This window comes from Streptomyces sp. NPDC059010, assembly GCF_042740355.1.
Classification (GTDB): Bacteria; Actinomycetota; Actinomycetes; order Streptomycetales; family Streptomycetaceae; genus Streptomyces.
In genome coordinates this window covers 27144-81031 of record NZ_JBHYJA010000004.1, presented here as the reverse complement: position 1 = coordinate 81031, position 53888 = coordinate 27144, and the positions used below count along the sequence as shown (strand labels likewise).

The 53888-nt window shown below is 70.4% G+C and carries 44 protein-coding genes and 1 pseudogene; 21 read left to right on the top strand and 24 right to left on the bottom strand.

The window, feature by feature from the left end; genetic code table 11:
• Positions 1-120 precede the first annotated feature (120 nt).
• The 6 genes from gap to uvrC form a co-directional block, all read right to left on the bottom strand.
• Complete coding sequence (gene gap, locus ACFWYS_RS05305; protein WP_062713766.1) at positions 121-1131, bottom strand: type I glyceraldehyde-3-phosphate dehydrogenase; 1011 nt, start codon at positions 1129-1131, stop codon at positions 121-123.
• Positions 1132-1360: 229 nt separating this feature from the next.
• Positions 1361-4315 (bottom strand): M14 family zinc carboxypeptidase, encoded by a 2955-nt coding sequence (locus tag ACFWYS_RS05300; protein ID WP_384763588.1) that lies wholly within the window; start codon positions 4313-4315, stop codon positions 1361-1363.
• A 149-nt stretch (positions 4316-4464) separates the two neighbouring features.
• Entirely contained in the window at positions 4465-5454 is a 990-nt protein-coding gene (gene whiA, locus ACFWYS_RS05295; protein ID WP_190070616.1) for a DNA-binding protein WhiA, read from the bottom strand.
• On the bottom strand, positions 5445-6512 hold the full coding sequence (gene yvcK, locus ACFWYS_RS05290) for a uridine diphosphate-N-acetylglucosamine-binding protein YvcK (protein ID WP_384763586.1): 1068 nt from the start codon (positions 6510-6512) through the stop codon (positions 5445-5447). Before yvcK ends, whiA begins: the two co-directional genes overlap by 10 nt.
• Entirely contained in the window at positions 6509-7525 is a 1017-nt protein-coding gene (rapZ, locus tag ACFWYS_RS05285) for an RNase adapter RapZ (protein ID WP_384763583.1), read from the bottom strand. Before rapZ ends, yvcK begins: the two co-directional genes overlap by 4 nt.
• Positions 7522-9639: an excinuclease ABC subunit UvrC gene (gene uvrC / locus ACFWYS_RS05280; protein ID WP_384763577.1), complete on the bottom strand. Its 2118-nt coding sequence runs from the start codon at positions 9637-9639 to the stop codon at positions 7522-7524. The genes rapZ and uvrC overlap by 4 nt, the downstream gene beginning before the upstream one ends.
• Positions 9640-10241: 602 nt before the next feature.
• On the opposite strand from uvrC, the gene ACFWYS_RS05275 reads away from it, so the two are divergent.
• The 3 genes from ACFWYS_RS05275 (at position 10242) to ACFWYS_RS05265 (ending at position 13659) form a co-directional block, all read left to right on the top strand.
• Positions 10242-11198: a hypothetical protein gene (locus ACFWYS_RS05275; RefSeq protein WP_384763574.1), complete on the top strand. Its 957-nt coding sequence runs from the start codon at positions 10242-10244 to the stop codon at positions 11196-11198.
• Positions 11199-11560: 362 nt separating this feature from the next.
• Entirely contained in the window at positions 11561-12751 is a 1191-nt protein-coding gene (locus ACFWYS_RS05270; protein WP_384763572.1) for a LacI family DNA-binding transcriptional regulator, read from the top strand.
• The gene (locus ACFWYS_RS05265; protein ID WP_384763569.1) at positions 12748-13659 is read left to right on the top strand and encodes a carbohydrate kinase; all 912 of its coding nucleotides are present in this window, start codon (positions 12748-12750) and stop codon (positions 13657-13659) included. Before ACFWYS_RS05270 ends, ACFWYS_RS05265 begins: the two co-directional genes overlap by 4 nt.
• A gap of 155 nt (positions 13660-13814) precedes the next feature.
• On the opposite strand, the gene uvrA is transcribed toward ACFWYS_RS05265, so the two are convergent.
• Complete coding sequence (gene uvrA / locus ACFWYS_RS05260; RefSeq protein WP_384763566.1) at positions 13815-16901, bottom strand: excinuclease ABC subunit UvrA; 3087 nt, start codon at positions 16899-16901, stop codon at positions 13815-13817.
• Between the two features lie 250 nt (positions 16902-17151).
• Between uvrA and ACFWYS_RS05255 the strand changes: the two genes are divergently transcribed.
• Positions 17152-17838 (top strand): maleylpyruvate isomerase family mycothiol-dependent enzyme, encoded by a 687-nt coding sequence (locus ACFWYS_RS05255; protein WP_384763564.1) that lies wholly within the window; start codon positions 17152-17154, stop codon positions 17836-17838.
• Between the two features lie 69 nt (positions 17839-17907).
• Complete coding sequence (locus tag ACFWYS_RS05250; protein WP_384763561.1) at positions 17908-18564, top strand: MBL fold metallo-hydrolase; 657 nt, start codon at positions 17908-17910, stop codon at positions 18562-18564.
• Between the two features lie 332 nt (positions 18565-18896).
• Here ACFWYS_RS05250 and aroQ read toward each other — a convergent pair whose 3' ends face one another.
• A complete protein-coding gene (gene aroQ / locus ACFWYS_RS05245; RefSeq protein WP_384763559.1) occupies positions 18897-19370 on the bottom strand; it encodes a type II 3-dehydroquinate dehydratase in 474 nt (157 codons plus the stop codon).
• A gap of 242 nt (positions 19371-19612) precedes the next feature.
• Here aroQ and ACFWYS_RS05240 point away from each other — a divergent pair, with 242 nt between their 5' ends.
• Positions 19613-20917, top strand: a complete 1305-nt coding sequence (locus ACFWYS_RS05240; protein ID WP_384763557.1) for an MFS transporter — start codon at positions 19613-19615, stop codon at positions 20915-20917.
• A gap of 53 nt (positions 20918-20970) precedes the next feature.
• Here the strand turns inward: ACFWYS_RS05240 and ACFWYS_RS05235 are convergent, their stop codons facing one another.
• The 7 genes from ACFWYS_RS05235 to ACFWYS_RS05205 all read right to left on the bottom strand — a co-directional run bounded on the left by ACFWYS_RS05235 (position 20971) and on the right by ACFWYS_RS05205 (position 29826).
• Positions 20971-22071 (bottom strand): calcium:proton antiporter, encoded by a 1101-nt coding sequence (locus tag ACFWYS_RS05235; protein WP_384763554.1) that lies wholly within the window; start codon positions 22069-22071, stop codon positions 20971-20973.
• 115 nt (positions 22072-22186) lie between these two features.
• The gene (locus ACFWYS_RS05230) at positions 22187-22489 is read right to left on the bottom strand and encodes a hypothetical protein (protein WP_384764111.1); all 303 of its coding nucleotides are present in this window, start codon (positions 22487-22489) and stop codon (positions 22187-22189) included.
• Between the two features lie 141 nt (positions 22490-22630).
• Complete coding sequence (locus ACFWYS_RS05225) at positions 22631-23632, bottom strand: TerC/Alx family metal homeostasis membrane protein (protein ID WP_384763552.1); 1002 nt, start codon at positions 23630-23632, stop codon at positions 22631-22633.
• A gap of 224 nt (positions 23633-23856) precedes the next feature.
• Positions 23857-25932 carry a TerD family protein gene (locus ACFWYS_RS05220; RefSeq protein WP_384763549.1) on the bottom strand — a complete coding sequence of 692 codons (2076 nt, stop codon included), beginning with the start codon at positions 25930-25932 and terminating at the stop codon, positions 23857-23859.
• Between the two features lie 63 nt (positions 25933-25995).
• Positions 25996-26574: a TerD family protein gene (locus ACFWYS_RS05215; RefSeq protein WP_272117788.1), complete on the bottom strand. Its 579-nt coding sequence runs from the start codon at positions 26572-26574 to the stop codon at positions 25996-25998.
• A gap of 197 nt (positions 26575-26771) precedes the next feature.
• Entirely contained in the window at positions 26772-28919 is a 2148-nt protein-coding gene (gene uvrB / locus ACFWYS_RS05210) for an excinuclease ABC subunit UvrB (RefSeq protein WP_384763546.1), read from the bottom strand.
• A gap of 40 nt (positions 28920-28959) precedes the next feature.
• Positions 28960-29826, bottom strand: a complete 867-nt coding sequence (locus ACFWYS_RS05205) for an MHYT domain-containing protein (RefSeq protein WP_384763543.1) — start codon at positions 29824-29826, stop codon at positions 28960-28962.
• A 278-nt stretch (positions 29827-30104) separates the two neighbouring features.
• On the opposite strand from ACFWYS_RS05205, the pseudogene ACFWYS_RS05200 reads away from it, so the two are divergent.
• The 3 genes and pseudogenes from ACFWYS_RS05200 to ACFWYS_RS05190 form a co-directional block, all read left to right on the top strand.
• Positions 30105-30962, top strand: a pseudogene (locus ACFWYS_RS05200) (glycerophosphodiester phosphodiesterase); the annotation flags it as partial.
• An 80-nt stretch (positions 30963-31042) separates the two neighbouring features.
• Positions 31043-31597, top strand: a complete 555-nt coding sequence (locus tag ACFWYS_RS05195; RefSeq protein ID WP_384763540.1) for a methylated-DNA--[protein]-cysteine S-methyltransferase — start codon at positions 31043-31045, stop codon at positions 31595-31597.
• 236 nt (positions 31598-31833) lie between these two features.
• Positions 31834-33129 carry an MFS transporter gene (locus ACFWYS_RS05190; protein WP_384763538.1) on the top strand — a complete coding sequence of 432 codons (1296 nt, stop codon included), beginning with the start codon at positions 31834-31836 and terminating at the stop codon, positions 33127-33129.
• Between the two features lie 86 nt (positions 33130-33215).
• Here ACFWYS_RS05190 and ACFWYS_RS05185 read toward each other — a convergent pair whose 3' ends face one another.
• On the bottom strand, positions 33216-33644 hold the full coding sequence (locus ACFWYS_RS05185) for a VOC family protein (RefSeq protein WP_384763536.1): 429 nt from the start codon (positions 33642-33644) through the stop codon (positions 33216-33218).
• Positions 33645-33744: 100 nt separating this feature from the next.
• Here ACFWYS_RS05185 and ACFWYS_RS05180 point away from each other — a divergent pair, with 100 nt between their 5' ends.
• A complete protein-coding gene (locus ACFWYS_RS05180; RefSeq protein ID WP_384763533.1) occupies positions 33745-34653 on the top strand; it encodes a pseudouridine-5'-phosphate glycosidase in 909 nt (302 codons plus the stop codon).
• 142 nt (positions 34654-34795) lie between these two features.
• Positions 34796-35725: a carbohydrate kinase family protein gene (locus ACFWYS_RS05175; protein WP_384763531.1), complete on the top strand. Its 930-nt coding sequence runs from the start codon at positions 34796-34798 to the stop codon at positions 35723-35725.
• Between the two features lie 33 nt (positions 35726-35758).
• On the opposite strand, the gene ACFWYS_RS05170 is transcribed toward ACFWYS_RS05175, so the two are convergent.
• Positions 35759-36553 carry a methyltransferase domain-containing protein gene (locus tag ACFWYS_RS05170; protein ID WP_384763529.1) on the bottom strand — a complete coding sequence of 265 codons (795 nt, stop codon included), beginning with the start codon at positions 36551-36553 and terminating at the stop codon, positions 35759-35761.
• Positions 36554-36814: 261 nt separating this feature from the next.
• On the opposite strand from ACFWYS_RS05170, the gene corA reads away from it, so the two are divergent.
• Positions 36815-37942 (top strand): magnesium/cobalt transporter CorA, encoded by a 1128-nt coding sequence (gene corA, locus ACFWYS_RS05165; RefSeq protein ID WP_384763527.1) that lies wholly within the window; start codon positions 36815-36817, stop codon positions 37940-37942.
• A 91-nt stretch (positions 37943-38033) separates the two neighbouring features.
• On the opposite strand, the gene ACFWYS_RS05160 is transcribed toward corA, so the two are convergent.
• The 3 genes from ACFWYS_RS05160 to ACFWYS_RS05150 all read right to left on the bottom strand — a co-directional run bounded on the left by ACFWYS_RS05160 (position 38034) and on the right by ACFWYS_RS05150 (position 39716).
• Positions 38034-38471, bottom strand: coding sequence for a CBS domain-containing protein (locus tag ACFWYS_RS05160; RefSeq protein ID WP_384763524.1), 438 nt, complete (start codon positions 38469-38471; stop codon positions 38034-38036).
• Between the two features lie 135 nt (positions 38472-38606).
• On the bottom strand, positions 38607-39020 hold the full coding sequence (locus ACFWYS_RS05155) for a PPOX class F420-dependent oxidoreductase (RefSeq protein ID WP_384763522.1): 414 nt from the start codon (positions 39018-39020) through the stop codon (positions 38607-38609).
• Positions 39021-39074: 54 nt separating this feature from the next.
• Positions 39075-39716, bottom strand: coding sequence for a uridine kinase (locus tag ACFWYS_RS05150; protein WP_384763521.1), 642 nt, complete (start codon positions 39714-39716; stop codon positions 39075-39077).
• Positions 39717-39905: 189 nt separating this feature from the next.
• Here ACFWYS_RS05150 and ACFWYS_RS05145 point away from each other — a divergent pair, with 189 nt between their 5' ends.
• From ACFWYS_RS05145 to ACFWYS_RS05135, 3 genes are all read left to right on the top strand, one after another.
• A complete protein-coding gene (locus ACFWYS_RS05145; protein ID WP_384763519.1) occupies positions 39906-40601 on the top strand; it encodes a DUF2293 domain-containing protein in 696 nt (231 codons plus the stop codon).
• 323 nt (positions 40602-40924) lie between these two features.
• Entirely contained in the window at positions 40925-41404 is a 480-nt protein-coding gene (locus ACFWYS_RS05140) for a DUF1772 domain-containing protein (protein WP_384764108.1), read from the top strand.
• A gap of 202 nt (positions 41405-41606) precedes the next feature.
• On the top strand, positions 41607-43094 hold the full coding sequence (locus tag ACFWYS_RS05135; RefSeq protein WP_384763517.1) for a glutamate synthase subunit beta: 1488 nt from the start codon (positions 41607-41609) through the stop codon (positions 43092-43094).
• Positions 43095-43158: 64 nt separating this feature from the next.
• Here the strand turns inward: ACFWYS_RS05135 and ACFWYS_RS05130 are convergent, their stop codons facing one another.
• A complete protein-coding gene (locus ACFWYS_RS05130; RefSeq protein ID WP_384763514.1) occupies positions 43159-43722 on the bottom strand; it encodes a carboxymuconolactone decarboxylase family protein in 564 nt (187 codons plus the stop codon).
• 47 nt (positions 43723-43769) lie between these two features.
• On the opposite strand from ACFWYS_RS05130, the gene ACFWYS_RS05125 reads away from it, so the two are divergent.
• The 4 genes from ACFWYS_RS05125 to ACFWYS_RS05110 all read left to right on the top strand — a co-directional run bounded on the left by ACFWYS_RS05125 (position 43770) and on the right by ACFWYS_RS05110 (position 50224).
• Complete coding sequence (locus ACFWYS_RS05125; RefSeq protein ID WP_384763511.1) at positions 43770-45239, top strand: PLP-dependent aminotransferase family protein; 1470 nt, start codon at positions 43770-43772, stop codon at positions 45237-45239.
• A gap of 485 nt (positions 45240-45724) precedes the next feature.
• Positions 45725-48445: a PEP/pyruvate-binding domain-containing protein gene (locus tag ACFWYS_RS05120; RefSeq protein WP_384763509.1), complete on the top strand. Its 2721-nt coding sequence runs from the start codon at positions 45725-45727 to the stop codon at positions 48443-48445.
• Positions 48442-49359, top strand: a complete 918-nt coding sequence (locus tag ACFWYS_RS05115) for a hypothetical protein (protein ID WP_384763507.1) — start codon at positions 48442-48444, stop codon at positions 49357-49359. Before ACFWYS_RS05120 ends, ACFWYS_RS05115 begins: the two co-directional genes overlap by 4 nt.
• Positions 49360-49519: 160 nt before the next feature.
• Positions 49520-50224, top strand: coding sequence for a dual specificity protein phosphatase family protein (locus ACFWYS_RS05110; RefSeq protein WP_384763504.1), 705 nt, complete (start codon positions 49520-49522; stop codon positions 50222-50224).
• Between the two features lie 12 nt (positions 50225-50236).
• Here the strand turns inward: ACFWYS_RS05110 and ACFWYS_RS05105 are convergent, their stop codons facing one another.
• From ACFWYS_RS05105 to ACFWYS_RS05095, 3 genes are all read right to left on the bottom strand, one after another.
• Positions 50237-51025 (bottom strand): SAM-dependent methyltransferase, encoded by a 789-nt coding sequence (locus ACFWYS_RS05105; protein WP_384763501.1) that lies wholly within the window; start codon positions 51023-51025, stop codon positions 50237-50239.
• Between the two features lie 89 nt (positions 51026-51114).
• Positions 51115-51369: a DUF397 domain-containing protein gene (locus ACFWYS_RS05100; RefSeq protein ID WP_384763499.1), complete on the bottom strand. Its 255-nt coding sequence runs from the start codon at positions 51367-51369 to the stop codon at positions 51115-51117.
• The gene (locus tag ACFWYS_RS05095; protein WP_384763496.1) at positions 51370-52230 is read right to left on the bottom strand and encodes a helix-turn-helix transcriptional regulator; all 861 of its coding nucleotides are present in this window, start codon (positions 52228-52230) and stop codon (positions 51370-51372) included.
• A gap of 381 nt (positions 52231-52611) precedes the next feature.
• Here ACFWYS_RS05095 and ACFWYS_RS05090 point away from each other — a divergent pair, with 381 nt between their 5' ends.
• A complete protein-coding gene (locus ACFWYS_RS05090) occupies positions 52612-53289 on the top strand; it encodes an ATP-binding protein (RefSeq protein WP_384763493.1) in 678 nt (225 codons plus the stop codon).
• Positions 53280-53714 (top strand): hypothetical protein, encoded by a 435-nt coding sequence (locus ACFWYS_RS05085; protein WP_384763490.1) that lies wholly within the window; start codon positions 53280-53282, stop codon positions 53712-53714. Before ACFWYS_RS05090 ends, ACFWYS_RS05085 begins: the two co-directional genes overlap by 10 nt.
• Positions 53715-53888: the final 174 nt, after the last annotated feature.

Genomic DNA, 53888 nt, shown 5'->3' with positions numbered 1-53888 from the left:
CTTCCTCGACCGTACCCCTCAGTTCTCACTCCGTGGCCCCCCCCCCGCGGGGCGGGGGGGGGGGGGCGCCCCCGCCCCCCCCCCGCCCCCTGACTCACATCAATGCGCCTGCTCTGGATATCAGAGCTGGTTGCCGACGAAGACCGTGAGGTCGACGAGGCGGTTGGAGTAGCCCCACTCGTTGTCGTACCAGCCGAGGATCTTCACCGAGTTGCCCTCCTGGACCATGGTCAGGGAGGAGTCGAAGGTGCAGGAGGCCGGGTCGCTGACGATGTCCGAGGAGACGATCGGGTCCTCGGTGTACGACAGGTAGCCCGCCAGGTCGCCGTCCTCGGACGCCTTCTTGAACGCGGCGTTGACCTCGTCCTTGGTGACCTCACGCTGCAGCTGCACGACCAGGTCGGTGGCCGAGCCGGTCGGGACCGGGACGCGCATGGCGATGCCGTCCAGTTTGCCCTTGAGCTGCGGCAGGACCAGGGCGGTCGCCTTGGCGGCACCCGTGGTGGTCGGGATGATGTTCTCGGCGGCGGCGCGGGCGCGACGCAGGTCCGAGTGCGGGAAGTCCAGGATGCGCTGGTCGTTCGTGTAGGCGTGGACCGTCGTCATCAGGCCCTTGACGATGCCGAAGTTCTCGTCGAGAACCTTGGCCATCGGCGCCACACAGTTGGTGGTGCAGGAGGCGTTCGAGATGACGTGGTGGTTCGCCGGGTCGTACTTGTCCTGGTTGACGCCCATCACGATGGTGATGTCCTCGTCCTTGGCCGGAGCCGAGATGAGGACCTTCTTGGCGCCGCCGGCGAGGTGCTTGGCGGCGTCGGCCTTCTTCGTGAAGATGCCCGTCGACTCGATGACGATGTCGACGCCCAGCTCGCCCCACGGAATGTCGGCGGGGTTGCGCTCGGACAGGACCTTGATGGTGTGACCGTCGACAGTGATCGTGTCGGCGGTGTGCGACACCTCGGCCTTGAGGCGGCCCAGAATCGTGTCGTACTTCAGCAGGTGGGCAGTGGTCGCGGTGTCACCCAGGTCGTTGACAGCCACGATCTCGATGTCTGCACCCTGCTCCAGCAGTGCGCGGAAGTAGTTGCGACCGATACGACCGAAGCCGTTGATGCCTACGCGGATCGTCACGAACCGATCTCCTCGTTGGTACGCCGGCCATGCGGTGCCGGCGAGCTCTATTTGGGATGTCCCCGACCGCCTACGACCCTACCTCTCTGTGGCCTTCGTGGTGACATCCAGATGCCTCATACACGGCACGGCGGTCCGTACCCGCCAGTAGGGGTACGGACCGCCCGGCCCGGAGGCCTGGATCACTCATTTTGGTCACGCTGTGTCGCGTGTTGTCGACCTCGGCGTGTCAGTCCTCAAGTGAGGAGAGAGCCTTTCCGATGAGCGCCGTACGGTCGGCCGCCGCGGTGACGTGTTCCAGGCCGAAGCCCAGCAGCACGGTGTCGTCCGTGGTGATCGCTCCATAGGTCTGGAACAGCGTTCCGGTGCGCGTCCAGTCCTTGAGGACGGCCGGGCTGCCCGCGGGCGGTCCGGACACCTTCCAGGCGCCGAGCGAGGTCTCGAAGCCCTCGGTCTCGGTGGCCGCGCCGCCGACGACGAGCGAGGCCTGGTCGGCGAGGACGCCGCGCCCACCGAAGCCCGGGTCGGAGACATAGGCGATGGAGAGCTCGACCGACTTGCCGGCGTACGCGCTCAGGTCGAACTCGACCTGCTTCCAGCCCGCGGAGGCGCCGGTGAGGGCGTTCCACTGACCGCTGGTGCCGGACGCGGTGCAGCCCGCGGCCGACTGGGTCAGGTAGTGCTTGAGCCAGGGGTGTTCGGCCATGTAGAAGCCGGCCTCGCACTCCGCCGGCACGGTGTTGCCGCCGGCACCGTTCTTCTCGGGGAGTGTCGTCCAGTCCTCGGCGCCGGTGGTGTGGGCCTCGACCAGGACGTTGTCGTAGCCGGGCTCGACGTCCCACAGCAGCTGGGTGCGCAGGGTCGGCTGCTGCGCCGCGGTCACACCGGTGAGGTCGACGGTCCTGGTGAGCCGCTTGTAGGCGTCGTCGGTGTGCACGGCGGCCACCATCCACGAACCCGCGTAGGGACCGTACGGGTTGACCGTTCCGGCGAACTGGCCCGCGCCCGCGCTGGCGAACTGCGGGTACTTGTCGACGGGGAGCTGGTCCGAGGTGACGCTGTAGCTCCCGGCCTTGTCGAGCGGGTTGCCGGTGGCGTCACCGAGCGCTCCGGTGAAGCCGCCCAGCTCACCCGAGCCGGTGAATCCGGTGGCGCCGGGGAGCGACGTACGGGAGTAGGCGCCCAGATAGTACTGGCTGAAGTCGTTCGACAGGGTGCCGCCGCCTAGGTCCACGTTGCCGCCGGCCTGCTCGCCCGCCTCCATCAGCTTGCCGCCCTCGTTGAGGTAGGCGCGCAGCTGGAGCTGGGTGGCGTTGCCCGGGACGTTCGCGCCCGTGTAGTGGACGACGGTGTCGAAGTGGCTCAGCACGCCGAGCGCGTCGGGCGCGCCCTGAGCGGCGACGTCCCAGACGATCGCCCTGCGGCCGTTGGCCTTGAGCGCGTCGACGTACTTCTGCGCGTGCGTGGCGGCGGCGCCTTCCTCGGCGACCACGAGGACGTCCGCGCGCGGCCGCTCGGCCACGGTGTAGGTGAAGTGCTCGCTGGAGACGGGCTTTCCGCTCCTCGTCTCGCCGGTGAACCACACCTCGACCTTGTCGCCGGGGGCACCGTCCTCGACCTTGGCGCGGTACTGGTCGAAGTGGAGGTTGTCCGCACCGCCGTACGTCTCGCCGCCCTTCCAGGGCCGGAGCGTCCTGTCCTCGGTACGGCCGCCGTTGACGCGGTACTTGAGCTCCTTGTCGCGCACGGACTTGCGTGCGACGACGGAGACCTTCTGGTCGGCGCCGCGGGAGTAGGACGTGGTGAACGGCGCCGGGGTGAAGTCGGCGGCCTTCAGACCGACCGACGACGACGGCTGGTCCGGGTGCGCGGCGGTCTCGGCGACGGAGAGCGCGAACGGGACGTTCTTGGCGAACTCCTGCTGGATCAGCTTCTCGTCGTCCGGGAAGTTGAACACCGACTGGCAGTCGGCCGCGTTCCACTGGTCGTTCGGGTCGATGTTCGACGCGGTCTGGCAGGTCGACATCTCGGGTGTGAACATCGCGATGCCGTTGACGTTCCCCGCGTGTCCGTCGGCCTCGCCGTTGGTGGTGTACAGCTCCGAGGAGACCTGCGGGTGGTAGCCCGGGATCGCGGGGTTGTCCGGCGTGCCGGCGAGCGCCTTGTAGAGCACGTCGTCCGGGGTGTCGGTGGCGACCTGCCAGCCGACGCCGTAGAGGATGAGCTCGGCCGCGGAGTGGTAGTTGATGCCGTAATCGAATCCGATACGGCGCTCGAAGGCGTCCAGGGCCTTGGTCTCGGGCTCGGAGGCCGGGGACGCGCCGCGGTAGGTCTCGCTGGTGGGGTTGGGGGACGAACCCTCGTCGTCGTAGCCCCACTTGTAGGTGAAGTTGCGGTTGAGGTCGACGCCGTCACCGGTGCTGATGGCACCGTCGCCGTTGATGTCGCGCAGGTTCTTGCGCCACAGGCGGGTGCTGGAGTCCTTGAAGGTGTAGTCGTAGCCGTCGGGGTTGGCCGACAGGACGAACCACAACTCGGTGGAGTCGACGATCTTCTTGACGCGCTTGTCCGTCTTGTAGTTGTCCAGGTAATAGTGCATCAGACGCCGGGTCATCTCCGGCGTTATCCACTCGCGCGCGTGCTGGTTGGAGGCGTACAGGACGGAGCGCTTGGCGCCGTCCTTCGTCTTCTTGGCGTTCTTGGTGAGCTTGAGGGCCAGGATGTCCTGGCCGTTGATCGTCTTGCCGATGGAGACGACCTTGGTGAGGCCCGGGTTCTCCTGCCCGGTCCGGACGATCTCCTCCTTGAGCCCCCCACTTCCGCTGTACGGGCGGTACACGCCCTGCGCGGCCTTCTCCGTACGGGCCTCCGCCTTGGCGGAGAGATCGTGCTCGGTGAGCTGGACGCCCTGCTTCTCAAGCTTCTCGGCCTGCTTGTCCGTGAGGTAGACCTCGACGGTGGCCTTGCCCTTCTCGGGCGCCTGCCCACTGAGTTCATGGCCGTCCTGGCCGGCCGCCAGCAGCAGGGGTACCTGCTTCTTGGTGACCTCGGCGCGGAAGACCTTGACTTCGTTCGGGTCGGTTCCTTGTGAACTTCCCGGTTGTGCCTGGGCCATGGGTGCAATACTCGCTCCGCCTATCAGGAGCGCACCGGCAGCGAGGATCGATCTCGCTCTGGGTCTCATGTACCCCCCTAGCAGTGTTTCGCCACAGTGACGAATGACTGCCAGGTTCATGCCACTTCAGGGCCCAGTCAAGAGTGTCGCAAAGACACACAAAGCCGGTGCCGAATCCCAAGCGGACATCGGCACCGGCGTGTTGGCGATCCGTCACCTCACCCCGCGAGGTTGTCCGCCAGTTCCTCGCTGAGGTTGGCCTCCGTGCCCGGGATGCCGAGGTCCTGGGCCCGCTTGTCGGCCATGGCCAGCAGCCTGCGGATGCGGCCGGCGACGGCGTCCTTGGTCAGCGGCGGGTCGGCGAGCGCGCCCAGCTCTTCGAGCGAGGCCTGCTTGTGCTCCATGCGCAGGCGTCCGGCGGCCGCGAGGTGCTCGGGGACCTCCTCGCCGAGGATCTCCAGGGCACGCTGGACCCGGGCGCCGGCGGCGACGGCCGCGCGGGCCGAGCGGCGCAGGTTGGCGTCGTCGAAGTTGGCTAGCCGGTTCGCCGTGGCGCGCACCTCGCGGCGCATCCGGCGCTCCTCCCAGGCCAGCACGGACTCGTGCGCACCGAGCCGGGTGAGCAGGGCGCCGATCGCGTCGCCGTCCCGGACGACCACGCGGTCCACGCCGCGTACCTCACGGGCCTTGGCGGCGATCGACAGCCGGCGGGCGGCGCCGACCAGGGCGAGCGCGGCCTCGGGACCCGGGCAGGTCACCTCCAGGGAGGACGAGCGGCCGGGCTCGGTGAGCGAGCCGTGCGCGAGGAAGGCACCGCGCCAGGCGGCCTCGGCGTCGCAGGTGGCCCCCGAGACCACCTGCGGGGGCAGGCCGCGGATCGGGCGGCCCCGCCCGTCGACCAGACCGGTCTGGCGGGCCAGCTGGTCACCGCCCGCGACCACGCGCACGACATAGCGCGAGCCGCGGCGCAGCCCGCCCGGCGCCATCACGATCAGCTCGGAGCTGTGGCCGAAGATCTCCAGGATGTCCCGCTTGAGCCGACGTGCCGCCATCGCGGTGTCCAGCTCCGCCTCGATCACGATCCGTCCGCTCACCAGGTGGAGGCCGCCGGCGAACCGCAGAATGGCGGAGACCTCCGCCTTTCTGCAGCAGGTCCGGGTGACGGGGAGCCGGGAGATCTCATCCTTCACCGCTGCCGTCATCGCCATGGGCCGATCCTTCCATGCATCCGAAAAATACGGTCGTACGCGGCGGCGAGGAGCTCCGGGTCGTGCCGGGGCGTCCCATCCGTCCGGGCCACCGGGGCCAGCTCGACCGCGGCACCGAGCCGCTTGGCGGCCTCGGTGAGCACATCCCGGTCGGGCACGGCGGCCTCGTCGGCCAGCACCACGTCCAGGGCGAGTTTAGGGGCGTGTCGTCCCAAAACCTCCAAATGACGCTGCGGTGAGAAGCCTTCGGTTTCTCCGGGCTGCGGCGCGAGGTTCAGCGAGAGTACCCGGCGCGCCTTCGTCTCGGTGAGGGCGTCCAGGAGATCCGGCACCAGCAGGTGCGGGATGACCGAGGAGAACCAGGAGCCCGGGCCGAGCACCACCCAGTCCGCGTCCCGGACGGCGGCGACGGCCTCCGGCACGGCCGGCGGGTCGTGCGGTACGACGTGCACCGACTGCACCTCACCGGGGGTGAGGGCGACGGTGGCCTGGCCACGGACGGTGTCGACGTCCTCGGGCCGCTCCGGGTCGTGCCCCTTGACCAGGGCCTGCAGCTCCAGCGGTACGGCGGACATGGGCAGCACCCGCCCGTGCGCGCCGAGGAGCTTGCCGACCAGGTCGAGGGCCTGGACGTGGTCGCCGAGCTGCTCCCACAGGGCGACGATCAGCAGGTTGCCGACCGCGTGGTCGTGCAGGTCGCCCTTGGAGTGGAAGCGGTGCTGGATGACGCGGGACCAGGTCTGGCCCCAGTCGTCGTCGCCGCACAGCGCGGCCAGCGCCTTGCGCAGGTCGCCGGGCGGCAGCACGCCCAGCTCGTCACGCAGGCGCCCGCTGGAGCCGCCGTCGTCGGCCACGGTGACGACGGCGGTGAGGTCGCCGGTGATCCGGCGCAGTGCGGCGAGCGAGGCGGACAGACCCATGCCGCCGCCGAGGGCGACGACCTTGGGCTGGGTGCCCCGGCGGCGCGGTCTGGCGCCGCGGGCCTCGGTGGGCCGGGCGGCGCGCGACTCGGGCACCGCGCGGCGCAGCCTGCTCAGCCGCGGAGTACGTCCCGTCATTCCCGACCCATGTCCCGGTGTACGACCACCGTCTCCACACCCTGGGAGGCAAGGCGCGCTGCGAGCTTCTCGGATGTGGCGACCGAGCGGTGCTTGCCGCCGGTGCAGCCGACCGCGATGGTCACATACCGCTTGCCCTCCCGACGGTATCCGGCCGCGATCAGCTGGAGCAGCTCGGAGTAGCGGTCGATGAACTCCTTCGCGCCGGGCTGGTTGAAGACGTACGCCGAGACCTCTTCGTTCAGGCCGGTGAAGGGGCGCAGCTCCGGGACCCAGTGCGGGTTGGGCAGGAAGCGCATGTCCACGACCAGGTCGGCGTCGACCGGGAGGCCGTACTTGAAGCCGAAGGACATGACGGTGGCCCGCAGCTCGGGCTCCTCCTCGCCGGCGAACTGGGCGTCCATCTTGGCTCGCAGCTCGTGCACGTTCAGGCTGGAGGTGTCGATCACCAGGTCGGCGTCCCCGCGCAGCTCACGCAGCAGCTCGCGCTCGGCCGCGATGCCGTCGACGATACGGCCGTCGCCCTGGAGGGGGTGCGGGCGGCGCACCGACTCGAAGCGGCGCACCAGGGCGTCGTCGGAGGACTCCAGGAACACCACCCGGCGGGTCACGCCCCGGCTGTCGAGGTCGGAGAGGGACTCGCGGAGGTTGTCGAAGAAGCGCCGGCCGCGGACGTCGACGACCACCGCGATCCGCGCCACATTGCCCTGGGATCGGGCGCCGAGCTCCACCATGGTGGGGATCAGCGCGGGCGGCAGGTTGTCGACCACGAACCAGCCGAGGTCCTCCAGACACTTGGCCGCCGTGGAGCGGCCGGCCCCGGACATGCCGGAGATGATCACCAGCTCGGGGATGGCCGCCTCGGGGACCCCGGCTGTCTCGATAGCCGTACTCACCTGTTCTCCGTCTTTCTGGAGTGCGTCCTGCTGGGTGAGATCCTCGCCGTTGTTCTTGTGCGTTTCCTGGGCTTGCTGATCTCGCCCGGCCGTGGGTTGTGTCTCGTGCTCGCTCATCTCTCCTGCCCCCGTCGTTCGTCCGGGGCGCCCGCGGACACGGGCTCCCCCGAGGTCTCCGCCGTCGTCTCGGATTCCTCGTCTTCCATGATCTCTCCAGTCGCCGTGTTCACGGCGGGTGCGGCCGGGGCCGCCTGGGCGAAGGCCGCGGCGATCGTCTCGGCCGTCTTGCGGCCTATGCCGGGCACCTCGCAGATCTGGTCGATGGTCGCCGATCTCAGCTTCTTCACCGAACCGAAGTGCTTGATCAGCGCCTGCTTGCGAGTCTCACCGAGGCCGGGGACATCGTCCAACGGGCTCGACCGGAAACGCTTGGCGCGCTTGGTGCGCTGGTAGGTGATCGCGAAGCGGTGGGCCTCGTCCCGCACGCGCTGGAGCAGGTAGAGGCCCTCGCTGGTGCGCGGCAGGACGACCGGGTCGTCCTCGCCGGGCAGCCAGACCTCCTCCAGTCGCTTGGCCAGGCCGCAGACGGCGATGTCGTCGATGCCGAGCTCGTCCAGGGCCCGCTGGGCGGCCGCGACCTGCGGCCGGCCACCGTCGACGACGACGAGCTGCGGGGGGTAGGCGAAGCGCTTGGGGCGGCCCTCGTCGTCCTTGAGGCCGTCCGCGAGGGGGGCGGAGGAGGTGTCGGTCAGGGGATCGGCGGAGGTGAGGGCGCTGTCGCCGCCGGAGGGCTCAAGGCTGTTCTCGCCGTCGGCCCACTCGCCCGTCTTCTCCTTCTCGGCGAGGTAGCGCCTGAAGCGGCGGGTGATCACCTCGTGCATGGAGCGGACGTCGTCCTGGCCCTCGAAGCCCTTGATCTGGAAGCGGCGGTACTCGCTCTTGCGCTGCAGCCCGTCCTCGAAGACGACCATGGAGGCCACGACGTCGTCGCCCTGGAGGTGGGAGATGTCGTAGCACTCGATCCGCAGCGGGGCGCTGTCCAGGTCGAGGGCATCGGCGATCTCCTCCAGGGCACGCGAGCGCGTGGTCAGGTCGGAGGCCCGCTTGGTCTTGTGCAGGACGAGCGCCTGCTGGGCGTTGCGCTCCACGGTTTCCATGAGGGCGCGCTTGTCGCCGCGCTGGGGGATGCGCAGCGAGACATTTGAGCCACGGCGCCCCGACAGCCACTCCTGCACGGGCTCCAGCGGGTCGGGCAGGGCCGGGACGAGGACCTCCTTGGGCACGGCGTCCCCGGTCTCCTCGCCGTAGAGCTGCTGGAGGGCATGCTCGACGAGGGCGCCGGTGGTGATCTCCTCGACCTTGTCGGTGACCCAGCCGCGCTGGCCGCGCACCCGGCCGCCGCGGACGTGGAAGATCTGCACGGCCGCCTCCAGCTCGTCCTCGGCGACCGCGACGAGATCGGCGTCGGTGGCGTCGGCCAGCACGACCGCGTTCTTCTCCATGGCCTTTTTCAGGGCCTCGATGTCGTCGCGCAGGCGGGCGGCCCGCTCGTACTCCATCTCCTCGGCCGCCTCCATCATCTGCTTCTCCAGACGGCGCAGATAGGTGCCCGTGCGGCCGGTCATGAAGTCGCAGAACTCCTCGGCCAGTTCACGGTGCTCCTCGGCGGAGACGCGGTCCACGCAGGGGGCGGAGCACTTGCCGATGTAGCCGAGCAGGCAGGGCCGGCCGGTGCGGGAGGCGTTCTTGAAGACGCCGGCCGAGCAGGTGCGGACGGGGAAGACGCGCAGGAGGAGGTCGACGGTGTCACGGATGGCCCACGCGTGCGCGTACGGTCCGAAATACCTGACGCCCTTCTTCTTGTGACCGCGCATCACCTGCACGCGCGGGTACTCCTCGTTCATCGTCACCGCGAGGTACGGGTAGCTCTTGTCGTCGCGGTACTTGACGTTGAACCGGGGGTCGTACTCCTTGATCCAGGAGTACTCCAGCTGCAGGGCCTCGACCTCTGTGGACACCACGGTCCACTCCACGGACGCGGCCGTGGTGACCATCGTGCGGGTGCGCGGGTGGAGGCCCGCCAGGTCCTGGAAGTAGTTCGCCAGGCGCTGGCGCAGGCTCTTCGCCTTTCCGACGTAGATCACCCGGCGGTGCTCGTCACGGAACCTGTACACCCCGGGAGAGTCCGGGATCTGTCCCGGCTGGGGGCGGTAGCTGGAGGGGTCGGCCATGTCTCACACCCTACTGGCGCCCGCTGACAGTCCGGCGAGGCTGTGGACAACGCGCGTCCACGCTCAGCATGCCTCCGGGAATCCCAGAACGGCCAGGACACGGCCGTGATCGCTGCGGCTTGCCACTCCGGGAGGCGGCGTTGGGCCAGGCTGCTGGGCCGGTGCGGCACACCGGAGTGTCGGCCGCCGGTGTGATCGGCCTTTGGCTCCCCCGTCGGCTCCTTCTCCCCCCTCGTCGGTGATCACTCCGGCCTCCGCGAAGATCACCAGCCTGGGGCCGGGTGAGCCCCTGCGTCGTCATGGCCCCGGCCTTGATCAACGCGAGCCACCAGGGAAGTGCCGTGTCTCAGGGGGAACACCGCGGTGGGCATGGCGACTTGAGGCAGCCCTGCGTTCGGTGCATCGCGACTAGGCCAGGCCGCGCCACTGTTGGGCATCAGGTGTTGTCGGGGCTTGGTCAACACGCTTCAATGCGGGGGAACTCGGGGCCGTGAAGGACGGCGTACGGATGTGAAGACCCCTGCCCTGCCGACGGGGTGGCCCCGACGAGCCGCGCGAACGGTCCGACCAACCGTTGTGAACAACCACAGAAAGGCCCCTGCATGCCGCACGCCACTCAGCACGCGGACATCCCTGCCGTCGCCACCGCGGAACTGGACACGGCCCTGCGAGGCGGCCCCTTCCACGTCGCCCTGCGTGCCGCGATAGCCGCCCGGGGACTGCCGCTGCAGCGGGTGCAGCACCATCTCTCCCGTCGTGGCGTGAAGGTCGGTGTCACCAGCCTGAGCTACTGGCAGCAGGGAGCGCGCCGACCGCAGCGCCCCGAGTCGCTGCGTGCGGTGCGTGCGCTGGAGGAGATACTCCAGCTGCCGGAGGAGTCCCTGATCCGGCTGCTCGCCGAGGCGGACGACCACTCCGCCCTGCAGCGGCCCGCGGCGCGCTCCTACCGTTCGCTGGTCGAGGCTTCGGGCGTTCTGGAGCAGCTGCTGGCCGAGCTGGGCTGTCCGGTGGACGGTGGCGTGCACACCCTGGCCCACCACGAGCGGGTACGGATCGGGGCGCGCCGTGAGCTTGCGGGACGCGAGTCGCACCACATCGTGCGCGCCCACAAGGACGGCGTTGACCGTTTCGTGGCCGTCCATCACGGCGACCCGGGGTGCGCACCGGAGCGCATGAAGGTGCAGGCCCTGGAGAACTGCCGCACAGGACGGGTCCGTTGGCACCAGGACACCGGTGTCCTCGTGGCCGAGCTGATCTTCGGCACACGCCTACGGGCGGGCGACACCTATCTCTTCCGGTACGGCGTCGAGGACGGCACGGCCGAAGTGTCCCGCGAGTACGCCCGGGGCTTCCCGCTCGCGGGCGGCCAGTACGCCCTCCAGGTCCACTTCGCCGAGAACGCCCTCCCGGTCCGCTGCCACCGGTTCGCCCAGCACTCGGCGGCAGCGCCCCGCAGCGGCCGGCAGGGGCTGGCCCTCAGTGGGCTGCACCGCTCGGTCCACCTCGTCGAGCCACGGGTACGGGCGGGGATCGTGGGCATCGGGTGGGAGTGGGAGTGAGGGGCCTCTCCGAAATGGCCTCGGCCCTGCCGATCGCCACGCTCTGACCCTGGTACGGCTTCACGCGCCCCTCGGCAGGCTCACGTGCTCGGTGCCAGGTCACGTGGGCGCACCCCTGGCACATCACGTTGGCGCACCCCTGGCACTTCACGTTGGCGCACCCCGTGACAGGTCACGTTGACGCACCCGGTGACGCGGCCGGTAGCGGGTCACGTTTGACGCACCCAGTGGCGAGTCGTGACAGCGCGTAAACGCTTGCGCAAACGTTTACGTCCGACTCCGAATGGGATACGTTCCCGGCCGGAAGGCTCGCCACTCCCCAGGGAGGGACGCGGCGCAGGCGGAGCAGGGAGGGGATCCCGATGGCGACCATGGCCGACGTCGCGCGGAGTGCCGGCGTGTCCGTGGCGACCGTCTCGCATGTGCTGAACGGCACCCGGCCGGTGCTGCCCCACACCCGCCAGGCGGTGCTGGACGCCGTGGACGAGCTCGGCTACACGCCCAACACGCTCGCCCGTTCCCTGGTGACCTCCCGTACCCGGTCGATCGGGCTCGCGGTGTCGGCGATCAGCAACCCGTATTTCACGGAGATCCTCCAGGGCGTCGAGGCCGCGGCCCTGGAACACGGCTACAGCCTGCTCATCGCCGACCCGCACGACGATCCGGCGCATGAACGCAAGGTCGTCCAGCTGCTGCACGAACGCCGGGTGGACGGCATGATCGTCGCGCCCTCCGCCGACCCGCGCGAACTGATCACCTACCTCGCCCGCCACGACGTACCGACCGTCCTCCTCGATCGCGTGGTCGACACCTCGACGGACGGCTCGCCACGCTTCGACCAGGTCTGCGCCGACAGTGCCGAACCCGTGGCCCGGTTGGTCACCCATCTCGCCGGACTCGGCCACCGGCGGATCGCTCTGGTCGCGGGCCTGCCCGGACTCAGCACCACCGGCGAGCGGCTTGCGGGATACCGGGACGGCCTGGCTGCCGCCGGGCTCGCCCACGACGATCACCTCGTGGTGCACGGCGACTCCGAGTCGGCCGGCGCCGAACAGGCCACCGCCGCTCTGCTGGCACTCGCCACACCGCCCACCGCCCTCGTCACCGCCAACAACACGATGACGATCGGCGCTCTGCGCGCCCTGCAGGACCGCGGTATGTCGGTGCCCGACGACATAGCGCTGTGCTGCTTCGACGACTTCGCCTGGGCCGATCTGTTCTCTCCCCGGCTCACCGCGATAGCCCAGCCCAGCAGGGAGATCGGCGCTCAGGCGGTCCGTGTGCTGCTGGACCGCCTCGCCACGCCGGACCGGCCCGCCCGGACGGTGCGTCTGCCCTGCACCTTCGTGCATCGCACGTCGTGCGGCTGCCCGGAACAGCCGCGGCGGGGGACAGCGGAACAACCGCGGCCGTCGGCGAGGTCCGAGAACGCCCGGACACCCGCGAGCCCAGAGACACGCGCGACGTCCGAGAAGCCCGAGGGCACCGCGAAGCCCCTGCCATCCGCCAGCCCCGAACAGCCCCTGTCCTCCGTGAAAGGAACCGTCTCGTGATCGTCGTCGCCGGTGAGGCCCTGATCGACCTGGTACCGCAGGGCACGGGTGCCCTTGCGGGCCTGAAACCGGCGCTCGGCGGCGGCCCCTACAACACCGCCGTGGCCCTCGGCCGACTCGGCTCCCCCACCGCCTTCTGCTCCCGCATCTCCTACGACGCCTTCGGCGAGGCCCTGCTCGACGGGCTGCGGGAGGCCAAGGTGGACGTGTCGGCCGTGCAGCGCGGCATGGAGCCGACCACCCTCGCGGTCGCCACCATCGACCAGAGTGGCTCGGCCGCCTACTCCTTCTACGTCGACGGCACCGCCGACCGGCTCTTCACGGCACCCCCGGAGCTGCCGGCGGCGGCCCGCGCGGTGTCCTTCGGCACCTGCTCGCTCGTCCTGGAACCGGGGGCGAGCGCCTACGAGGAACTGATGCGGAGCGCGGCCGCGCAAGGCGTGTTCACCGCACTCGACCCGAACATCCGGGCCGGCCTCATCCCCGACCCGGACGGCTACCGGGCGCGGTTCAAGAGCTGGCTTCCGTCGGTGTCGCTGCTGAAGCTGTCCGAGGAGGACGCGCTGTGGCTCGGCGGCACCCCACGCGAGTGGCTGGCCGCGGGGCCTGCGGCCGTCGTGATCACTCAGGGCGGTGACGGGCTGTCCGTCTTCACGCGGGACGGTGCGGTGTATGTCGTCCCGGGCGAGGAGGTCGACGTTGTGGACACGATCGGTGCGGGCGACACCGTGAACGCGGCCCTGTTGCACGGTCTGGCGGCCCAGGACGCCCTGTCCGCCGAGGCGCTCGCGGGACTCGGCGCCAAGGGCTGGACACGGCTGCTGCGGTTCGCGGCGCGGGCTGCCGCGATCACCTGCTCCCGGGCGGGCGCGGAGCCGCCGTACGCCTCCGAACTGGGGGACTTCTAGGAGGCGTTGCCTTTCCATTCCACTGTTGAGGAGTCAAGGTCCGTCAGCGCCGCCTGGATCGGGCAGCTGATGATCAAACGTGCGGCGCCCCACGGGGAGTTCCCGTGGGGCGCCGCACATTTCAGGATTTCTGCGGACTTGGCGTCCGCCGGGCCTCAGGCCTTGCGAGCCCTCGTCGTCTTCTTCGCGGCAGTGGCCTTCTTCGCCGCTGTCGTCTTGGCCGCCGCCGTCTTCGCGGTCGCCGCCTTCTTCGTGGCCCCGGCCGCCTTGTCGGTGGCCTTGTTGTTGACCGTCTTCGTGGCCCTGGCCGTCGCTGTCCTCTTCGCCGTCGTCGCCGAGGCGACCGTCTTCCTGGCCGCCGTCTTGCGCGGGGCCTTCACCGAGGCCGCGTCGCTGATCCGGTCGGCGCCGAGGATCTCGCGCAGGAACTTGCCGGTGTGGCTGGCCGGGACCGCGGCGACCGCCTCGGGGGTGCCCTCGGCGATGACGAGGCCGCCGCCGGCGCCGCCCTCGGGTCCCATGTCCACGACCCAGTCGGCGGTCTTGATCACGTCGAGGTTGTGCTCGATGACGATGACCGTGTTGCCCTTGTCGACCAGGCCGGCGAGGACCTTCAGCAGCTTGCTGATGTCCTCGAAGTGCAGACCGGTGGTCGGCTCGTCGAGGACGTAGACCGTACGGCCGGTGGAGCGCTTCTGCAGCTCGCTGGCGAGCTTGACGCGCTGGGCCTCACCGCCGGACAGGGTGGTCGCGGACTGGCCGAGCCGGACGTAGCCGAGACCGACGTCGTTCAGCGTCTTGAGGTGGCGGTTGATCGCCGGGACGGCCTCGAAGAAGTCCATGGCTTCCTCGATCGGCATGTTCAGGACCTCGGAGATGGACTTGCCCTTGTAGTGGACCTCCAGGGTCTCCCGGTTGTACCGGGCGCCGTGGCAGACCTCGCACGGGACGTAGACGTCCGGGAGGAAGTTCATCTCGATCTTGATCGTGCCGTCGCCCGCGCAGTTCTCGCAGCGGCCGCCCTTGACGTTGAAGGAGAAGCGGCCCGGCATGTAGCCGCGGACCTTCGCCTCGGTGGTCTCGGCGAACAGCTTGCGGATGTGGTCGAAGACGCCGGTGTAGGTCGCCGGGTTCGAGCGCGGGGTGCGGCCGATGGGCGACTGGTCGACGTGTACGACCTTGTCGACGAGGTCGTCGCCGTCCACACGCGTGTGCCGCCCGGGGACGTTACGGGCGCCGTTGAGCTCGCGCGCCAGGTGCGTGTACAGGATGTCGTTGACCAGCGTCGACTTGCCCGAGCCGGATACACCCGTGACGGCGGTGAACACGCCCAGCGGGAACGAGACGTCGATGTCCTGGAGGTTGTTCTCACGGGCGCCGTGGACCGTGAGCTGCCGGGACGGGTCGTGCGGGCGCCGGATGTCGGGCAGCGGGATCGACTTCTTGCCGGCCAGGTACTGACCGGTCATGGATTCGGCGTTGGCGAGCAGTTCCTTCATGGAACCGCTGTGCACGACCTTGCCGCCGTGCTCGCCCGCGCCGGGGCCGATGTCGACGACCCAGTCGGCGACCTTGATGGTGTCCTCGTCGTGCTCCACGACGATGAGCGTGTTGCCCATGTCGCGCAGCCGGACGAGGGTCTCGATGAGCCGGTGGTTGTCGCGCTGGTGCAGGCCGATCGACGGCTCGTCGAGGACGTAGAGCACGCCCACGAGTCCGGAGCCGATCTGGGTGGCCAGACGGATGCGCTGGGCCTCGCCACCGGAGAGGGTGCCGGCCGCGCGGTTGAGCGAGAGGTAGTCCAGGCCGACGTCGACCAGGAACCGCAGCCGCTCGTTGACCTCCTTCAGCACCCGCTCGGCGATCTTCTTGTCGCGGGCGTTGAGCTTCAGCTCTCCCAGGAACTCGGCGCAGTCGCTGATGGACATCGCGGAGACCTCGGCGATCGACTTCCCCATGATCGTGACCGCGAGGACGATCGGCTTCAGACGCGTGCCCTCACAGGTGGGGCAGGGCACCTCGCGCATATAGCCCTCGAAGCGCTCGCGGCTGGCGTCGCTCTCGGCCTCGCTGTGCCGGCGCTTGACGAAGGGGACGGCGCCTTCGAACGGCGTCGTGTAGACCCGTTCGCGGCCGTACCGGTTCCGGTAGCGGACCTCGATCTGCGTCTTGTGGCCGTGGAGCAGCGCCTTCCTGGCCCGCTGCGGCAGGCCCGCGAAGGGGATGTCCGTCCGGAAGCCCAGGGCGTCCGCGAGGGCGCCGATCAGGCGGCCGAAGTAGTCCTTGGTGTGGCCGTGCGACCAGGGGTGGATGGCGCCCTCGTCGAGGGACTTGTCCTCGTCCGGGACGATCAGCTCGGGGTCGACCTCCATGCGCGTGCCGATACCGGTGCACTCGGGGCAGGCGCCGAACGGCGAGTTGAAGGAGAAGGAGCGCGGCTCCAGCTCCTCGAAGGAGAGGTCGTCGTACGGGCAGTAAAGGTGCTCCGAGTACATGCGCTCGCGCTCGGGGTCGTCCTCGGGGAGGTCGACGAAGTCGAGCACGACCATGCCGCCGGCGAGGCCGAGGGCGGTCTCCACGGAGTCGGTGAGGCGGCGCTTGGCGGAGTCCTTCACCGTGAGGCGGTCGATGACCACCTCGATGGTGTGCTTCTCCTGCTTCTTCAGCGTGGGCGGGTTGGACAGCTGGATGGTCTCGCCGTCCACGCGGGCGCGGCTGTAACCCTTGGTCTGGAGATCGGCGAACAGGTCGACGAACTCGCCCTTGCGCTCACGCACCAGCGGCGACAGCACCTGGAAGCGGCTCCCCTCCGGCAGCTCCAGGACCTTGTCGACGATGGCCTGCGGCGACTGGCGGGAGATCGGCCGGCTGCACTGGGGGCAGTGCGGCTTGCCGATGCGCGCGAAGAGCAGACGCAGGTAGTCGTAGACCTCGGTGATGGTGCCGACCGTCGAGCGCGGGTTGCGCGAGGTCGACTTCTGGTCGATGGAGACCGCCGGGGACAGGCCCTCGATGAAGTCGACGTCCGGCTTGTCCATCTGACCGAGGAACTGCCGGGCGTACGACGACAGCGACTCCACGTAGCGCCGCTGTCCTTCGGCGAAGATGGTGTCGAAGGCCAGCGAGGACTTGCCCGACCCTGACAGGCCCGTGAAGACGATGAGCGAGTCGCGCGGCAGGTCGAGCGAGACATTCTTGAGATTGTGCTCGCGCGCGCCACGGACGATGAGACGGTCGGCCACGCCGGTCCGCACCTTTCTTGAGAGAAGTGACAGGGGGCGAGGCCCCCGTGTGTTCTCGGCTTCGAGGCCCCCGTGCTCCCTCAGACTAGGGGGAGCCACTGACAACGCCGTTCGGATTCCCGGATGGGACAACAATCCCGGGGCCTCCAGCATGCCCGACGTCACGACCGACCCTATAGCACGCGCATTCGATTTACGGCACCCGTTCACCACCTTCACCCAAAGGTGTGGCGGGGATAGTGTCAGCACCATGATTGATCACGCTCGTGACCTGGTGTCTGTACGTGAAGCGACCGATCGGCTGCTCACCGCAGCGGCCAAGCTGGACAACGCGTCGGTGACCGAGTCGTCACGGCTCCCCGGCTGGAGCCGCGGTCATGTCCTCGCGCACATCGCCCGCAACGCGGACGCCCTCGTGAACGTCCTCGAAGGGCGCCCCATGTACGCCTCCGCCACCGCCCGGGACGCCGACATCGAGCGGGACGCCCAGCGCCCTCTCGACGTCCAGCTCACCGACGTACGTGAGAGCGGCGCCCGCTTCCAGGAGACCGGAGCGGTCCCCGCGGACTGGTCGCGCACGGTCGAGCTGCGCAACGGGGTCACCGATGCCGCGGCCCGGGTGCCGTTCCGGCGGTGGGTCGAGGTGGAACTGCACCACGTGGATCTCGGGATCGGGTACGAGCTGGAGGATCTGCCGGCGGAGTTCGTGGAGCGGGAGATCGACTTCCTCGCGGATCGGTTCGCCGGGCACCCGGATGTGCCGCCGACCCGTCTCACGGACGGCACGCGCGCGTGGAGCACGGGCCGGGAGGCGGACGCGCCCGAGGTCACCGTCACCGGCTCCGGACCCGACCTGCTCGGCTGGCTCGCCGGGCGCCGCGACGGGGCCGGGCTGGCCGTGGCGGGCGGCGCGCTTCCGTCGCTTCCCCCGCTGTAGCGCCGGGCAGGGCCTTCGCTGCAGCGCCGGGTAGGGCCTTCGGCCGCCCTGCCGCTATAGGCTTCCGCCATGACGTACAGCGGACAGGTGACGGTCGGTGGCCCCGCCGACGTGCACGAGCTCAAGGACCTGATGATCACCAAGATCGCGGTCGGCCCGATGGACAACAACGCCTATCTGCTGCGCTGCCGGGCCACGGACGAGCAGTTGCTGATCGACGCCGCCAACGACGCGGGCGCGCTGCTCGGCATGATCGGTGACGACGGCATCGCGTCCGTCGTCACCACGCACCAGCACGGCGACCACTGGCAAGCGCTCGCCGCGGTCGTCGAGGCCACCGGCGCGCGCACTTACGCCGGGCGGGACGACGCCGACGGCATCCCGGTGCCGACCGACGTACTGGTCGACGACGGCGACACCATCCGAGTGGGGCGCGTGGAGCTCACCGCGCGCCACCTGGTCGGGCACACGCCGGGTTCGATCGCCCTCGTCTACGACGACCCGCACGGGCATCCCCATGTGTTCACCGGGGACTGCCTGTTCCCGGGCGGTGTGGGCAACACCCGTAAGGATCCGAAGGCGTTCGCCAGCCTGATCCATGACGTCGAGACGAAGATCTTCGACGTGCTGCCGGACGAGACATGGGTTTACCCGGGACACGGCAACGACACGACGCTGGGCGCGGAACGGCCACAGCTGCCGGAGTGGCACGCGCGCGGTTGGTGAGCGGGAGTCCGTGAGCGCGGGGCGGACTTGGTGAGCACTGGCCGGGCTTGGTGAGCTCAGACCGCAGGTGGGCGAGCGCCGGGCGCGCACGCCCAACCCGCACCGCGTACTCCCCGCGCACGCGCCCCGTGTGAACCGTTCACACACGCTGGTGCCATGCACGCGCTCCCGGCGCGCGTTGTTGCGCAGTCAACTGGAAGCAGCCCCGCACAGGATGACGGCTCCTGAGCGGAAAGGGCCGCCGGTCTTTCAACCCCGCCCTCGACCGGCGGCCCCGGCGATCGACTGTGTCCCGAGCAGGGTTCGCAGATCTTCGGATCGTGGAGGCGGGGTCACGTGTCCGCGTGTCCCGCCCCTGCCAGCGCCGCGACCCGCTCCACCCCGAACGCGTACCCCTGCACACCGCACCCCGCGATCACGCCGTCGGCGCGCAGGGAGACGTACGAGTGGTGCCGGAAGGACTCGCGCTTGTGGATGTTGGAGATGTGAACCTCCAACACCGGAAGGCCGTCACAGGTGTTGAGCGCATCCAGGATCGCCACCGAGGTGTGCGAGTAGGCGCCGGGGTTGATCACGATCCCGCAGTGGTTCAGCCGTGCCTCGTGGATCCAGTCGACCAGTTCGCCCTCGTGGTTGGACTGCCGGAAGTCGATCGTGCCGCCGTGCGCGGCCGCCGCCTTGGCACACAGGGCCTCGACGTCGGCCAGGGTCTCGGAGCCGTAGATCTCCGGCTGGCGCTGGCCGAGCAGGTTCAGGTTGGGGCCGTTGAGGATCATGATCGGGGCGTTGGCCAGGGTGCGGGGCACGGTTCCTCCGGTCCGTTCGGGATGGGGCGGCCCGTCAGAGACCGCTGCTCAGACCCCGGTTTATCACGGTGCGTGGATCACGCCGTGATCTCGTACCCTGCCAAACCCTCCCCCCGATGCGGATGGGCCGGCCTCGTCCCCGTAGACGGCCCTGCCCGGCGCATCACGGTCACGTACTGACGAAGCCCCGGCGCGCCCGTACGCCCCCGTAACTCGCGGTCACCGTGGGTAGTTGACGCAGCATGCACGACGTACGCACCGTAAGGGCGCCCTCCATGCTGCGGCTCGCGGCCGCCTCGCTCGCCGGCACGGCCATCGAGTTCTACGACTTCTTCGTCTACGGGACCGCCGCGGCGCTGGTCCTGGGGCCGCTCTTCTTCCCGACGTTCTCACCGGTGGCGGGAACCCTGGCCGCCTTCGCCACGTTCGGCGTGGGCTTTGTGGCGCGGCCACTGGGATCGGTGCTCTTCGGGCACATCGGGGACCGGCACGGGCGCCGCCCGGTCCTCGTCGCCTCGCTGCTGCTGACCGGCGCCTCCACGGTCGCGGTCGGCTGTGTCCCGACGTACGACACCATCGGTGTGCTCGCTCCCCTGCTGCTGCTCCTGCTGCGCTTTCTGCAGGGGCTCGGCCTCGGCGGCGAGTGGGGCGGGGCCGTACTGCTGACCGTGGAGCACGCGCCGGCCGGGCGCCGCGGTCTGTGGTCGAGCTTTCCTCAGGTCGGGCCCGCGCTCGGCTTTCTGCTCGCCAACGGGGTGGTGCTGGGGCTGTCGGCGACGCTGTCCGAGGCTCAATTCGCCGCGTGGGGCTGGCGCGTGCCGTTCTGGGCGGCGGGAGTGCTGGCCGCGGTGGGACTGTGGCTGCGGTCGTCGTTCGCCGAGAGCCCCCGGTTCCTCGAAATCGACGACCACGCGCGCGTGCCGCTCGCCGAGGTCGTCCGCTACCACTGGCGGCTCGTGCTGTTGACGGCCGGGGCGCTGTCGATCGGATACGCGATCTTCTACGCCGTGACGACCTGGTCGCTCGCGTACGGCACGGAACGGCTCGGTGTGAGCCGCGACGTCATGCTGATCTGCATCATGGGCGCGGTGGTGGTGATGGGCGCGCTCACGCCGCCGGTGGCGATGCTCGGCGACCGGTACGGGAGGCGGCCCCTGTGTCTGATCGGATGCGCTGCCTCGGCACTGTGGATGTTCCCGATGGTCGCGCTTCTCGCGACCGGCGCGCCGCTGCCGATGTTCCTGGGCTTCGTGGGGGCGATGCTCTCGTTCATCACGATGTTCGCCGTCATCGCCGCGTATCTGCCGGAACTGTACGAGCCCCGGGTGCGCTGCACGGGTGCCGCGGTGGGCTACAACCTCGGCGGCGTACTCGGGGGCGCGGTGACGCCCATCGCGGCGACGGCACTCGCCGAGCAGGGCGGCCGGGTGCCCTGGGCCGTAGGGGCGTACATGACAGGGGTCGCACTCCTCAGCCTGGGGTGCTTCGCGCTGCTGCCCGAGACGCGTCCGGAGCCCGCGGTGGTGGCGGAGCCCGCCACTGGGTGACGGGCTCCGGGACACGGCAGCACGAAGGACCTTCGGCCACGGGACACGGCGGGCTACGGGTTGATCGCGAGTTCCAGATACGCCGCGAACAGCACCAGATGGACGCCGCCCTGCAGCGGCGTCGCCCGCCCCGGCACCACCGTCAGCGAGCTCACCACCACCGTCAGGGCGAGCAGCACCAGGTGGGTGGGGCCGAGACCGAGGACGAGCGGGCCCGAGAGCCAGATGGAGGCCAGGGCGACGGCGGGGATGGTCAGGCCGATGCTGGCCATCGCCGAGCCGAGCGCGAGGTTCAGGCTGGTCTGCACGCGGTCACGGCGGGCGGAGCGCAGTGCGGCGATCGTCTCGGGGAGCAGCACCAGCAGGGCGATGACCACGCCGACGACGGCGTGGTGCAGACCGGCGGCCTCCACACCGGACTCGATGGTGGGCGACACCCCCTTGGCCAGACCGACCACGCCGATCAGAGCCAGGCTCAGCAGCCCCAGACTGATCCATGCGGTGCGGGCGGAGGGCGCGTCGGCATGGTCGTCCGCGGTGATCACATCGCCCTGTCGGGTGATGGGGAGGAAGTAGTCACGGTGGCGTACGGTCTGCGTCGCCACGAACAGGCCGTACAGGATCAGCGAGGAGAGCGCGGCGAACGTCAGCTGCACGCTGGAGAACTCCGGGCCGGGCTTGCTGGTGGTGAACGTCGGCAGCACCAGGCTGAGCGTGGCGAGGGTGGCGACGGTCGCGAGCGCGGCGCCGGTGCCCTCGGGGTTGAAGACCGCCGTGCGGTGCCGCAGCGAGGCGACCAGCAGGCACAGGCCGACGATGCCGTTGCAGGTGATCATCACCGCCGCGAAGACGGTGTCCCGGGCGAGGGTGGAGCTCTTGTCGCCGCCGTCGATCATCAGGGTCACGATCAGGGCGACCTCGATGATCGTGACGGCGATGGCGAGGACGAGTGAGCCGAAGGGTTCGCCGACCCGGTGCGCGACCACTTCGGCGTGGTGCACGGCGGCCAGGACGGCTCCGGCGAGGATCAGCGTCACCAGCGCGACGAGCGCGCCGGGCAGGTCCCGTCCCCAGGTGAAGGCCAGGAGGAAGACCGCGAGCACGGGCACGAGGTACGTCCACCCGGTTGTGAGCGACCTGAGCCGATCGATCATGGAGCGATCGTCGCAGAGGCCCTGCGGGTTCGCATTCCGGTCCGTGGGGTGGTCAGGGCGGTTGTCAGGCGGCCCCGCGCCCTGCGGATGCGGGGCCCCTGTGGGTTGTATGTCGCTACGCGAAATCGGTCATCTCCTGTACGTCGCAGTCCGTGAAGGACGGCGGCCTGGTGCACAGCGCGGCCATCTGCTCCGCGAACTTGGTCGTCTCGGGGTCGTCGCTGTTGCGCATGGCGTCCTCGTGGGAGTCGAACTCGATCACTACGAGGTAGCGGTTGGCCTCGCCCCGGTCCTTGAGGACGAGACGGCGCTTGGGGCCGCCGCTGCGGCCCGCCAGGCTCTGTTCGGTCTCGTGGGCCAGTTCTCGCATCTCGTCGATGCGCTCGGTCTCGAAGTCGATGATCTGCACGAACTTCATGGGTGCGTCCACAGGTGCCTCCACCCCCGGCGGTGGTGTCCCCGGCCGGGGACACCCAGCACCCAACGAAGCACCGGGGGTGGTGCTCGGCAATCGGCTGGGCACCACCCCCGGTGTTGGTTCTTCCTACGTCCGACGTGGTCAGACGTCGATGCTGTCCTTCGGAGCGCTTTCGCTGCCCTCCTGCGCCGCCTCGGCCGCCGCCTGCTTCTTGGAGGCCCGCAGACTGGTGATCGTGGTGATGATCAGGACCGAGCAGATCACGCCGAGCGAGACCGGAATGCTGATCTCAGGGACGTGGACGCCGGACTCGTGCAGCGCGTGCAGCACCAGCTTGACGCCGATGAAGCCGAGGATGATCGACAGCCCGTAACTGAGGTGGACGAGCTTCTTCAGCAGTCCGCCGATCAGGAAGTACAGCTGCCTGAGGCCCATCAGCGCGAAGGCGTTGGCCGTGAAGACGATGTACGGGTCCTGCGTCAGGCCGAAGATCGCCGGGATGGAGTCGAGGGCGAAGAGCACGTCCGTCGTGCCGATCGCAAGCATCACGACCAGCATCGGGGTCATGACCCGCTTGCCGTTCTCCTGGATCCACAGCTTGGTGCCGTGGTAGCGGTCGGCTACACCGAACCTGCGCTCGGCCGCCTTCAGCAGCTTGTTCTCCTCGAACTCCTCGTCATCCTCGTCGGCCCGGGCCTCCTGGATGAGCTTCCAGGCGGTCCAGATCAGGAAGGCGCCGAAGAGATAGAACACCCACGCGAAGCTTGCGAGGATCGCCGCACCCGCGGCGATGAAGATGGCTCGCAGCACCAAGGCTATGAGGACACCCACCAGCAGCACTCGCTGCTGGTACTGGGACGGCACCGCGAACTTCGCCATGATCAGGACGAAGACGAAGAGGTTGTCGACGCTCAGTGACTTCTCGGTGATGAAGCCCGCGAAGAACTCGCCGGCGGGCTGTCCGCCGCCGAAGATCAGCAGGCCGAGCCCGAACAGGGCGGCCAGGGCGATCCAGACGACCGTCCAGATTCCGGCTTCCTTGATCGACACGTCATGCGGCTTGCGGCCGATGAAGAAGTCGACGGCGATCAGGGCGGCAAGGCCCACGATGGTCAGGACCCATAGGGTCGTGGAAACTTCCACTGCGCCTCCGGCAGTCGTAACGGCAAATGTCAGCGTCGTCGCGCGCCGGAGGTCTCTTCCACCCAAGATGGGCCGACGCCCCGGGATCTGGCCTGATCCGTATTGACGGGTACGTCGCAGCAGACAGGGAGTACTCCCCTCCGTGGGAAGAACAGTACCCCAATTACCAAGGAAAGGTAAAGTGCTTGGCAAAAGAAATGCCAAGTGTGCTGGTCAGGGGCGCTTTACCGGTACTTGGCCCGAGCTTCGGCGACCTGCGCGAGCACCTGCTGGAGCACCTGGCTGCCGGGCGGCACGAGCGGCGGCTCGTAGGTCCAGGCGTGCCCCACCCACGGGTCGGCGAGATGGTCGTCCGGCACCGGTGTCAGTCGCAGCAGCGAACGCCACAGCGGGTCGAGCAACGGGCCGTAACCGGCGGCCTCCTCACGGTCCGCGACCATCATCAGGTGGACGCCGACGACGGACCCCTCGTCCGCCAGGTAGCGCAGCTGGTTCACGGCACGGTCGTCGAAGCCGTGCGGAAAGTCGTTGACGATCAGCAGCTGCTGGGAGGTGTCGAACCCGGGCGGCAGGGAGTCGGGCGCACCGGCGCGCACGGCCATCTGCACCAGGTCGACGCGCTGGGTGAGCCGTGCGAGGACGTCCGCGACACCGGCCGCGCCCACGGCCGGCGGGGCCGCGAGCACACCGGTCTGCACCAGGGGTGCGAGGGCCTGTGCGCCCGAACCGGCCGGATCGATGACGTGCACGGTGAACTCGCCCGCCGGGTAGACGGCGAGCAGTCGTGCCGCGTGCGCCACCGCCGTATCCATGGCGAGACGCCGCAGGTCATGGGCGTCCGTGAACGAGCCGTCGAGCGACCCGTCGCGTCCGCTGTCGATCCACAGGCCGCGCTCCAGAGGCAGCCGGACCAGCATCGGGATGCGCAGATCGGCGCTCTCGGGCAGATGGAGGTCGCCCAGGCGCAGAGCCATGGGGATCTCCATCGGTACGCGGTAGCCGTGCCAGGCCGGGTTGTCCCAGCGCGCGTACGCGGGCGGCAGCGCGGGTTCGACGACGTCGGACTCCGCGGTGAGCTGGGCGATGTCCCGGTCGAGCGCGGCCCTGGCCTGATTGACGAGCTGGGAGTGCTTGGCCTGGGCCGCCTCGCGTGCGGCGTCGCCCTGTCCGCCGATCCGGCTGCGCGGGTCCGACAGGACCTGGTCGAGTTCCTTCTCCATGCGCGAGTCGGCGAAGTCGACCGCGCTGCGGTAGGCGGCGGCGGTACGGGCCAGGTCCTCGAACATGCCCCACACCTGGTTGTAGAGCCGCTCGTCCATGGACCAGCCGGTGGCGTCGCCCGCGACGGGCTGCGCGGGCTGTCCGGGCTGGGCCGGGGGCGCGGTCGGCGGAGGAGGTGGCGGAGCGGCGCTCTGACGGCGCGGGTGGCTGTAGTCGATCGGGCCACCGGACGTGGAGGTGGACGGCTGGGCGGGGTCGCCGGCTCCCGTCCCGCCCTGGTACGGCGGCTGCGGCGCGGGCTGACCCGGTGCACCCGGCGTCTGGGCGCCGTACGGGGAATTCGGCGGCGTCGGCTGCCCGGGCCCGCCGGGCGGCTGGGTGCCGTAGGGCGATGTCTGCTGGGGCGGTACCGGGCCGGGGGCGCCCTGGGGTGCGGGGCCGCTCTGGTCCGGGCCGAGTGCGGGTGCGGCCGCCTGTCGGGAGCGGTCGCCGTCCGTCCGTGGCGGAGGTGCCGGCACGGAGCGGGCCACACCCTGGGCCACCGCCTCGTTGATGCCGCCCGCGAGTTGGTGGGCCTGGGGCAGGCCCTGGTCGGTGAAGAGGTCGGCGAGGCCACCGGCGTAGCCCTGGCCGATCGCGCGCACCTTCCAGGCGCCCTGCCGGCGGTAGAGCTCCAGGGCGACCACGGCGGACTCGGCCTCCAGGCCGGTGACGGTGTAGCTGGCGATCTCGACGCCGTCGAGGCCGGTGACCGCGACGAAGGGGGTCGGGACGGCGCCGAAACGGGTCGGGCCGCCGACGCCGACCGGCAGGGCGAGCAGCACACTGACTCGGTGGACGGCTTCCGGCATGGCGTCCAGGTCCACCGCGAGGCGATGGTCGGCGGCCGCCTGCCGGGAGACCTCAAGACCGGGCAGGGTGGGGGCGCCGGGGTGGGCCACCCATTCGACGCCGTGGATCTTCCCCTGCTCGTCGCCGAGCGTGGCCCCGGCCACGATCGGTGCGCCGGCCGAGACCCGGATCTCCAGACGGGCCTGGGAGAGCGGGTGGTTCTGCCCCCGCACCAGCTCGGCCGTCATGCCTTCGTCCCCCTGTTGTCGCTTGTCTTGTCGTGTGCCGCTCGCCGGGCGGCCCGGCGGGTCCTACAGGTGCGGCAGGATCGACGGCATCAGGTCCTGGAAGGTGCGGCCGTTGGCCGGGGTGCCGAGGGCCGTCATCGTCCAGCCCGGGCCCGAGCGGTGCACCTTCGCCATGATCTGGGCCGTGTAGGCGCCGCCACCGGCGAGGGTGTAACGGGCGAGCTCCTGGCCGTTGGTCTCGTCGACCAGGCGGCAGAAGGCGTTCTCCACTTCCTGGAAGGTCTGGCCCGTGAAGGAGTTCACGGTGAACACGATCTGGTCGATGTGGACCGGGATGCGCGCGAGGTCGACGAGGATCGCCTCGTCGTCGCCGCCCTGGCCGACACCGCCGACGAGGTTGTCACCGGTGTGGCGCACGGAGCCGTCGTCGCTCACCAGGTGGCGGAAGAAGACGACGTCGACCGGCTGCTTGTCCGCGAAGAGGACGGCGGAGGCGTCAAGGTCGACCTCCCGCGTGCGCGAGCCGAACAGGCCGCGCCGGGGAGCCGCCTGCCAGCCGAGACCCATGCGCACCGCGGTCAGGCTGCCCCCGTCGTTCTTCTGCAGACTGATGGCCTGACCCTTGGTCATGTTGACGGTCACGTGCTGATTCCCCTCTCGAACTGTCCCCTGTTGGCCGCGGGCTCCGCGGATGACCAGAACCCTACGCAGGGGCACTGACAGTGCCGTACCCCGGTCCGCACTTTGTGTCGGTCTTGCAACACAGCGCGTGCTCGGACGGGCCTCGAAGGCCGATCGGGAGCGCCGGTTCCGGGGAGCGGACCGGCGCCCATGGCCCGTCAGGCCAGGCCTGCCTCCTTCATCTGGCGCAGTTCCTTCTTCATTTCGGCCACCTCGTCGCGCAGCCGGGCCGCGATCTCGAACTGCAGATCGGCGGCCGCGGCGCGCATACGCTCCGTCAACTCCTCGATCTGCTCGGCGAGATCGGCCGCCGGCCGGTCGGTCGGCACCGTCTCCTTCGCCTTGCCCTTGGCGGACTTGGTCGCCTTCGCGCCCTTGGCCGCCTTGTCGCCGAGGGAGGGCACGGGGGCCTTGGTGCCGCGGCCGTCCTTCTTGGCCCGGTAGCCCGTGCCGAGCAGCTGCTCGGTGTCGACGTCCTCGCGGGCGATCTGCGCGACGATGTCGTTGATCTTCTTGCGCAGCGGCTGCGGGTCGATGCCTTTCGCCTTGTTGTACGCGACCTGCTTCTCCCGGCGGCGGTTGGTCTCGTCGATGGCCTTCTCCATCGCCGGGGTGATCTTGTCGGCGTACATGTGGACCTGGCCGGAGACGTTACGTGCGGCACGGCCGATGGTCTGGATGAGGGACGTGCCCGAGCGCAGGAAGCCCTCCTTGTCGGCGTCCAGGATCGCCACCAGGGACACCTCGGGAAGGTCGAGGCCCTCACGCAGCAGGTTGATGCCGACGAGGACGTCGAACTCGCCGGCACGCAGCTCACGCAGCAGCTCGACACGGCGCAGGGTGTCGACGTCGCTGTGGAGATAGCGCACCTGGATGCCGAGCTCCAGGAAGTAGTCCGTGAGGTCCTCGGCCATCTTCTTGGTGAGGGTGGTGACCAGGACGCGCTCGTCCTTCTCGACGCGCTCGCGGATCTCGTGCACCAGGTCGTCGATCTGGCCCTCGGTGGGCTTGACCACGACCTCCGGGTCGACCAGGCCGGTGGGGCGGATGATCTGCTCGACCTGACCGTCGCCGCGGGAGAGCTCGTAGTTGCCGGGGGTCGCCGACAGGTAGACGGTCTGCCCGATGCGTCCCTGGAACTCCTCCCACTTCAAGGGGCGGTTGTCGAGGGCGGAAGGCAGGCGGAAGCCGTGGTCGACCAGGGTGCGCTTGCGGGAGGCGTCACCCTCGTACATGGCCCCGATCTGCGGCACCGTCACATGCGACTCGTCGATGACCAGCAGGAAGTCCTCGGGGAAGTAGTCCAGCAGGGTGTTCGGCGCGGAGCCGGGCGAGCGGCCGTCGAAGTGCATCGAGTAGTTCTCGACGCCGGAGCAGGAGCCGATCTGGCGGAGCATCTCCAGGTCGTACGTCGTACGCATGCGCAGGCGCTGGGCCTCCAGGAGCTTGCCCTGTTTCTCCAGTTCGGCGAGGCGCTCCCCCAGCTCCTTCTCGATGTCGTTGACGGCCCGCTCCATGCGCTCCGGGCCCGCGACGTAGTGGGAGGCCGGGAACACGTACAGCTGCTCGTCGTCGCTGATGATCTCGCCGGTCAGCGGGTGCAGCGTGGAGAGGGCCTCGATCTCGTCGCCGAACATCTCGATGCGGACGGCGAGCTCCTCGTAGACCGGGAAGATCTCGATGGTGTCGCCGCGCACCCGGAAGGTGCCACGGGAGAAGGCCAGGTCGTTGCGGGTGTACTGGATGTCCACGAAACGGCGCAGCAGTTGGTCCCGGTCGATCTCGTCGCCGACCTTGAGGGGGACCATGCGGTCCACGTACTCCTGGGGAGTACCGAGGCCGTAGATGCAGGAGACCGAGGCGACCACGACGACGTCTCGGCGGGTGAGCAGCGAGTTGGTCGCGGAGTGGCGCAGTCGCTCGACCTCCTCGTTGATCGAGGAGTCCTTCTCGATGTAGGTGTCCGACTGCGGGACGTAGGCCTCGGGCTGGTAGTAGTCGTAGTACGAGACGAAGTACTCGACGGCGTTGTTCGGCAGGAGCTCGCGGAATTCGTTCGCCAGCTGGGCGGCCAGCGTCTTGTTCGGCGCCATCACCAGGGTGGGGCGCTGGAGCTTCTCGATCATCCACGCGGTGGTGGCGGACTTGCCTGTGCCGGTCGCGCCGAGCAGGACGACGTCCTTCTCACCGGACTCGATTCGCCGGGCGAGCTCGGCGATGGCCTGCGGCTGGTCGCCGCTGGGCTGGTAGGGGCTGACGACCTCGAAGGGCGCCACCGTGCGTTCGATGCTGGAAACGGGCCGCATGGAACCCACCGTACGACCCGCCACTGACAACGCGGCCCGATCAGTGGTTCTGCGGGGCCCGCGAGGCTCGGTGGTCCTGGTTTCGGCGCACGCGCAGCTGGGGGCGGCGGGCCTGGTGCGGGACGGTCGTGTGGGCCGGAACGCCCGGCTTGTGCTCGACCGGAGCCCCGGTGGGCTTCCCCATGACCATCTTCGGGTCGAACAGTACGACGGCGCCGGCGAGGAGCAGGAAGGCAAGCGGGCCGACCAGCATCGGTGCGAGCAGGGCGGCGGGCGAGTGGCCCGATGAGGGGGGCTCGGTGCCGTGGAGGTGGACGCTGAGGGCGGCCATGCCGGTGTAGTGCATACCGCTGACGGCGAGGCCCATGACGAGGCTCGCGCCGACGCTCCACAGGAATCCTCTGACCTGCCCTGCGGCCCACAGGGCCGCGGTGGCCGCCCCCATCGCTATCACCACGGAGACGCCGACGGTGAGCGTGTTGTACTCAAGCTTTCCGTTGAGCCGCATGCCGGCCATGCCCAGGTAGTGCATCGAGGCTATGCCGAGGCCGGTGATGGTGCCGCCGGTGAACAGGGCCGTTCCCCTGGCGCCCTTGTAGCCGACGATGAAGATCCCGACGCCCACCATGACGATGGCGACGGCCAGGCTCGCGAACGTCATGGGTTTGTCGTAGTGGATCGGTGTCTCCTCGACCGTGAACCCCATCATCGCGACGAAGTGCATGGTCCATATGCCGGAGCCGATGGCCGCCGCTCCCAGGGCGAGCCAGCCGGGGCGCCAGGACTGCGAGACGAGCATCGATCTGGTGGTGCAGCGCAGGCCGAGGGCACCGCCGAGGCAGGCCATGAGGTAGGCGACCAGCGGTGTGACGAGTCCGTAGCTGAAACCGTCGATCGTGCCCTGCATACGCAGCTGCCCTTCCCGCCCTTTTACGTCCCGGTACCCCGTGAAATGCGCCCCCTCCCAGCACCGCCCGAGCGGTCAGGGTTGAGGCAGAGGGTAACTCCCACCGGAATGGTCGAACGATTTTCCGGCAAAGAAACACGGCCTTGCCCCAGTTGTGCGGCACGAGTGAGCGGGCCCGGGCAACTCCATTCAATCTGTGGCCATTCTGTACTCCCTCGCCGTTGACCGTCTGCTGTCAGAGTTGAGCTGTCCGTGATCGTTCGACGCGAGGAGTACGCATGTACGCGCGCGCAGTAGCCGCCACGACGACCGCGCTCCTGGGAACCGCCGCTCTCCTCCTTCCCGCCTCCGACGCCAGGGCCGGCGCCGCGCACCCCACGGTCATCGCCCACCGGGGGGCCTCCGCCTACGCCCCCGAGAACACACTGGCCGCCGTGGACAAGGCCGCCGAACTGGGCGTCAGCTGGGTGGAGAACGACGTACAGCGCACCAAGGACGGCGAGCTGGTCGTTCTCCACGACGACAACCTCCAGCGCACGACCGACGCGGAGCAGGTCTTCCCCGACCGGGCGCCCTGGAAGGTGAAGGACTTCACCGCCGCCGAGATCGCCCGTCTGGACGCGGGCAGCTGGTTCAGCCCCAAGTACGCGGGCACGCGCGTGCCGACGCTGGAACAGTTCATGGACCGTCTGGAGCTGCACCATCAGAAACTGCTCCTGGAGATCAAGAACCCCGATCTGTATCCGGGTATCGAGCGGCAGACCCTCAAAGTGCTGGACGACGAGGGATGGCTTGATCCGCACCACCTCGCGAGCCGGCTGATCGTGCAGAGTTTCGGCGCCGACAGCATTCGGACCGTCCACGATCTGAAGCCCGCCGTCAAGACCGGCTTCCTCGGGACGCCGCCCGAGGCGGACCTCGCCGGGTACGCGGCCTTCGCCGACCAGATCAACCCGTCGTACAGCTCCATCTCCAGGGGCTATGTCGCCACCGTCCACGCCCTCACAGGACCGCACGGCAGGCCGCTGGAGGTCTTCACCTGGACGGTGAACGACGCGGACACCGCCCGACTGGTCGCGGGGTACGGCGTGGACGGCGTCATCTCCAACAAGCCCGACGTGGTGCGGGACGCCCTGCCCGCGGGCCTGAGGCCGGGCCGCGAGTCGACGCCGCCCGCTCCCGGGGCGTTGTCAGTGGCGGGTCGTACGGTGGGCGAATGGACAGCCAAGGGCAGTACGAGCAGCAGGTCGTGTGGGCCGTCGTCGGTAGCGACATCGGTCCTCTGATGCTGGCCGCGACCCGCGAAGGCCTGGTCAGTGTCGTGTTCCACGCCACCGAGAAGGTGCGTGAGAAGGCGCTCGACCGGCTTGCGTCGCGGCTGGGCACCGAGCCGGTCGAGGCGCCCGACTCCCCGCTGCTGGCCGAGGCGATACGTCAGCTGGAGGAGTACTTCGCGGGCTCGCGACACGACTTCGAGCTGCCGCTGGACTGGTCGCTGATCTCCGGATTCAACCGCCAGGTGCTGCGGGAACTGGCCGCCGGTGTCCCCTACGGCGCGGTCGTCGGGTACGGCGATCTGGCCGGTCGGGTCGGACAGCCGGGCGCCGCCCAAGCGGTGGGGATGGCCATGGGCGCCAATCCGCTGCCTGTCGTGGTGCCCTGTCACCGGGTCGTGGAGAGCGACGGCGGCATCGGCGGGTTCGGGGGCGGGCTGGAGACCAAGCGGAAGCTGCTCGCGCTGGAGGGAGTGCTGCCGGAGCCGCTGTTCTGAGGGCTTCATGCCCTATTCACCCGGTTGGTATGGACCTTCACAGGGTGGAGCACGGCACTTCATCGGGTCGGGCCCGGTCCTTCATCTGTCGGGCCCGGCCCTTCACCGGTTGGACGGGCGAGGGAAGAGGGGGAGACTGCGCCTGTGATGACACTTTTCACCCATCTGTACGCGGCCGGTCCGGTGTGCTGTCCCCTGTCGGCCGGTGCGGGCCGCCGTACGGCCGGGTGTGCTGCGTGACGGCCGTCGAGCGGCAGGTCGCCGCGCCCGTCACGCCCGACCGGCTGCCGGCCCTGCGGCGCCGTACGACGGCCGTGCTGATCACGACGCAGATCCTCGGCGGGCTGGGCGTGGCCACCGGCATCGCGCTCGCGGCCGTGCTGGCCACGCAGGTCAGCGGCACCGAGTCGCTGTCCGGGCTCGCGCCCACCGCGACCGTCACCGGCACTGCGGTGCTGTCGATGCCGCTGGCCGCGCTGATGACCGCGCGCGGGCGGCGTCCCGGGCTCGTGCTGGCCTATCTCATCGGGGCGGTGGGCGCCGGAGTCGCGGTGATCGCGGCCCGGATCGGCAGCTTTCCGCTGCTGCTGTGCGGGATGGCGGCGTTCGGCGCGGCCTCGTCGGCGAATCTGCAGGCGCGGTTCGCGGCCGCCGATCTGGCCGAGCCGGAGCGGCGGGCCCGGGCGATCTCGCTGGTCGTGTGGGCGACGACCATCGGCGCGGTCCTCGGCCCGAACATCGCCGCGCCCGCCGGTCGCAGTGTCACGGGCCTCGGGATACCCGCGGCGGCCGGTCCGTTCCTGTGGGCGGCAGGGATCTTCCTGATATCCGCGGTCGTGGTGGCCGTACTGCTGCGGCCGGACCCGCTGCTGACGGCGCGTGCGCTCGAACCGGCCGAGGAGCAGTCGCCGGCGGCACGTTCGCTGCGCGCCGGGCTGACGGCCGTGGCCGCCTCGCCGCGGGCGCGGCTCGCGGTGGTGACGGTTGCCGTGGCGCACACGGCGATGGTCTCGGTGATGTCGATGACCCCGGTCGACCTCGCGCACCACGGCGCGGGAATCGATCTGATCGGGCTGGTCATCAGCGGGCACATCGCGGGCATGTACGCGTTCGCGCCGCTCATGGGGCGGCTGTCGGACCGGCTGGGGCGGCTGTCCGGGATCGGGCTCGCCGTGGGGTTGCTGGCGTGCGCCGTGTTCCTCGCCGGTACGGCGGGCGGCAGCCACGGGCAGACGGCCCTCGGACTCTTCGTGCTGGGGCTCGGCTGGTCGGCGGCGCTCGTCTCCGGTTCCGCGCTGCTCACGGACTCCGTGCCGCAGCCCGCGCGGGCCGCCGCCCAGGGGCTGTCGGACCTGATCATGAACGCCTCCGCGGGCATCGGCGGGGCGGCCGCGGGGCTCGTGGTCGCCCAGGCGAGCTACGGCTGGCTGAATCTCGCCGCCGCGTGTCTGCTGCTGCCGTTGGCAGCGCTGGCCCTCTTCACGCGGACAAGGCGGGGAACACAGGCGAAGGACGTTCCGGCGAGCGGCTGAGGTTCCGGTACACGCATGGCGTTGTGCCCGGTTCTACCGGGGATGTCTCCGAGGGGGCCACGCGTGCGTGGCCCCCTCTCGGCACGCTAGTCGTAGTGCCGAGCCTCGAAGATGTTGCCGTCGGGGTCGCGGAAGTAGAAGCTTCGCTTGGCGTTGCCGCGGGCGCCGAAGGAGCCGTGGGAGATGTCCGTCACGGGTGTGGCGCGCTCCTCCAGACGGGCGCGCAGGGCGTCGAAGTCGCGGCCGGGCAGCGCCAGGCAGACATGGTTGACGGGGTGGCCGGAGCTCTCGGCGGCGCCCGGCAGCATCGTCATGCGCTCCGCCATGGTGAGCGGCATGAGGTCGAGGATGGTCTCCTCGTTGAGACGTACCGAGGGGAACGAAGCGGCCCCCGCGGAGAACTCCGAGAGCCTGATCGGCTCCATGCCGACCGCCTTCTCGAAGAAGTCGGCCGACGCCATCGGGTCACGGACCCAAAGGACGACATGGTCGAGACGTGCGGTGTTGTCCATCATGCAGCCAAGGCTGGTGTCGTCCGCCACAGGCTGCAAGGGGTTTGATCGGGCGCGGCACCCGCCAGAGATGAGGGAGTACCGACAGACAGGAGGCAGGCGCGTGGTGCTGGTGGTGTCCGAAGAGGTACGGGAAGCGGTCGACGCGCGTCGACCGGTGGTGGCCCTGGAGTCCACGATCATCGCGCACGGGCTGCCTCGCCCGCGCAATCTGCAGGTGGCCCTGGAGCTGGAGGACGTCGTACGGCGGGAGGGTGCCGTCCCCGCGACGATCGCCGTGCTGGACGGGCGGCCCCATGTCGGACTCGACAAGGAGCAGCTGGAGCGGATCGCCAACGAGGACGGGATCCGCAAACTGGGGCACCGTGATCTGCCGCTCGCGGTGGCCTCCGAGGCGAGTGGGGCGACCACGGTGTCGGCGACGGCGCTGCTGGCGGCCCTCGCGGGCGTCCGGGTGTTCGCGACGGGTGGGCTCGGCGGTGTGCACCGGGAGTGGACGGTGACGCAGGACGAGTCGGCCGATCTGGGGCTTCTGGCGCGTACGCGGATCACGGTCGTGTGTGCCGGGGTGAAGTCGATCCTGGATGTCCCTGCGACTCTGCAGCGGCTGGAGACGCTGGGCGTCGCGGTGGCCGGTTACCGCACGGAGCGCTTCCCCGGCTTCTATCTCTCCGACTCGGGGCACCCGGTGGACTGGGCGCTTCAGTCGCCCGGGGAGGTGGCCGAGGTGATGCGCGCTCAGGACACGCTGGACGGGCCCGAGTCGGCGCTGATCGTCGCCAATCCGGTGCCGGAGGAGGAGCAGCTCGATCCCGAACTGCACACGCGTGTGCTCGCCGAAGCGCTGCAAGCGTGCGAGGAGCAGGGCGTCACCGGCCAGGCGGTCACGCCGTTCCTGTTGGACTACTTGGTACGGCACACGGACGGGGCCTCGCTGAGCGCCAATCTCGCGGCGGTGCGCGGCAACGTGCGGCTCGCGGGGCGGATCGCGGCGGCGTGGGCCGGGGCGTGAGCGGGACATGACCGGGGCGGGGGCACGCGGAACCGGGAGCGAGGCGGGCGGTCGCGGACCTGGGAGCACGGCGGGCAGTCGCGGACCGGGGAGCGCGGCAGGGGCGCGCGCGCCTGGCGGCGGGGCTGCGCCTGACAGTTCGGTGCGCGGCCCGTCCGTCAGTAGCGCCTCGGACGGCGCGCTGCTGGTCGTCGGGGACGTGGTGACGGACGTCATCGCCCGGCACCGGGGGCCGCTCGCCTCGGGCACGGACACGGCCGCGGCCATCCAAACGGTTCCGGGCGGTGCGGGCGCCAACGTGGCCTGCTGGGCCGCGCGTTGGGGCGGTGCGGAGGTGCGGCTGCTGGGGAGGGTGGGCGCGGACACGGCCGCGTGGCACGAGCGGGAGCTGACCGAGAGCGGAGTGCGGCCCACTCTCGTCGTGGATCCGCAGGCGCCGACCGGGACGGTGATCTGTCTGGTCGACACGGGCGACGCGGCCGAGCGGACGTTCCTCACCGACAGCGGCGCGTCCCTTCGGCTGGAGCCGGACGACTGGTCGGACGCGCTGCTCGACGGTGTCGCCCGGCTGCATCTCTCGGGCTACCTGCTCTTCTCGGAGCCGAGCCGGGCGTTCGTGAGCGTGGCTCTGGAGTCGGCACGCGCGCGTGGCGTGCCGACGAGTCTGGATCCGGCGTCGGCGGGGTTCCTCACGAAGCTGGGCGTCGACCGTTTCCTGACGCTGGTGGAGGGCTTGGACGTGCTACTGCCGAGCCGTGACGAGGCGTGTCTGCTCACGGGGCTGCCCGATGCGGCGGACGCGGCGGCCAAGTTGAGCCGCCATGTCCCACTGGTGGTCGCCAAGCAGGGATCGGACGGCGCACTGGTCGCCCGGTCGGGCACCGTGAGCGCCCATGTCGAGGCTGTGCCGGCGGCGCCGAGCGACACCACAGGTGCGGGCGACGCCTTCACCGGCGCCTTCCTCGCGGCCCTGCTGACGGGCGCCGGTCCGGAGGACGCGGCTCGCGAGGGGTGCCGGGCGGGGGCGCTGGCGGTGGAGCAGGTGGGCGGGAGACCGCCGCGGCTGGGGTGACGGCTCAATCAACCTGAATCGTGTGCCCCTTGCCTACGCCTTGCGCCCCCACGCCGAGATCATCGGGGTCGCGGCCAGGTCCATGCCGCCGGTGGTGATGTTGGCGAGGTGGCGGTCGATGTCCTGGTCGGTGGCGTGGCCGGCGGTGACGAGCTGGTCGCGGATCTCGTGGATGGTGGCGGACTCCAGGGCGGCACAGGCGGGTGAGGCGACCGGGAAGTGGACGTCGGCGACCACCCGGCGCAGTCCGGCCTCGCGGAGCAGGCGCGGGAGTCTGCGGCCGAAGGAGAGGTCGGCTCCGCGATCGGTGAGGAGGGTGCGGACGCCGTGGCGGAGGCGATTCGCCAGTTGCTGGTCGGGGCCGTACTCGTCAGGGCAGAGCAGGGGCTGCAGGGCGGGGTCGGCGTCCTCGACCAGGAGTCGGCCGCCGGGGCGCAGGGCCTTGATCATCGACCGCAACGCCCGTTCGCGGTCCGGTACTTGAGAGAGGACCATCCGGGCGTGCACCATGTCGAACTCCTCCCCCGGCGGCTCCTCGGCGCCCACGTCGTGGACGCGGACGTCGACCGGTGGACGGGCGGTGGGGGCGAGCGGTGAGACGTCGGGGGCGGTCGCGACCACCCTTCCGGTCGGGCCGACCTTCTTGGCCAGCCAGGAGACCACCGCGGTGCCACCCGCGCCCACCTCCCAGCAGCGCCAGCCGGGTCCGATGCCGAACCCTTCGAGGTAACGGAAGGTCGTGGGGTCGAAGACAGGGCCCAGGACATCGCCACGCTCGCCCGCCTCGGCCTGCCGGTTGTCGAGGAGATACCCGTCGGTTCGCATCATGCCGAGATCATCCCATTTACCCGGTTTGCCGGGAGTGGATGACGCTCGGCGGGACGGCACCGAATTCCAAACACCCCACTTCTGCTTCGCATATTCACGCCTATTCCGGACAGTCGCATGAGCGAAGTCCCTTCATCCACAGGCCGGAACAAAGCGGAATCCGCTGTTCCCACAGGCTTACCCGCAGCTCACCCCCAGCTGGCAAACTGGCGGGCCAGGGCGCAGAGAATGCGGCGCGAGGAGCCACGCAAGGAGATCCAGATGTCCATGGCAGGGAATCTGCGGAAGGTCACGGGCCTCGACAAGGTCGGTGGCCTCCGCAAGGTGGCACGGCTGGCTCGACGGCGCCCCCGAGTCGACCTCAGCCACCCCGCCCGGTCCCCGCTGGGCTCCTCGGTGGTGAACTGCGTGACGTACCGGGACGGCGTGCGGGTCCCGGAGAGCGGTGATCTGGTCGATGTCGTGCAGCGGGTACGCAAGCGCGGCGCCGGGTTCGTCTGGCTCGGCCTCCATGAGCCGACGGACCAGGAGTTCGCGGGCATCGCCGAGCTGTTCGCCCTGCATCCGCTGGCGGTCGAGGACGCGGTCGAGGCACATCAGCGGCCGAAGCTGGAGCACTACGACGAGACGCTGTTCGCGGTGTTCAAGACGGTCTGCTACGTCGAGCACGAGAAGCTCACGGCGACGAGCGAGGTCGTGAACACCGGCGAGATCATGGTGTTCGTCGGCCAGGACTTCGTGATCACCGTACGACACGGGCGGCACGGCTCACTGGGGCCGCTGCGCGAGGAGCTGGAGGCCAGCCCCGAGCAGCTCGCCAAGGGGCCGGCGGCGGTGCTGCACGCGATCGCGGACCATGTGGTCGACGACTATCTGAGCGTCACCGACTCGGTGCAGGAGGACATCGACGAGGTCGAGACGGACGTGTTCGCGGAGAACGGCGCGCGGGCCGACCCTGGGCGGATCTACCAGCTCAAGCGGGAACTGCTGGAGCTGAAGCGTGCCGTGGTTCCGCTCAGCCGCCCGCTGGAGAACCTGGCCACACTGCCCATCCGGGTGGTCGAGCCGGAGATACAGGCGTACTTCCGCGATGTGTCCGACCATCTGCTGCGGGCCAAGGAGCAGATCTACGCCTTCGACGAGCTCCTGAACTCGATCCTGCAGGCGCACCTGGCGCAGGTCACCGTCGCACAGAACGAGGACATGCGGAAGATCACGGCCTGGGCCGCGATCATCGCCGTGCCGACGATGGTCTGCGGGGTGTACGGGATGAACTTCAAGCACATGCCGGAGTTGGGTTGGACCTTCGGCTATCCGCTGGTCCTGGCAGTGATATCCGTCGCGTGCGTGGTGCTGTACCGCGGCTTCCGACGCAACGGTTGGCTCTGACGCTTCCCGCTGCCGCCTCCGCTGCGTCCCCGCCCGGCACGGTCGGCCGGACGGGAACGGCACAGTGGATGAGGGTGCGGTGCCCGGCGGGTCAGTGCGTCATCGGCGTCCCGGTCCTGGCGTAGACGCTCTCGGCCCAGTGGGCGATCTCGCCCTCGGACAGATGCCGGGCCAGATCGGCCTCGCTGATCATGCCGACCAGACGCTTGTTGTCGATGACCGGCAGCCGGCGGATCTGGTGCTCCTTCATCTCCCGGAGCACGTCACTGATGTCGGCGTTCGCGTCGATCCAGCGCGGGGTGCCCTGGGCCAGCTCGCCGGCGGTGACCTTGCTCGGGTCGCGGCCCATGGCCACGCAGCCGATGACGATGTCGCGGTCGGTGAGGATGCCGCAGAGCCTCTCGTTCTCGTCGCTGATGGGCAGAGCTCCGACACCCAGTTCACGCATGAGCTGGGCGGCGCGGTCCAGGGTCTCGTGGGCGGGGATCCACTGGGCGCCACGGTGCATGATGTCTCCGGCAGTGGTCATTGGAGTACCTCCCGATGCCGGACGGCCGGCGCGGCGCGGGGAGGCACCGCTAGTCCCGGCGCCCTCATTCTCGCCGTGGCACCCGGCGGATGCACCCGGAACCGAGCGGTAACGGCCACCGGCGACGGGCGGGGATCAGGCCGCGAAACGCACGATCTTCCGTGGGACGACCCGGATGATCACGCGGGTCTCGTCGTCCTTCTCGGCGGGCGGGTCGATGCCGAGGTACTTGTGCGAGAGCTCGAACGGGAGCCGCTTCGCCTCGTCGGGGAGTATCTCGGCGGTGCCGCGGATCTCGACCGAGCTGTAGGGGTTGGCGAGGTCGTAGACGGAGACGCTGATGCGGGGGTCGCGGCGGAGGTTGCGCACCTTCTGGCGGGCGTCGACCGAGGAGAAGAGCACAGTGTCGCCCTCGCGTTTGATCCAGACCACCGAGTTCTGCGGGGCGCCGTCGGGGCCGAGGGTGGCCACGCTGGCGAAGTTCTTGCCGTCCAGCAGGGAGCGGACGGAGTCGTCGAAGGAGATCGGATCACTCGTGGAGGTCGTCATGGCGTCAGAGTAATTAAATGCACGCGCATATAGAAGCGGTTTGCGGGATCAGGATCAACCGCTCCACGCCGGATGCCGCGGATCGTCGGCGCGCACCAGGACATCGGCGGTGCCGGCCGGGTCGGTCTCACGGTCGTAGCGCTCGAAGGCGGGGAGGGTCCACAGGTCGGCCTCGGGGGTGCGGCGGCGCAGGGCACCGGGTGAGAGGAGGACATGGACGGTCAGGTCGAAGGGGAACCAGTGGCGCAGCAGGAGGGGGCCGTGCATCAACAGGAAGCCACCGGGCGGGAGTTGGGCATGGGGGCTGCGGGTGGCTCGATCGGTGACCGGGTCCCACAGATCGGGCAGGGCACGGCCGTCGCCGCCGGGTTCGAGAGGGCCGAAGACCTCGCGCCACAGGGCGCGGGTGTCGAACCAGCCGTCGTAGTAGGCGTCCACGTCCTGGTGGCCGTACTCCAGCCGGACGGAGGCGGGGCGCAGGAAGCCCTCCGTGCCGACGGCGAGCGAGGGACGGCCGCGTATGCGCAGCGCCTCGCCCACCCGCTCGGCGAGGTCTCCCGGCCGGGCGGCCGGGGCGCCGTCGAAGGCGATGCGTGGCCAGGGGCTGCCGTCGGCCGGTTTCAGGTCGAGCAGCCGCTCGGCGAGGAGGTCGCCGAGCCGGTCCCAGGTGATCGCTTCGAGTCGCACAGGGCCCATGATGCGGCAAGGGGCGGTGGGATCCGAGCTCGACCGGATCGTTCTGCGGGCCGCTCGAAGTGCTCGGTTCACCGGACCGAGGGAGCCGCTCACCGCCGCCGATCAGGCGGTTCACGGGCCCCGGCAGACTGTTCCCCGGACCCGCCGCCAGTTGTTCCCCGGACCCGGCACCAGGGGAATGAACCCGGTATGGCACCTCTCGCAACTCCCCCGCCCCGTACCGGCCTTCTGGTGATCCAGCCTCTCAAGCGGCGGCGTTGTGCGGAGTGTTGTACGGGACCGTTGCAGATGCTCGTGCTGGAGGACGGGGCGCCGCGGTGTCTCGACTGTGCCGATCTCGGGCATCTGGTGTTCCTGCCGCGCGGCGACACGGCGTTGACGCGTCGGTCGCGGGAGGAGAGTGGGCTGTCGGCGGTGGTGGTGCGGTTCAACCGGCGCCAGAGCCGTTATGAGCGGCAGGGCGTTCTCGTCGAGGAGGCGGCACTCGCCCGGGCCGAGCAGCGGTGCCTCGCGGACGCGGAGGCTCGGCGGCGGCGCCGGGTGCGGGACGCGCGGCGGCGGGAGCGGGAGGACGCGCGGTTCGCGGAGGTGTTCGCGGCGGAGATACGGCGGCTGTTCCCGGGGTGTCCGGAGGACCGGGCGCGGGACATCGCCGCTCATGCGTCGGCGCGGGGCAGTGGACGGGTGGGGCGGAGTGCGGCGGGGAGGGCGTTGTCCGAGCGGGCGGTGACGTCGGCGGTCGTGGCGTCCGTGCGGCATCTGGACACGCCGTACGACCAGTTGTTGATGAGCGGGGTGGCACGGCATGAGGCTCGGCGCCGGATTACGGCGGTGGTGGAGTCGACGTTGCGGGCGTGGCGGGCGGAGGTGTCGGGGGTCGGCTGAGGTGACGCGGCGCGGGGGCGCGATCCCGGGCGGCCCGGGGCGGGTGCGGCAACGACCGTCACCGTCGTGCCGACCGTCACCGTCGAGCCGAGCGGCGCCGCCGTGCCAAACGGCGCCGCCGTGCCAAACGGCGCCGCCGAGCTGAGCGGAGCCGTCACGTCGAGCAGAGCCTGCTCCCTGGGCTATCGCCAGCGCTGGCTGGACGCTCGCGTATGCGCCCGCGTCGTTCAGCGATGGTGACCGTTTTTGCCCGGGTTTTCACTTGAGGTGATGGATGGGGCTGGGCCGGGAAGGATCTCGGCTGGATGCGGGAGTTGACGTTCATGATTGATGGGCCGTACTTCGTGCTGGTCGTGATCGGCGTGGTCGGGACCGGGCTGGTGGCCGGGGTTTTCTGTGCCTTCTCGACCTTCGTGATGCGTGGGCTCGCCGCGCTGCCGCCGGCGCAGGGGGTCGCCGCGATGAAGGCGATCAACGTGGCGGCGTTGACGCCGGCGTTCATGGTGGTGTTCATGGGGTCGGCGGTGCTGTGCTCGGTGATCGCCGTGGTGACGTTCGTGCTCTGGCCGGACGAGGGGACGGTGGAGCTGCTGCTGGGCAGCGGGCTGTATCTGTTCGGCTCGTTCGGGGTGACCATGGTGGCGAACGTGCCCCGCAATGACGCGCTGCTCAAGCTCGACGCGGGCACCGCGGAGGCGGCCGCCTACTGGCCGACGTATGTGCGCGAGTGGACGGCGTGGAATCACGTGCGCATGGTGGCCTCGGGCGCCGCGACGGTGGCGTACGTCCTGGCGCTCACCTGACCGGCCGGGCGCGAGCCGGACCGAGCCGGGCAGGGGGCGAACCGAGGCTGGAGAGGGTTCGCGGAAGCCAGGGAGAAAGCGCTGTCCCAGACTCTGCGCGCGTGGCCGGTGGGACGTATCGTTGCGGGAAGAGTGCCGCTCGATGACGCACGGCTCCAACACGTCACACGCGCACGCGCACGCGCACGCAAGGAAGACGGCCATGGCCGATCCCAAGGGTTTCATGACCACCCCCCGCCAGGACTGGCCGCGTCGGCCCGTCGAGGAGCGGGCGAAGGACTGGGACGAGGTGTACGTCCCCCGGGCGCTGCTGCCGATCATCAGCAAGCAGGCCGATCGCTGTATGGACTGCGGCATACCGTTCTGCCACGAGGCCTGTCCGCTGGGCAATCTGATCCCCGAGTGGAACGACCTGGTGTCGCGGGAGGACTGGCGGGCGGCGGCGGACCGGCTGCACGCGACCAACAACTTCCCCGAGTTCACCGGGCGGTTGTGCCCGGCACCGTGCGAGGCGGGGTGCGTGCTGGCGATCAATCAGCCGGCCGTCACCATCAAGAACGTCGAGTGCGCCATCGCCGACCGGGCCTGGGAGGACGGGTTCGCGCCGCCACGGCCGCCGGACCGGCTGTCGGGGCGCACGGTCGCGGTGATCGGGTCGGGGCCCACGGGACTCGCCGCAGCGCAGCAGCTGACCCGGGCGGGGCACACGGTCGCCGTGTACGAGAAGGACGACCGGATCGGCGGGCTGATGCGGTACGGCATCCCCGCGTTCAAGATGGAGAAGCACCATCTGGAGCGGCGGATCGAGCAGATGCGGGCCGAGGGGACCAAGTTCCGTACGTCGACGGCGGTCGGGCGGGACATAGGGGCGGCCGAGCTGCGGTCGCGGTACGACGCCGTGGTGATCGCGACCGGGGCCACGGCCTGGCGTGAACTGGACGTTCCAGGGCGGGAGTTGAGCGGGATCCAGCAGGCGATGGAGTATCTTCCGCTGGCCAACCGGGTGTGCGAGGGGGATCTGGAGAGCTCCCCGATGTCCGCCGCCGGGAAGCACGTCATCATCGTCGGCGGCGGGGACACCGGGGCCGACTGCCTGGGGACGGCCGTACGGCAGGGTGCCGCGTCCGTGACCCAGCTGGACATCTACGCACAGCCCGATCCCGAGCGCGACGAGGACGCCGAGCCCTGGCCGACGTACCCGAAGATCTACCGGCTGTCGGCCGCGCACGAGGAGGCACGCGACCTGGAGACCGCGCCCGCGGCGGACGCGGACGCCCGGCTGTTCGCGGCGTCCACGCTCCGCTTCGAGGGTGACGCGGACGGGCACGTACGGTCGCTGCACCTGGTCGAGGTCGACGCACGGCGCCGCCCGCTGCCGGGCACCGGGCGGACGCTGCCGGCCGACCTGGTCCTGCTCGCCCTCGGCTTCTCCGGGCCCGACCGGACGGACGGACTGATCGAGCAGCTGGGGCTGGAGATGGAGCCGCGCGGCACGGTCACTCGGGATGCCGGGTTCGCGACGAACGTGCCGGGCGTGTTCGCCGCCGGGGATGCCGCCCGGGGGCAGTCGCTCATCGTGTGGGCGATCGCCGAGGGGCGGGCGGTGGCGGCGGCCGTCGACCGTCATCTGACGGGGAGTTCGCGGCTGCCGGCACCGATCTCACCGTACGACCGGCCTATGACCGTTTGACGGAGCGGTGGCTGCCGGTCGGTGACTGCCGATCGGTGGTTGCCGGTCGACGGGAGCAGGGGTCCTAGCGGCGCTCGTCCGTCCCCGCCACCTTCCCCGTCGCCAAGGCCACCCTGTTCCAGGTGTTGATCGTCATGATCAGGGCCAGTACGTGGGCCAGCTCGCCGTCGTCGAAGTGGCCCGCCGCCTGGGCGTAGACCTCGTCCGGTACCCCGCCGTCGGCCACCAGCGTCAGCGCCTCCGTGAGGGCCAGGGCCGCCTGTTCCTTCTCGGTGAAGAAGTGCCGGGCCTCGCGCCAGACGGCGACCATGTGCAGCCGGTCCTCGCTCTCGCCGGCCTTGCGTGCGTCGTTGGTGTGCATGTGGAGGCAGTAGGCGCAGTGGTTCAGGTGCGAGGCGCGGATCTGGATCAGTTCGACCAGGGTCGGGTCCAGGCCCTCGCGGGCGGCGGCGTCGAACCCGACGATCGCGCGGAAGACCTTCGGGGCGGACTTCGCGAAGTCCAGGCGGGTACGGGCGGCCTCGGCCTCGGTGATGGCGTTGTCGATGTCGATGTCGATGTCGATGTCGGAGGCGTGGTCGATGTCGACCGTGCTCGTGGTCGTGTTCGTCGTCGTGTTCGTCGTCATGTGCATCAACCTACGGCTCGGAAAGACCGGCTGTAGGGTGCATTTCCGTGGCGAAATCATGGGTCAATTCCGCGGAGCGGATCGGCGCCGACCTGCACCTGGACCTCTCCGAGTCGTCGGAGTCGTCGCAGTCGTCGAGCCAAGGTGGGCGGCGGGCCGCGTTGACGCGTGCGTTGCGCGAGGCCGTGCGCAGTGGGCGGCTGGCGCCCGGCACCCGGCTGCCGCCGTACCGTTCGCTCGCCGCCGACCTCGGCGTCGCCCGCAACACGGTGGCGGACGCGTACGCCGAGCTGGTCGCGGAGGGCTGGCTCACCGCCCGCCAGGGCTCGGGGACGAGGGTGGCCGACCGTGCCCAGCCCCTCGGGCGCGTGGAGCGGGCACCCCGTAAGGCGCCGCCACGCGCGCGTGGGCCTCGGCACGACCTGCGGCAGGGCACCCCGGACGCGTCGGCGTTCCCGCGTGCGGCCTGGCTGGCCTCCTATCGGCGGGCCCTCCAGCAGGCGCCGAACGAGGCCTTCGGACCCGGTGATCCCGCCGGGCGCCCGGAACTGCGGGAGGCACTCACCGAGTACCTGGCACGCGCGCGTGGCGTGCGCACCGAGCCGGGCCGGATCGTGATCTGCTCCGGGTTCGCACATGCCCTGCGGCTGCTGTTCTCGCAGAACACGCAGCACCGGGGTGGCGGCGTGCTGCGTGGCCCGCTGGCCGTGGAGGCGTACGGGCTCGGCTTCCACCGGGAACTCCTCACCGCCGCGGGCGTACGGACCGTACCGCTCCCCCTCGACGACGACGGCGCACGCATCGACCGGCTGGGGCGCGAGCGGGCCGTGCTGCTCACCCCCGCGCACCAGTTCCCGACCGGCGGCCCGCTGCACCCCGAGCGCCGGGCCGCCGTGATCGACTGGGCACGCACGCGTGGCGGCGTGGTGCTGGAGGACGACTACGACGGCGAGTTCCGCTACGACCGCAAGCCCGTCGGCGCCGTCCAGGGCCTCGACCCCGAGCGGGTGATCTTCATCGGCTCGGTGAGCAAGAGTCTGTCGCCGGCGGTGCGGCTGGGGTGGATGGTGCTGCCGGAGCGGTACGTCGACGACGTACTCGCGGCCAAGGGCGAGCGCGAGGCATGGGCCAGCGTCCTCGATCAGCTGAGCCTCGCCGACTTCATCGCCTCCGGGGCTTACGACCGTCATGTGCGGCGTATGCGGCTGCGGTACCGGAGCCGCCGCGACCGCCTCGTCGCGGCGCTCGCCGAGCACGCGCCGCACATCGAGGTCACCGGTGTCGCCGCCGGACTGCACGCGGTGCTGCGGCTGCCGCCCGGCACCGAGCGCTCCACCGTCAAGGCGGCCACCTGGCAGGGCATCGCCCTGGACGGCCTCGCCGAGTTCCGGCACCCGGAGGCCACGGAGACGGACATGCCGGTCCGTGACGGGCTCGTCGTCGGCTGCGCGACACCCTCGGAGCATGCGTACGGGGCGGCGCTGGAGGCGCTGTGCGGGGTGCTGCCGCCGGCCTGAGGCGCGATGTGCGGGATGCTGCCGCCGGTCTGAGACGCGCTGTACGGGATGCTGCCGCCGGTCTGAAACGCGATGTGCGGGGGTGTGGCCGGCGTCTGGGGCGCAAGCCCAGCCCGCCGCCCTCGGGACACCTCGCCGTACCCGATCCCGCCTGCACTTCAGAGCACCCCGCCGCACCCGATCCTGCCTGCGAAGGATCCGCCCGCCCCGCGTCCTGCCCATGGAGGAGCCGGGGTCTGCTGCCACTGGAGGAGTCGTCCCGGCCCGGCATACTGCCGCGTCCGGATTTGTTCTCCTATCTGTCCGAAAAGTGGCTTCTGGGCTACATGGAGCCGAACAGGAGTGGGATCATCGGAGCAGGAGGCGTGCTGTCGTCGCACCCGTACGGGACGGTAGCGGCTCGCCCCCATCCTTCGTTCCGTCGTCAGGCGCAGGGCCACCCCCGCGCGTCCCCCCTGTTGGCGGTCGGTCCTGGAGGGTGTTTGATGACGACGCTCGATGAACGGCATGGAGAAGGTGCCCGCGACGGGGAAGAGCACCGGGGCGGCGTCGCCCTCGGCGAGGTCGTCGCGGAGTACGGCCCGGCCGTCGTCCCGCTGGACCTGCCCGACGACTCTCTCCCCCGGCTGATCGGGTCCAAGGCCGCGAACCTCGCCCGCGCGGCGCGCGCCGGGCTGCCCGTGCTGCCCGGCTTCGTGATCCCGCACAGGGCGAGCGGCGACACGGTGGCCCTGCGGCGCGCCTGGGACGAGCTCTCCGACGGCGGCACCCTTCCACTCGTCGTCCGGTCCTCCTCGCCACAGGAGGACACCGAGGACTCCTCCCTGGCGGGCCAGTTCGCCTCGGTGCTCGACGTGCGCGGCTGGCGGGCCTTCCGTACGGCCGTACAGACCGTGCTCGACTCGGCGCACCGGTCCGACGGGTCCACGGCTCCGATGGCAGTTCTGGTGCAGCCCATGCTCACCGCGCGGGTCGGCGGGGTGATGTTCGGCGCCGACCCGGTCGAGGGGCGGGGCGACCGGATGCTGGTCAGCGCGGTTCGGGGCGGGCCGGACAGCCTGGTGAGCGGGGCGCAGGCCGGCACGGACTACTGGCTGAGCGGGCGCGGACGGCTGCTGCGGACGGAGGTTTCCGGGGACCTACGTGCGGAGGCTTCCGAGGACTTGTCGGCGGCGGGTTCCTGGGATCCGCGGACGGAAGTCCCCGTAGACCCGCGGACCGAAGCCCCGGGGGATCCAGCGGCCGCATCCTCGGCGAAGCCATGGCCGGGATCCTCGGAGGAGCCATGGCAGCCGGAGTCCTCGGAGGGCCCGCGGAGGAGGCCCTCAAAGGATTCGCAAGCCGCTCCCGCGTCCTTGGCGAACGAGTCCGTGGCGGTCGAGTCCGTGGCGGTCGAGTCCTCGGCGAACGTGTCCATGGCGAACCGGCAAGCCACACCCCCGGAGCACGGCTCACCGCTCACCCGTGCCGAGCTGTTCCGGCTGGCGCGGCTCGCGCGGCGGGTCCGGCGGGTCTTCGGCGGGCCGCAGGACGTCGAGTTCGGGTTCGACGCGGACGGGCGGCTGTGGCTGTTCCAGAGCCGTCCGATCACGGCGATGGCGGCGCGGCCGGCGCGCGGAGCCCGGCTGCTCGGGCCCGGTCCGGTGGCGGAGACGCTGCCGGGGCAGCTGGCGCCGCTGGAGGAGGACCTGTGGGTGGCGCCGATGGCTCGTGGGCTCGCCGCCGCGCTCGACATCGGCGGCACCGCGCCACGCCGACTGCTGAAGTCGGTACCCGTGGTCACGACGGTCGCCGGACGCGCCGCCGCCGATCTCCGCCTCCTCGGCACCGTGCCCCCGCGGCACCGCTGGCTCGCACTGCTCAACCCGGCTCCCGGAGCCCGCCGACTCACCGCGGCCTGGCGGGTGGGCCGCCTCGCGTCGTCCCTGCCCGGACTGGCGACCGATCTCGCCGCCGACGTCGACCGCCGCCTCGCCGAGATCCCGCCGCCCAGCGGTCTCTCCGGCTCCGCCCTGGCCGCCGAGCTGCGCTGGACCCGCCTGGTCCTGGTCTCCCTGCACTCCCAGGAGGCTCTCGCGGGCGCCCTCCTCAGCGAGCCGCCCAAGGCCCGCACCGCGGCCGGCACGGCGCTCGCCGCCCTCGCCGAGGCCCGCGCCCAGGGCATACCCGACGACCAGGTGATCGCGACCGACCCCGTGGTCCTGGCCCTCACCGCACCGAGCCTGCGCGGACGCGGACGCCTGCCGGACGCCACGGTCGACGGGCGTCAAGAAGCCAACGGCAGCCTGCCGCCCGCACCACGTCCCTCCGCCCTGGAACCGCCCCGGCAAGCCACCCCGACCAGCGCCGCCTTCCCCGTCCACGCCACCCCGTTCACCGGGGCCACTCAAGCCACGCCCTCCACAGAAGCCGTCTCTCAAGCACGCCCAGCACCCCCGGCGCCTCCTGCATCCCCAGCACCCCCGGCACCTCCAGCACCCCAGACATTCCAGGCACTTCCAGTTCCCCCCGTTCCCCCACCCACATCACTCACATCACCCGCATCAGCCCCATCCCCCACTCCAGCCACTCCAGCCACTCCAGCCACTCCAGCCACTCCAGTTTCCACCCCCCTCACCCCCCTCACCCCCCTCCCACCCCGCGAAGCCCTACGCCTCCGCATCCGCTGGGTGCAGGAACTGCAGGTGCGCCTCGTGCGGGACGTGGCGCAACGGCTCGGGATCGACATGGAGCGCGTCGGCCTGTTGCGGTGGGCGGAGCTGGCCGCCGTGCTGGACGGCGGGACCCTGCCCGGCGACCTCCACGCGCGCGTGCCGCAGCCCGAGTCGCCCCCGCTGCCGGACACCTTCCGGCTGGCGGGCGGCCAGGTCGTCGTCGCCGAGCGCGCCACGGGCCGGGGCAACGGCGTGCGGGGCGTGTCCGCGGGGCGCGTCGTCGGGGCCGTATGGGACGGGACGGGGCCCCGGCCCACGGACGCCGTCCTGGTGGTGCGCACCCTCGACCCCGCACTCGCCCCGCTGCTGCCCGGCCTCACCGGCCTGGTCGCCCAGACCGGCAGCCCGTTGTCCCATCTGGCCGTCCTGGCACGGGAGTTCGGGCTCCCGGCAGTCGTCGGCGCCACCGACGCCGTACGCCGCTTCCCGCCGGGCTCCCGGCTCACCGTCGACGGGACCGCCGGTGACGTACGACTGGGGGAAGCGCCATGAGAAAGATCGCGTACGTCTTCGGAGCGCTGGCCGCGGCCGGTGCCGGGACCTACCTCGTCATCTATCTGTACCGGTGGCAGTGGCAACGGGCGATGATCTGCGGGTTGTTGCTGCTGGTGGTCGAGGTGATGCTGTTCGGCCTGGTGACACTGGGGCGGCTGAACCGGATCGAGGAGCGGCTGCGTGACACCGACCGGCGGCAGCGGGAACTGGACGCCCGCCAGGAGGACGTACTGACGCGGCTGCGGGAGCCGGCCGTGGCGCAGGAGGAGCGGCGGTTCCGGTGGCTGGAGGACCCGGCGGACCGGACATATGTCTTCGTGCCGGTCCTGATGGTCGCCGGGGTGGTGCTGTCAGGGCTGGCCTGGGTGGTGCAGAAGGTCGCGTCGGCCACGGCCGGGCCCGCCGAGCGGCGGCTGGCCGGGCGGCTGGCCGTGCTCGCCGCGCCCGATCCGGCGGCACCCGGTGAGCTGGACGACCTGCCACCGCTGGGCGCCGCGGCCTCCCGGGGCCGTACCGCACGCCTGGCCGCCGTCGCCCTCGTCGGCGCCACCCTGGTCGGCGCGCTGGTCGTGGGGCTCGCGGAGCTGACCCAGACCCGGGCGGAGGAGGCGAACGAGAACCAGGCGACCTCGGTCCTCGTCCAGCTCGATCTGCGGGGCGCGAACGCGTCGTCCGAGGGGAAGGCCCTGGCCGCACAGCAGATATGGGAGAGCTGCCGGCACTCCACGTCCGCACCGCTGCGGCACGCCACGCTGGGCGACCTGGGGGACGGCATGTTCGCCGGGGTCGTACGGCCCGCGCTCACCGACCACGACCTCTTGCGACTGCGCGGCTGCCTGGAGGACGCGACCCTGGAGCGCGCCCATCTGACGGTGGTCGCCGTCGGCGACGCGGAGTCGGGCGACGACTGACCGTGACGCCCAGGACAGCCGACCGTAATCAGGATAGAAGACCGCAATATCGACAAGTGAGATGCATTACATAAAACGGACTTAACACCCATTGATCGCAGACCTAGGGGTACTCTTCCAAGGCGCCCTTCATCCCCTAGTCCCCCGGGTCGCTCACCTCATGGCTGTCCTCTCCGCAACCCTGCCCTACCCTGCCCTCCGCAAGCGCCCGCTTTCCCGGCGCGCCCTGCGGATCCTCCTCGGCCTCCTCATCAGCTACATCGTTCTGTGGGCAGCCGGAGCCGGCAGCATCCTGGGCCTGTCCTACTGGGCCCGCGAGGAGACCCCGGCACCCGCCGGAACCCGCAGCGTCCAGGGCGTGAACCACTTCCAGCGCGTGGACGGCGACGGCCGGCTGTGGCGCGGTTCCGCACCGTCCCCCGCCGGGTACCGGGCGCTGGCGGGCATGGGCATCACCACCGTCGTCGACCTGCGCGCCGAGCACATGAGCTCGGGCCAGCTGGCCGAACCGGGCAAGGCCGGGCTGAACGTCGTACGCCTGCCGATCCGTGACGGTCAGACGCCGTCGCCCAACCAGGTGCAGCGCTTCCTCGACGTCGTCTCCTCGTCGTCCGGCCCGGTGTTCGTGCACTGCGGTGCCGGCGTCGGCCGTACGGGCGCTGTGGTCGCCGCGTATCTCGTGAAGACCGGTGAGGAGTCGCCGTCGACAGCGGTCCGGCGCAACCTCGCGGTCGGACCGCCGTCGATCGAGCAGATCTACTACGGCCTGAACGTCAGCCCGGCCAAGGCGGAGCAGCCCCCGCTGCCGGTGGTCGTCCTCAGCCGCCTGGTGGACGCGCCGCGACGCATCATGTCGTACTTCTGAGTCGGCGCACTCCTACGGCTTTCGCCCCACCGCCCCGTAGCCGGGGATGACCCCGTCGTCCTGTCCGGGTACCGGCTCCCCCAGCTCGGGGTGCCAGTGGTGGGGCACTGCCACGCCGGGGTCGACGAGTTCGAGGCCGTCGAAGAAGCGGGTGAAGTCCTCGCGGGAGCGCAGGGCCAGGGTGACGCCGGCCGCCTTGAGCTTCTCGGTCGCCGCCTTGGACTCCTCCAGGGTGAAGTCGGCGGTCGCGTGTGTGATCACCAGGTGGCTGCCGGAGGGGAGTTCGGACAGCAGCCGGCGGACCAGCTCGTGCGCGCCGTCCTCGTCGGGGACGAAGTGCAGCAGGGCGATGAGCGAGAGGGCCACCGGGCTGCCGAGGTCCAGGACCTTGCGGGCGCCTTCGAGGATGGCGTCGGGGTCGCGCACATCGGCCTGCAGGTATTCGGTGGCGCCTTCGTCCGTGCCACGCAGCAGGGCCGCCGCGTGGGCCAGCACGATGGGGTCGTTGTCGCAGTAGACGACGCGGGCGTCAGGGGCGATCCGCTGGGCGACCTGGTGGAGGTTCGGCTCGGTCGGGATTCCCGTGCCGATGTCCAGGAACTGGCGTACGCCCTGCCGGGCGAGCCAGCCGGTGGTGCGGTGCATGAACGCGCGGTTGACCCGCGCCATCACCGGGACGCGCGGGTCGAGGGCGAGCATCTGCTGCCCCATGGCCTCGTCGACGGGGTAGTTGTCCTTACCGCCGAGATACCAGTCGTACATCCGCGCGGGATGCGGCTTGCTCGTGTCGATCTCAACCATTAATCGAGTACCCATCAAGTCGGCCAAGTCGGTGCCAATGTCAAGTCAGTATCAGTACAGGGGAGTTGAGCGAGTGCCGGACCATCACGTCACGACAGCAGGAAGTCCGCCTCCCCCGCCTTGGCGCCCTCGATGAACGCCGCGATCTCCTCCGTCGTGTAGATCAGCGCCGGCCCGTCCGGGTCGGTCGACTGACGGACGGCGACACGGCCGTCGGCGAGCTTCATCGCCTCCAGGCAGCTGCCGCCGTTGCCGCCGCTCCACGGCTTGTGCCAGCCCTCGCTGCCCAAGTCCCGCGCGGGCATGCCGTTGTAGACGCGTATGCGCGGTTTGATGCGATCCATTCACAGCTCCTTGCGGAGATCCCGGAGGATCCCCTTCGTGCGATGTGCCGTAGCGGCCTGCGCCGCCATGCGGTCCATGACCTCAAGATGGGTGGCCACCTCGGTGCGCGCGTCGAGATAGACGGCGCCGGTCAGGTACTCGCTGTAGACCATGTCCGGCAGTTCTGACATGGCAAATCGGAACAGCGCGAAGGGCCCGTACGTACCGGGGTGCGGTCCGTTCTCGAACGGGGCCACCTGCAGCGTCACGTTGGGCAGCTTCGTCGCCTCCAGCAGCCTGTCGATCTGGGCACGCATCACCTCCGGGCCGCCGACGGGGCGGCGCAGCACGGTCTCGTCCATCACGACCCACAGCCGGGGCGCGTCCTCACGGGTGAGCAGCTGCTGGCGTTGCATGCGCAGGGCGACATGGCGCTCGATCTCGTCGGGCCTGGTCTGGCCGATGGCGCCCGACCTCAGCACTCCGCGCGCGTAGTCCTCGGTCTGCAGCAGACCGGGCACGAAATGGGGCTCGTAGGACCGGATGAGACTGGCCGCGCCCTCCAGGCTCACGTACATCGAGAACCAGCCGGGCAGGATGTCGTGGAACCGCTGCCACCAGCCCGGTTTGTTGGCGTCCTCGGCCAGTTGCACAAAGCCGTCGGCCTCGTCGCCGGAGACGCCGTACGCCTTCAGGAGCAGCTGGAGGTACGGGATCTTGAGCGCGACCTCGGCCATCTCCATACGGCGGACCGTGGCGGGGGCGACGCGGAGGATGCGGGCGGCTTCCTCGCGCTTGAGTCCGGCGCGCTCTCGTAGGTCCAGCAGGCGCCGACCGAGAACGACCTGACCGACCGTCGGCGCGGACCGCGGCTCGCTCACGCTCCACCTCCACGAAATGGATCCCCTGGATCCTTTTGAATCCCTCGGATTCCATGGACTCCTTGGACTCCACTGGAGTCCTTGGATTCCCCGGATCCTCTGGGACCGACTGAAACCGGCTCAACTCCGATGGACCGACTGCATCCTGACAGACCGTCTGAACTCTTACAGGACGAACGAATCCTTACAGACCGACTCAATCCTGACAGGCCGACGGCGCCATTCGAAGACCCATTCGAAGATCGCGGCGGATCCTCGGTGATCCCAACTGGCGCCGTTCGACATGCTGTTGCGAGCAGTGTGCCACGGCCTTCCAGAGAGTCACACCGCACTCTGCAATTTTCAGAGTGACACTTGCCAAGTGTTCACGGCGGGGCGATAGTGGCAAGCGTGATTCCGTCCCCGCCCTTAGGAACAGACGCCGCCGCGGTCCCCCACGGCCTCGGCGCCGACACGGTCGCCGGGCCCCAGCGGGGTGCCGCCGCCGAGCGCCGGTTCCGTTTCGAACTGGCCGCGCATCCGGGTTCTCCCGCGCAGGCCAGACGCCTGACCAGGGCTCGGCTGAATGGCTGGTCGGTGTGCGAGGACACCTGCGACACGGCGGTGCTCGTCGTGTCCGAGCTGGTCACCAACGCGATCGTGCACACCGCCAGCGAGCACATCGTGTGCGAGCTGCACGACGGTGCCGAGCTGGTGCGAATAGCCGTGCGTGACGAGGGTTGTGCGCCGGGTGAGCCGCATCCGCTGGCGGCGCGGCCCGAGGAGGAGCACGGGAGGGGACTGCTTCTCGTCGACGCGCTCTGCCATGCGTGGGGGGCCCAGGAACAGGGGGCCGGACTGGTCGTCTGGGCGGATCTGGCTCGCGGGGTCGTCTTTCCGGCGGGCGCCCCGGGTGCCTCCCGCGGTGACTCCCACGATGGCTCCGTCAGGGGTACCGAGCCGTGCGGCGATCTCGGCTGGGGGGCCCGGCCCAAGCCGGGGCCGGCCGGGGGGTCGGGTGACGACGAGGACGAGGCTCAGGCCCGGTACGGCGGGGAGACGGGGTCCGGATGGCTGTGAGCGGTGCGTCCGGCGGGGGTCAGGTGCTGAACCTGGACACACTGGTCCGGCTCCGTCGTGGCCGGCGTACCGTTGCCGTTCCTCGGCGGCTGCCCGTCCCGGTGGGGATGACGGCTCCTCTTGGCTGCGACGCGGTCGCGGTTCCGGCTCGCTTCGGGCCTCTTGTTCTGCCTCGGTTGCCTCGGGTGGGGTGTGTCTACGCCGATGAGGCGCACTGGTGGTGGATCGTGCCGGCCGATTCCGACTACGCGTTGGAGTGGCCGGCGTCTGTGCGGTATACGACGGGGGCGGTTGTTCTGGACACGCCTCAGTTGATTCATCGGCCGGACGGGACGGTGCCGTATACGCCGCCGATTCCGTTGTATCTGGCGCTGTGCCGGGTGATGGGGATTACGCCGGCCTGGTCGCGGCGTCTCAGTGCGTGAGGCTTCGCCGGTGACGGGTGGGGGTCTCGCCGGGTAGTGGTTCGGGTCGTCGGGCCGCCCCCCGGGGGGGGGGGGGGGGGCCCCCCCCCCCCCCCCCCCCCCCCCCCCCCCCCCGGGGGGGCGCCCCCCCCCGGGGGGCCCCCCCCACCGGGGGAGAGGGTGCTCGAGTGGGGC

Coding starts and splice junctions, on each gene's coding strand:
- ACFWYS_RS05120 (WP_384763509.1), top strand. CDS start 45,725: ATGACGACGCTCGATGAACGGCATGGAGAAGGTGCCCGCGACGGGGAA.
- ACFWYS_RS05110 (WP_384763504.1), top strand. CDS start 49,520: ATGGCTGTCCTCTCCGCAACCCTGCCCTACCCTGCCCTCCGCAAGCGC.
- whiA (WP_190070616.1), bottom strand. CDS start 5,454: ATGGCGATGACGGCAGCGGTGAAGGATGAGATCTCCCGGCTCCCCGTC.
- ACFWYS_RS05235 (WP_384763554.1), bottom strand. CDS start 22,071: ATGATCGATCGGCTCAGGTCGCTCACAACCGGGTGGACGTACCTCGTG.
- ACFWYS_RS05150 (WP_384763521.1), bottom strand. CDS start 39,716: ATGGGCCCTGTGCGACTCGAAGCGATCACCTGGGACCGGCTCGGCGAC.
- rapZ (WP_384763583.1), bottom strand. CDS start 7,525: ATGAGCGAGCACGAGACACAACCCACGGCCGGGCGAGATCAGCAAGCC.
- ACFWYS_RS05145 (WP_384763519.1), top strand. CDS start 39,906: ATGGCACCTCTCGCAACTCCCCCGCCCCGTACCGGCCTTCTGGTGATC.
- ACFWYS_RS05275 (WP_384763574.1), top strand. CDS start 10,242: ATGCCGCACGCCACTCAGCACGCGGACATCCCTGCCGTCGCCACCGCG.
- ACFWYS_RS05135 (WP_384763517.1), top strand. CDS start 41,607: ATGGCCGATCCCAAGGGTTTCATGACCACCCCCCGCCAGGACTGGCCG.
- ACFWYS_RS05230 (WP_384764111.1), bottom strand. CDS start 22,489: ATGAAGTTCGTGCAGATCATCGACTTCGAGACCGAGCGCATCGACGAG.
- ACFWYS_RS05085 (WP_384763490.1), top strand. CDS start 53,280: ATGGCTGTGAGCGGTGCGTCCGGCGGGGGTCAGGTGCTGAACCTGGAC.
- ACFWYS_RS05185 (WP_384763536.1), bottom strand. CDS start 33,644: ATGATGGACAACACCGCACGTCTCGACCATGTCGTCCTTTGGGTCCGT.
- ACFWYS_RS05300 (WP_384763588.1), bottom strand. CDS start 4,315: ATGAGACCCAGAGCGAGATCGATCCTCGCTGCCGGTGCGCTCCTGATA.
- ACFWYS_RS05205 (WP_384763543.1), bottom strand. CDS start 29,826: ATGCAGGGCACGATCGACGGTTTCAGCTACGGACTCGTCACACCGCTG.
- ACFWYS_RS05170 (WP_384763529.1), bottom strand. CDS start 36,553: ATGATGCGAACCGACGGGTATCTCCTCGACAACCGGCAGGCCGAGGCG.
- ACFWYS_RS05155 (WP_384763522.1), bottom strand. CDS start 39,020: ATGACGACCTCCACGAGTGATCCGATCTCCTTCGACGACTCCGTCCGC.
- ACFWYS_RS05100 (WP_384763499.1), bottom strand. CDS start 51,369: ATGGATCGCATCAAACCGCGCATACGCGTCTACAACGGCATGCCCGCG.
- ACFWYS_RS05140 (WP_384764108.1), top strand. CDS start 40,925: ATGATTGATGGGCCGTACTTCGTGCTGGTCGTGATCGGCGTGGTCGGG.
- ACFWYS_RS05240 (WP_384763557.1), top strand. CDS start 19,613: ATGCACGACGTACGCACCGTAAGGGCGCCCTCCATGCTGCGGCTCGCG.
- ACFWYS_RS05160 (WP_384763524.1), bottom strand. CDS start 38,471: ATGACCACTGCCGGAGACATCATGCACCGTGGCGCCCAGTGGATCCCC.
- ACFWYS_RS05220 (WP_384763549.1), bottom strand. CDS start 25,932: ATGACGGCCGAGCTGGTGCGGGGGCAGAACCACCCGCTCTCCCAGGCC.
- ACFWYS_RS05195 (WP_384763540.1), top strand. CDS start 31,043: ATGGACAGCCAAGGGCAGTACGAGCAGCAGGTCGTGTGGGCCGTCGTC.
- uvrB (WP_384763546.1), bottom strand. CDS start 28,919: ATGCGGCCCGTTTCCAGCATCGAACGCACGGTGGCGCCCTTCGAGGTC.
- ACFWYS_RS05270 (WP_384763572.1), top strand. CDS start 11,561: ATGGCGACCATGGCCGACGTCGCGCGGAGTGCCGGCGTGTCCGTGGCG.
- ACFWYS_RS05250 (WP_384763561.1), top strand. CDS start 17,908: ATGACGTACAGCGGACAGGTGACGGTCGGTGGCCCCGCCGACGTGCAC.
- yvcK (WP_384763586.1), bottom strand. CDS start 6,512: ATGACGGGACGTACTCCGCGGCTGAGCAGGCTGCGCCGCGCGGTGCCC.
- ACFWYS_RS05105 (WP_384763501.1), bottom strand. CDS start 51,025: ATGGTTGAGATCGACACGAGCAAGCCGCATCCCGCGCGGATGTACGAC.
- ACFWYS_RS05255 (WP_384763564.1), top strand. CDS start 17,152: ATGATTGATCACGCTCGTGACCTGGTGTCTGTACGTGAAGCGACCGAT.
- corA (WP_384763527.1), top strand. CDS start 36,815: ATGTCCATGGCAGGGAATCTGCGGAAGGTCACGGGCCTCGACAAGGTC.
- ACFWYS_RS05130 (WP_384763514.1), bottom strand. CDS start 43,722: ATGACGACGAACACGACGACGAACACGACCACGAGCACGGTCGACATC.
- uvrC (WP_384763577.1), bottom strand. CDS start 9,639: ATGGCCGACCCCTCCAGCTACCGCCCCCAGCCGGGACAGATCCCGGAC.
- ACFWYS_RS05115 (WP_384763507.1), top strand. CDS start 48,442: ATGAGAAAGATCGCGTACGTCTTCGGAGCGCTGGCCGCGGCCGGTGCC.